General features: G+C 65.0%; 57 protein-coding genes (1 of these 57 only partly in view). 38 read left to right on the top strand and 19 right to left on the bottom strand.

The genetic code is table 11. The annotated features are described in order from the left end of the window. From purH to AAHM40_RS05535, 3 genes are all read left to right on the top strand, one after another. A protein-coding gene (gene purH / locus AAHM40_RS05545) for a bifunctional phosphoribosylaminoimidazolecarboxamide formyltransferase/IMP cyclohydrolase (RefSeq protein ID WP_342243774.1) crosses the window boundary here: on the top strand, positions 1-1,308 show its 3' portion. 300 nt of this gene lie to the left of the window's left edge; 1,308 of the gene's 1,608 nt are visible here — the last part of the coding sequence; its start codon lies beyond the left edge, outside the window; its stop codon occupies positions 1,306-1,308. A 226-nt stretch (positions 1,309-1,534) separates the two neighbouring features. Continuing rightward, positions 1,535-2,824: a phosphoribosylamine--glycine ligase gene (purD, locus tag AAHM40_RS05540; protein WP_028630724.1), complete on the top strand. Its 1,290-nt coding sequence runs from the start codon at positions 1,535-1,537 to the stop codon at positions 2,822-2,824. Positions 2,825-2,935: 111 nt separating this feature from the next. After that, positions 2,936-5,713 carry a hybrid sensor histidine kinase/response regulator gene (locus AAHM40_RS05535; RefSeq protein WP_342243773.1) on the top strand — a complete coding sequence of 926 codons (2,778 nt, stop codon included), beginning with the start codon at positions 2,936-2,938 and terminating at the stop codon, positions 5,711-5,713. A gap of 64 nt (positions 5,714-5,777) precedes the next feature. Here the strand turns inward: AAHM40_RS05535 and AAHM40_RS05530 are convergent, their stop codons facing one another. Both AAHM40_RS05530 and AAHM40_RS05525 read right to left on the bottom strand, forming a co-directional pair. Further along, complete coding sequence (locus AAHM40_RS05530; protein ID WP_342243772.1) at positions 5,778-6,857, bottom strand: WD40/YVTN/BNR-like repeat-containing protein; 1,080 nt, start codon at positions 6,855-6,857, stop codon at positions 5,778-5,780. A 21-nt stretch (positions 6,858-6,878) separates the two neighbouring features. Next, on the bottom strand, positions 6,879-7,148 hold the full coding sequence (locus tag AAHM40_RS05525; RefSeq protein ID WP_342243771.1) for a MoaD/ThiS family protein: 270 nt from the start codon (positions 7,146-7,148) through the stop codon (positions 6,879-6,881). A 139-nt stretch (positions 7,149-7,287) separates the two neighbouring features. On the opposite strand from AAHM40_RS05525, the gene AAHM40_RS05520 reads away from it, so the two are divergent. The 15 genes from AAHM40_RS05520 (at position 7,288) to AAHM40_RS05450 (ending at position 20,940) form a co-directional block, all read left to right on the top strand. Continuing rightward, positions 7,288-7,884, top strand: coding sequence for a MarC family protein (locus AAHM40_RS05520; protein WP_028630720.1), 597 nt, complete (start codon positions 7,288-7,290; stop codon positions 7,882-7,884). Between the two features lie 211 nt (positions 7,885-8,095). Beyond that, entirely contained in the window at positions 8,096-9,889 is a 1,794-nt protein-coding gene (gene atzF, locus AAHM40_RS05515; RefSeq protein WP_342243770.1) for an allophanate hydrolase, read from the top strand. Between the two features lie 2 nt (positions 9,890-9,891). Continuing rightward, a complete protein-coding gene (locus AAHM40_RS05510) occupies positions 9,892-10,608 on the top strand; it encodes a GntR family transcriptional regulator (RefSeq protein ID WP_342243769.1) in 717 nt (238 codons plus the stop codon). An 84-nt stretch (positions 10,609-10,692) separates the two neighbouring features. Next, a complete protein-coding gene (gene urtA, locus AAHM40_RS05505; protein WP_342243768.1) occupies positions 10,693-11,958 on the top strand; it encodes an urea ABC transporter substrate-binding protein in 1,266 nt (421 codons plus the stop codon). Between the two features lie 202 nt (positions 11,959-12,160). After that, on the top strand, positions 12,161-13,729 hold the full coding sequence (urtB, locus tag AAHM40_RS05500) for an urea ABC transporter permease subunit UrtB (RefSeq protein ID WP_342243767.1): 1,569 nt from the start codon (positions 12,161-12,163) through the stop codon (positions 13,727-13,729). Further along, on the top strand, positions 13,729-14,817 hold the full coding sequence (urtC, locus tag AAHM40_RS05495) for an urea ABC transporter permease subunit UrtC (RefSeq protein WP_342243766.1): 1,089 nt from the start codon (positions 13,729-13,731) through the stop codon (positions 14,815-14,817). The genes urtB and urtC overlap by 1 nt, the downstream gene beginning before the upstream one ends. Further along, complete coding sequence (gene urtD, locus AAHM40_RS05490; protein ID WP_342243857.1) at positions 14,817-15,695, top strand: urea ABC transporter ATP-binding protein UrtD; 879 nt, start codon at positions 14,817-14,819, stop codon at positions 15,693-15,695. Before urtC ends, urtD begins: the two co-directional genes overlap by 1 nt. Positions 15,696-15,797: 102 nt before the next feature. Next, positions 15,798-16,496, top strand: a complete 699-nt coding sequence (gene urtE / locus AAHM40_RS05485; protein ID WP_342243765.1) for an urea ABC transporter ATP-binding subunit UrtE — start codon at positions 15,798-15,800, stop codon at positions 16,494-16,496. A gap of 68 nt (positions 16,497-16,564) precedes the next feature. Continuing rightward, a complete protein-coding gene (locus AAHM40_RS05480) occupies positions 16,565-17,416 on the top strand; it encodes an urease accessory protein UreD (RefSeq protein ID WP_342243764.1) in 852 nt (283 codons plus the stop codon). Beyond that, on the top strand, positions 17,416-17,718 hold the full coding sequence (gene ureA, locus AAHM40_RS05475) for an urease subunit gamma (RefSeq protein WP_120654298.1): 303 nt from the start codon (positions 17,416-17,418) through the stop codon (positions 17,716-17,718). The genes AAHM40_RS05480 and ureA overlap by 1 nt, the downstream gene beginning before the upstream one ends. An 8-nt stretch (positions 17,719-17,726) precedes the next feature. Continuing rightward, entirely contained in the window at positions 17,727-18,227 is a 501-nt protein-coding gene (locus AAHM40_RS05470; RefSeq protein WP_342243763.1) for a GNAT family N-acetyltransferase, read from the top strand. A 4-nt stretch (positions 18,228-18,231) separates the two neighbouring features. Continuing rightward, entirely contained in the window at positions 18,232-18,537 is a 306-nt protein-coding gene (locus AAHM40_RS05465) for an urease subunit beta (protein ID WP_342243762.1), read from the top strand. An 82-nt stretch (positions 18,538-18,619) separates the two neighbouring features. Further along, positions 18,620-20,320 carry an urease subunit alpha gene (ureC, locus tag AAHM40_RS05460; RefSeq protein ID WP_342243761.1) on the top strand — a complete coding sequence of 567 codons (1,701 nt, stop codon included), beginning with the start codon at positions 18,620-18,622 and terminating at the stop codon, positions 20,318-20,320. Positions 20,321-20,420: 100 nt separating this feature from the next. Continuing rightward, complete coding sequence (locus AAHM40_RS05455; protein ID WP_342243760.1) at positions 20,421-20,666, top strand: type II toxin-antitoxin system Phd/YefM family antitoxin; 246 nt, start codon at positions 20,421-20,423, stop codon at positions 20,664-20,666. Further along, positions 20,656-20,940 (top strand): type II toxin-antitoxin system RelE family toxin, encoded by a 285-nt coding sequence (locus tag AAHM40_RS05450; RefSeq protein WP_342243759.1) that lies wholly within the window; start codon positions 20,656-20,658, stop codon positions 20,938-20,940. Before AAHM40_RS05455 ends, AAHM40_RS05450 begins: the two co-directional genes overlap by 11 nt. A gap of 9 nt (positions 20,941-20,949) precedes the next feature. On the opposite strand, the gene AAHM40_RS05445 is transcribed toward AAHM40_RS05450, so the two are convergent. After that, positions 20,950-21,216, bottom strand: coding sequence for a DksA/TraR family C4-type zinc finger protein (locus AAHM40_RS05445; RefSeq protein ID WP_342243758.1), 267 nt, complete (start codon positions 21,214-21,216; stop codon positions 20,950-20,952). A gap of 97 nt (positions 21,217-21,313) precedes the next feature. Beyond that, entirely contained in the window at positions 21,314-22,180 is an 867-nt protein-coding gene (locus AAHM40_RS05440) for an isocitrate lyase/PEP mutase family protein (RefSeq protein WP_342243757.1), read from the bottom strand. A gap of 193 nt (positions 22,181-22,373) precedes the next feature. Here AAHM40_RS05440 and AAHM40_RS05435 point away from each other — a divergent pair, with 193 nt between their 5' ends. From AAHM40_RS05435 to osmE (AAHM40_RS05410), 6 genes are all read left to right on the top strand, one after another. Next, positions 22,374-22,814 carry a YqaA family protein gene (locus AAHM40_RS05435; protein WP_342243756.1) on the top strand — a complete coding sequence of 147 codons (441 nt, stop codon included), beginning with the start codon at positions 22,374-22,376 and terminating at the stop codon, positions 22,812-22,814. 142 nt (positions 22,815-22,956) lie between these two features. Beyond that, entirely contained in the window at positions 22,957-23,310 is a 354-nt protein-coding gene (locus AAHM40_RS05430; RefSeq protein ID WP_342243755.1) for a DUF6152 family protein, read from the top strand. A gap of 7 nt (positions 23,311-23,317) precedes the next feature. Continuing rightward, entirely contained in the window at positions 23,318-23,800 is a 483-nt protein-coding gene (locus AAHM40_RS05425; RefSeq protein WP_342243754.1) for a hypothetical protein, read from the top strand. Positions 23,801-23,897: 97 nt separating this feature from the next. Further along, positions 23,898-25,163, top strand: coding sequence for an Hsp70 family protein (locus AAHM40_RS05420; protein ID WP_342243753.1), 1,266 nt, complete (start codon positions 23,898-23,900; stop codon positions 25,161-25,163). A gap of 128 nt (positions 25,164-25,291) precedes the next feature. Next, complete coding sequence (osmE, locus tag AAHM40_RS05415; RefSeq protein ID WP_280285055.1) at positions 25,292-25,660, top strand: osmotically-inducible lipoprotein OsmE; 369 nt, start codon at positions 25,292-25,294, stop codon at positions 25,658-25,660. 224 nt (positions 25,661-25,884) lie between these two features. Further along, positions 25,885-26,223, top strand: coding sequence for an osmotically-inducible lipoprotein OsmE (osmE, locus tag AAHM40_RS05410; protein ID WP_342243856.1), 339 nt, complete (start codon positions 25,885-25,887; stop codon positions 26,221-26,223). A gap of 7 nt (positions 26,224-26,230) precedes the next feature. Here the strand turns inward: osmE (AAHM40_RS05410) and AAHM40_RS05405 are convergent, their stop codons facing one another. Further along, positions 26,231-28,279 (bottom strand): AsmA family protein, encoded by a 2,049-nt coding sequence (locus tag AAHM40_RS05405; RefSeq protein ID WP_342243752.1) that lies wholly within the window; start codon positions 28,277-28,279, stop codon positions 26,231-26,233. A gap of 272 nt (positions 28,280-28,551) precedes the next feature. Between AAHM40_RS05405 and AAHM40_RS05400 the strand changes: the two genes are divergently transcribed. Further along, the gene (locus AAHM40_RS05400) at positions 28,552-28,884 is read left to right on the top strand and encodes a hypothetical protein (RefSeq protein ID WP_342243751.1); all 333 of its coding nucleotides are present in this window, start codon (positions 28,552-28,554) and stop codon (positions 28,882-28,884) included. Between the two features lie 367 nt (positions 28,885-29,251). Here AAHM40_RS05400 and AAHM40_RS05395 read toward each other — a convergent pair whose 3' ends face one another. Then, entirely contained in the window at positions 29,252-30,313 is a 1,062-nt protein-coding gene (locus tag AAHM40_RS05395) for a fatty acid desaturase family protein (RefSeq protein ID WP_342243750.1), read from the bottom strand. An 8-nt stretch (positions 30,314-30,321) separates the two neighbouring features. After that, a complete protein-coding gene (locus tag AAHM40_RS05390) occupies positions 30,322-31,128 on the bottom strand; it encodes a flavin reductase family protein (RefSeq protein ID WP_342243749.1) in 807 nt (268 codons plus the stop codon). A 140-nt stretch (positions 31,129-31,268) separates the two neighbouring features. On the opposite strand from AAHM40_RS05390, the gene AAHM40_RS05385 reads away from it, so the two are divergent. The 6 genes from AAHM40_RS05385 to AAHM40_RS05360 all read left to right on the top strand — a co-directional run bounded on the left by AAHM40_RS05385 (position 31,269) and on the right by AAHM40_RS05360 (position 35,708). Continuing rightward, positions 31,269-31,904 carry a TetR family transcriptional regulator gene (locus tag AAHM40_RS05385; RefSeq protein ID WP_342243748.1) on the top strand — a complete coding sequence of 212 codons (636 nt, stop codon included), beginning with the start codon at positions 31,269-31,271 and terminating at the stop codon, positions 31,902-31,904. Between the two features lie 170 nt (positions 31,905-32,074). Beyond that, positions 32,075-32,575 carry an urease accessory protein UreE gene (ureE, locus tag AAHM40_RS05380; protein ID WP_342243747.1) on the top strand — a complete coding sequence of 167 codons (501 nt, stop codon included), beginning with the start codon at positions 32,075-32,077 and terminating at the stop codon, positions 32,573-32,575. Beyond that, positions 32,572-33,246, top strand: coding sequence for an urease accessory protein UreF (locus AAHM40_RS05375; protein ID WP_342243746.1), 675 nt, complete (start codon positions 32,572-32,574; stop codon positions 33,244-33,246). The genes ureE and AAHM40_RS05375 overlap by 4 nt, the downstream gene beginning before the upstream one ends. A gap of 14 nt (positions 33,247-33,260) precedes the next feature. Beyond that, positions 33,261-33,872, top strand: coding sequence for an urease accessory protein UreG (gene ureG, locus AAHM40_RS05370; protein ID WP_028630692.1), 612 nt, complete (start codon positions 33,261-33,263; stop codon positions 33,870-33,872). Between the two features lie 81 nt (positions 33,873-33,953). Continuing rightward, positions 33,954-34,526: a HupE/UreJ family protein gene (locus tag AAHM40_RS05365; RefSeq protein ID WP_342243745.1), complete on the top strand. Its 573-nt coding sequence runs from the start codon at positions 33,954-33,956 to the stop codon at positions 34,524-34,526. A 267-nt stretch (positions 34,527-34,793) separates the two neighbouring features. Beyond that, entirely contained in the window at positions 34,794-35,708 is a 915-nt protein-coding gene (locus AAHM40_RS05360; RefSeq protein ID WP_342243744.1) for a glycerophosphodiester phosphodiesterase, read from the top strand. On the opposite strand, the gene AAHM40_RS05355 is transcribed toward AAHM40_RS05360, so the two are convergent. Continuing rightward, positions 35,686-36,450, bottom strand: a complete 765-nt coding sequence (locus AAHM40_RS05355) for an SDR family oxidoreductase (RefSeq protein WP_342243743.1) — start codon at positions 36,448-36,450, stop codon at positions 35,686-35,688. The two genes, AAHM40_RS05360 and AAHM40_RS05355, sit on opposite strands and share 23 nt — an antisense overlap. 460 nt (positions 36,451-36,910) lie before the next feature. Here AAHM40_RS05355 and AAHM40_RS05350 point away from each other — a divergent pair, with 460 nt between their 5' ends. Continuing rightward, positions 36,911-37,234, top strand: coding sequence for a putative quinol monooxygenase (locus AAHM40_RS05350; protein ID WP_342243742.1), 324 nt, complete (start codon positions 36,911-36,913; stop codon positions 37,232-37,234). Between the two features lie 101 nt (positions 37,235-37,335). On the opposite strand, the gene AAHM40_RS05345 is transcribed toward AAHM40_RS05350, so the two are convergent. From AAHM40_RS05345 to amaB, 8 genes are all read right to left on the bottom strand, one after another. Beyond that, positions 37,336-38,268 carry an ornithine cyclodeaminase family protein gene (locus AAHM40_RS05345; protein ID WP_342243741.1) on the bottom strand — a complete coding sequence of 311 codons (933 nt, stop codon included), beginning with the start codon at positions 38,266-38,268 and terminating at the stop codon, positions 37,336-37,338. 97 nt (positions 38,269-38,365) lie between these two features. After that, on the bottom strand, positions 38,366-39,082 hold the full coding sequence (locus AAHM40_RS05340; RefSeq protein WP_280286729.1) for an ABC transporter ATP-binding protein: 717 nt from the start codon (positions 39,080-39,082) through the stop codon (positions 38,366-38,368). Next, complete coding sequence (locus tag AAHM40_RS05335; RefSeq protein ID WP_342243740.1) at positions 39,079-39,954, bottom strand: ABC transporter ATP-binding protein; 876 nt, start codon at positions 39,952-39,954, stop codon at positions 39,079-39,081. Before AAHM40_RS05335 ends, AAHM40_RS05340 begins: the two co-directional genes overlap by 4 nt. Further along, a complete protein-coding gene (gene livM / locus AAHM40_RS05330) occupies positions 39,951-41,237 on the bottom strand; it encodes a high-affinity branched-chain amino acid ABC transporter permease LivM (RefSeq protein WP_342243739.1) in 1,287 nt (428 codons plus the stop codon). Before livM ends, AAHM40_RS05335 begins: the two co-directional genes overlap by 4 nt. A gap of 2 nt (positions 41,238-41,239) precedes the next feature. Next, positions 41,240-42,154, bottom strand: coding sequence for an ABC transporter permease subunit (locus AAHM40_RS05325; RefSeq protein ID WP_280286726.1), 915 nt, complete (start codon positions 42,152-42,154; stop codon positions 41,240-41,242). A 259-nt stretch (positions 42,155-42,413) separates the two neighbouring features. Continuing rightward, the gene (locus AAHM40_RS05320; RefSeq protein WP_342243738.1) at positions 42,414-43,535 is read right to left on the bottom strand and encodes a branched-chain amino acid ABC transporter substrate-binding protein; all 1,122 of its coding nucleotides are present in this window, start codon (positions 43,533-43,535) and stop codon (positions 42,414-42,416) included. Between the two features lie 355 nt (positions 43,536-43,890). Further along, entirely contained in the window at positions 43,891-45,174 is a 1,284-nt protein-coding gene (gene amaA, locus AAHM40_RS05315) for an L-pipecolate oxidase (protein WP_342243737.1), read from the bottom strand. A 29-nt stretch (positions 45,175-45,203) separates the two neighbouring features. After that, positions 45,204-46,694 (bottom strand): L-piperidine-6-carboxylate dehydrogenase, encoded by a 1,491-nt coding sequence (gene amaB / locus AAHM40_RS05310; RefSeq protein ID WP_342243736.1) that lies wholly within the window; start codon positions 46,692-46,694, stop codon positions 45,204-45,206. A gap of 207 nt (positions 46,695-46,901) precedes the next feature. Between amaB and AAHM40_RS05305 the strand changes: the two genes are divergently transcribed. Then, positions 46,902-47,795 (top strand): LysR family transcriptional regulator, encoded by an 894-nt coding sequence (locus tag AAHM40_RS05305; protein WP_280286723.1) that lies wholly within the window; start codon positions 46,902-46,904, stop codon positions 47,793-47,795. 196 nt (positions 47,796-47,991) lie between these two features. Further along, positions 47,992-49,011, top strand: coding sequence for a DUF1338 domain-containing protein (locus AAHM40_RS05300; protein ID WP_342243735.1), 1,020 nt, complete (start codon positions 47,992-47,994; stop codon positions 49,009-49,011). Between the two features lie 69 nt (positions 49,012-49,080). On the opposite strand, the gene azu is transcribed toward AAHM40_RS05300, so the two are convergent. Next, complete coding sequence (azu, locus tag AAHM40_RS05295; RefSeq protein ID WP_342243734.1) at positions 49,081-49,530, bottom strand: azurin; 450 nt, start codon at positions 49,528-49,530, stop codon at positions 49,081-49,083. Positions 49,531-49,647: 117 nt separating this feature from the next. On the opposite strand from azu, the gene AAHM40_RS05290 reads away from it, so the two are divergent. The 4 genes from AAHM40_RS05290 to AAHM40_RS05275 all read left to right on the top strand — a co-directional run bounded on the left by AAHM40_RS05290 (position 49,648) and on the right by AAHM40_RS05275 (position 51,990). Then, entirely contained in the window at positions 49,648-50,271 is a 624-nt protein-coding gene (locus AAHM40_RS05290) for a LysE family transporter (RefSeq protein ID WP_342243733.1), read from the top strand. Positions 50,272-50,521: 250 nt separating this feature from the next. Then, positions 50,522-51,109, top strand: coding sequence for an LOG family protein (locus AAHM40_RS05285; protein ID WP_342243732.1), 588 nt, complete (start codon positions 50,522-50,524; stop codon positions 51,107-51,109). Between the two features lie 57 nt (positions 51,110-51,166). Then, positions 51,167-51,538, top strand: a complete 372-nt coding sequence (locus AAHM40_RS05280; protein WP_028630674.1) for a thiol-disulfide oxidoreductase DCC family protein — start codon at positions 51,167-51,169, stop codon at positions 51,536-51,538. A gap of 5 nt (positions 51,539-51,543) precedes the next feature. Continuing rightward, positions 51,544-51,990 (top strand): GNAT family N-acetyltransferase, encoded by a 447-nt coding sequence (locus tag AAHM40_RS05275; protein ID WP_342243731.1) that lies wholly within the window; start codon positions 51,544-51,546, stop codon positions 51,988-51,990. Between the two features lie 139 nt (positions 51,991-52,129). On the opposite strand, the gene AAHM40_RS05270 is transcribed toward AAHM40_RS05275, so the two are convergent. After that, positions 52,130-53,065, bottom strand: coding sequence for a transglutaminase family protein (locus AAHM40_RS05270; RefSeq protein ID WP_342243730.1), 936 nt, complete (start codon positions 53,063-53,065; stop codon positions 52,130-52,132). Next, positions 53,065-55,563 (bottom strand): circularly permuted type 2 ATP-grasp protein, encoded by a 2,499-nt coding sequence (locus tag AAHM40_RS05265; RefSeq protein ID WP_342243729.1) that lies wholly within the window; start codon positions 55,561-55,563, stop codon positions 53,065-53,067. Before AAHM40_RS05265 ends, AAHM40_RS05270 begins: the two co-directional genes overlap by 1 nt. Between the last annotated feature and the right edge of the window lie 87 nt (positions 55,564-55,650).

Here is a 55,650-nt window from a genome sequence, read left to right as displayed (position 1 = left end):
ATCGACCTGGTCGCGGTCAACCTCTACCCCTTCGAGGCCACCGTCGCCAAGCCTGACTGCGACCTGCCCACTGCCATCGAGAACATCGATATCGGCGGCCCGACCATGGTCCGCAGCGCCGCGAAGAACCACAAGGACGTCGCCATCGTGGTCAACGCCAGCGACTACGCCAGCGTCCTCGAAGGCCTGAAAGCCGGCGGCCTGACCTACGCCATGCGTTTCGACCTGGCCCTCAAGGCGTTCGAGCACACCTCCGCCTACGACGGCATGATCGCCAACTACCTGGGCACCATCGACCAGGCACGCGACACCCTGTCCACCGAAGGCCGTGGCGCCTTCCCGCGCACCTTCAACAGCCAGTTCGTCAAGGCCCAGGAAATGCGCTACGGCGAGAACCCGCACCAGAGCGCGGCGTTTTACGTAGAAGCGAAAAAGGGCGAGGCCAGCGTCTCCACCGCCATTCAGCTGCAGGGCAAGGAACTCTCCTTCAACAACGTGGCTGATACCGACGCCGCGCTGGAGTGCGTGAAGAGCTTCGTCAAGCCGGCCTGCGTCATCGTCAAGCACGCCAACCCGTGCGGCGTGGCCGTGGTCCCTGAGAACGAAGGCGGCATCCGCAAGGCCTACGACCTGGCCTACGCCACCGATACCGAATCCGCCTTCGGCGGCATCATCGCCTTCAACCGCGAGCTGGATGGCGAAACCGCCAAGGCCATCGTCGAGCGCCAGTTCGTCGAAGTCATCATCGCGCCGAAAATCTCCGCTGCCGCTCGTGAAGTGGTCGCTGCCAAGGCCAATGTGCGCCTGCTGGAATGCGGTGAATGGCCGGCTGAACGTGCCGCAGGTTGGGACTTCAAGCGCGTCAACGGCGGCCTGCTGGTGCAGAGCCGTGACATCGGCATGATCAAGGCGGAAGACCTGAAGATCGTCACCCAGCGCGCCCCGAGCGAGCAGGAAATCCACGACCTGATCTTCGCCTGGAAAGTGGCCAAGTTCGTCAAATCCAACGCCATCGTCTACGCCAAAAACCGCCAGACCGTCGGCGTCGGCGCCGGCCAAATGAGCCGCGTCAACTCCGCCCGCATCGCCGCCATCAAGGCCGAGCATGCTGGCCTGGAAGTCAAAGGCGCGGTGATGGCCTCGGACGCCTTCTTCCCCTTCCGCGACGGCATCGACAACGCAGCCAAGGCCGGCATCACCGCGGTGATCCAGCCGGGTGGCTCCATGCGTGACAACGAAGTCATCGCTGCCGCCGACGAGGCAGGCATTGCGATGGTGTTCACCGGCATGCGCCACTTCAGGCACTGAGTGACAGGGACGCACTGAAGCCGGCATCTGCTGCGTTGTCCGGCCCTTCCCCAATGCTCATTGCCAGACGGCAACTCCGCTTGGTGAAGGACCGGACGCCTTGCATCTACCCGCTCCATCGCGCCCCCTACAGTCCGTCGTAGAAGATTCGTAGCTTTTGTAGGGTGGATGACGCTCTTCTCATCCACCGTTGGGGCCGCAGGCCCGCCTCCTCAAGGAGAACGCAATGAACGTACTCATCATCGGCAGCGGCGGTCGTGAACACGCCCTGGCCTGGAAAGTGGCCCAGGACCCGCGCGTGGCGAAGGTCTTCGTGGCCCCGGGCAACGCTGGCACGGCGACCGAAGCCAAGTGCGAGAACGTCGCCATCGACGTGCTGGCCCTGGAACAACTGGCCGATTTCGCCGCCAAGAACGTCCAGCTGACCATTGTCGGCCCCGAAGCGCCGCTGGTGAAAGGCGTGGTCGACCTGTTCCGTTCGCGCGGCCTGGACATCTTCGGCCCCACCGCCGGCGCGGCCCAACTGGAAGGTTCCAAAGCCTTCACCAAGGACTTCCTGGCCCGCCACAAGATCCCCACCGCCGACTACCAGAACTTCACCGAAGTGGAGCCGGCCCTGGCCTACCTGCGCGAAAAAGGCGCGCCCATCGTGATCAAGGCCGACGGCCTGGCCGCGGGCAAGGGCGTGATCGTCGCCATGACCCTGGCCGAAGCCGAAGACGCCGTGCGTGACATGCTCGCCGGCAACGCCTTCGGTGACGCCGGTTCGCGCGTGGTCATCGAGGAGTTCCTCGACGGCGAAGAAGCCAGCTTCATCGTCATGGTCGACGGCCAGAACGTGCTGCCCATGGCCACCAGCCAGGACCACAAGCGCGTTGGCGACGGCGACACCGGCCCCAACACCGGCGGCATGGGCGCTTACTCCCCCGCTCCGGTGGTCACCGCCGACGTGCACCAGCGCGTGATGGACGAAGTCATCTACCCGACCGTGCGCGGCATGGCCGAGGAAGGCAATGTCTACACCGGTTTCCTCTATGCCGGCCTGATGATCGACAAGAGCGGTGCGCCCAAGGTCATCGAATTCAACTGCCGCTTCGGCGACCCGGAAACCCAGCCCATCATGGTGCGCCTGGAGTCTTCCCTGGTCCTCCTGGTGGAAGCCGCCCTGGCCAAGGCCCTGGACAAGGTCGAAGCCACCTGGGACCCGCGCCCCACCGTAGGCGTGGTTCTGGCCGCCGGCGGCTACCCGGGCGACTACGCCAAGGGTGACGTGATCGAAGGCCTGGACGATGCCGCCGCCCTGGACGGCAAGGTGTTCCACGCCGGTACCGCGCTGAAGGACGGCCAGATCGTCACTGCTGGTGGCCGCGTGCTCTGTGCCACCGCCATCGGCGCCAGCGTGTCCGACGCCCAACAGCAGGCCTATCGCCTGGCGGAGAAAATCCGCTGGAACGGTTGTTTCTACCGCAAGGACATCGGCTACCGCGCCATCGCCCGGGAACGCAACGACGGGTAAAGGGTCAGTAAATAGTGCTCACCAAGGCGGCCAAGTGGCCGCCTTGGTCATATTCCGCACAAGAGGGGCTTGGCTATAATCCGGCCACTCACCCACGAAGGGACCTCGACCGTGCTTCGGCTCAGGATTGCCACAGGATTGATCGCCAGCCTGCTACTGGCCCTACTCTATCTGTCGCCCGCCCAGGCGGCGGAAGAGCGGCAGTGGAGCATGCTGCTCGACCCCAGCGCCGACCTGCAGCTGCAGGAAGTCCGCACCCAGCAGGCCCTCTCCCAGTTCACTCCGGTCGACCTCGACCAGCTCTACACCCCCGGCGGCAACAGCGCCCTCTGGCTACACTACCGGCTCCTGCCCAGCCAGCATGAACAGCTGCTGCGGGTCTTCGCGCCCTACCTGGCCTACCTCGACCTCTACGTCCTCAAGGGCGATGAGCTGGTCGCCCATACCCGCACCGGCAGCCGCCTGCCCTTCAGCGAGCGTCCGCTGCCCAGCCGGGATTTCCTCCTGCCCCTGCCGGTCCAGCAGGAGCCCCTGGACCTCTACCTGCGCATGGCTTCGGAACACGCCCTGCGCCCCACGGTGACGCTGCAGTCTTCGGCGCTGATGGCCGCCGACGATACCCGTCCGCTGCTCTTCGGGCTGATGCTCGGGGGCCTTGGCATGCTGGTTTATTACAACCTGGTGCGTTACGCCTACTCCCGTGCCGCCGTCAGCCTCTGGCTGGCCGCTGCGCAGAGCTGCCTGATCGTCACCAGCGTCAGCCTGCTGGGCATCAGTTCGCCCTGGTTGGGTGACTGGCAGAGCGCGCAACCGCAGATCGCCAATCTTTCCATGCTGATGGCCATGGTCTGCGCCCTGGCCTTCACCGTCAGCTTCTTCCACAAGGTCTGCCCGAACACGCCGCTGGCACTGCTGTTGCTGGGCGAGATCGTACTGATCTCCCTCACCGCCGCCCTGCTGCTGATCGTCACCGACCTGCAGTTCAACCAACTGGTGTATGGGCTGGCCGCCATCGCCAGCCTGAGCATGTTCGCGTACGCGTTGGTCCACTGGCACCAGGGCTACCACCCGGCGCGGCTGTTCAGCCTGGCCCTGGGCGTGTTCTGCGTGGCCATCCTCGGCGCCCTGCCGGCGCTGTTCGGCTACTGGCACCTGCAATCCGACTGGCTGGCCTACACCCTGCTGGCAATCTCCACCGTCAGCGGCGTGTTCCTCAGCATGGCCCTGAGCGAACGCCAACGTCGCCTCCAGAACGAAGCCTTCAGCGCCAGCCGGGCCCTGGCCGCCAGCTCCGCCGAACTCAAGGCCAAGGGTGAATTCCTCGCCAAGATCAGCCATGAAATCCGCACCCCGATGAACGGTGTGCTGGGCATGACTGAGCTGCTCCTGGGGACGCCGCTGTCGGCCAAGCAGCGCGACTACGTGCAGACCATCCACAGCTCCGGCAACGAACTGCTCACCCTGATCAACGAAATCCTCGACATTTCCAAGCTGGAATCCGGCCAGATCGAACTGGACGACGTGCAGTTCGACCTCAACGCCCTGATCGACGACTGCCTCGACATCTTCCGTGCCAAGGCCGAACAGCAGCGCGTTGAACTCATCAGCTTCATGCAGCCCCAGGTGCCCCGCGTGATCAGCGGCGACCCTACACGCCTGCGGCAGATCCTCCTCAGCCTGCTCGACAACGCCTTCAAGCAGACCGACGAGGGCGAAATCCTCCTGGTGGTGGCGCTGGACAACAGCTCGGCCCGACCCCGCCTGCGCATCGCGGTGCAGGACAGCGGCCGGCCCCTGGAGGCCGGCGAGCGCGAAGCCCTGCTCAACGCCGAATTGCAGAGCAGCGACTTCCTCGCGGCGTCCAAGCTCGGCGGCCGCCTCGGCCTGGTCATCGCCCGACAACTGGCGCGCCTGATGGAGGGCGAGTTCGGTATCCAGAGCGGTTCCGGCCAGGGCAGCACCCTCTGGCTGACCCTGCCCCTGGACAGCCAGCACCTGGAACGCCCCGTTGCCGACCTCGACAGCCCACTGGAAGGTGCACGCCTGCTGGTCGTGGACGACAACGACACCTGCCGCAAGGTGCTGGTCCAGCAATGCAGCGCCTGGGGCCTGCAGGTCAGTGCCGTACCGTCCGGAAAAGAGGCCCTGGCCCTGCTGCGCACCAAGGCGCACCTGCGCGAGTACTTCGACGTGGTCCTGCTGGACCAGGACATGCCCGGCATGACCGGCATGCAGCTGGCGGCCAAGATCAAGGAAGACCCGAGCCTCAACCACGACATCCTGATCATCATGCTCACCGGCATCAGCAATGCGCCGAGCAAGATCATCGCGCGCAACGCCGGCATCAAGCGCATTCTCGCCAAGCCGGTGGCCGGCTACACGCTGAAGACCACGCTGGCGGACGAGTTGAACCAACGCAAGGCCGGCGGTGCCATCTCGCTGCCGGGCTCCCAGATCAGCGAACCTATCCACGTCCCCAATGACTTCCGCATCCTGGTGGCCGAGGACAACAGCATCTCCACCAAGGTCATCCGCGGCATGCTGAGCAAGCTCAACCTCGAGCCGGATACCGCCAGCAACGGCGAGGAAGCCCTGAGCGCCATGAAGAACCAGCACTACGACCTGGTGCTGATGGACTGCGAGATGCCGGTACTGGACGGCTTCACCGCCACCGAGATGCTGCGGAACTGGGAAAACCTGGAACAGCGCCCGCGCACGCCGATAGTCGCCCTCACCGCCCACATCCTCAGCGAACACAAGGAACGCGCCCGTCAGGCCGGGATGGACGGCCACATGGCCAAGCCGGTGGAGCTCTCGCAACTGCGCGAACTGATCGAATACTGGGTAGCCGAGAAGGAAATGCGCGAGCGGCATGCGATGCATAGCTGACACTTGGCGCTAGCGCACTTCAATGGTGGGCTGAAGCCCACCCTACAATTCCACGCTTCCTGACCTAGCCGAATCTCACCGCGAAGATCGGCGGCAGGTGCCCCGCCACCAGGTTCCAGCTATCACCCTGGTCCTCCGACACCCATAGATGCCCGGTGGTGGAGCCCATCACCAGGCGCTGGCCGCTCTCATCCACATCCAGCCCGTGGCGATACACCAGGTCGTAGCAGAGCTGTTGCGGCAGGCCCTGCTCCAGTACGTCGAAGCGCTTGCCACCATCACGGGTGCGCGTAACGCTTAAACGCTGGTCGGCGGGGACGCGACATTCATCCTTCACCGCCGGCACGAACCAGGCACAGTCCGGCTCGGAGGGGTGCACCGCAACGGCGAAACCGAAGGTAGACGGGCCGGCCTGCGGGATCTCCCGCCAATTCAGCCCACGGTCGTCGCTGACGAAGATGCCGTTGTGGTGTTGCACCCAGAGTCGCTCCGGATCAACTGGGCAGGCCACCATGCGGTGCGGGTCCTGGATGTCCGGCTCCTCGGCACGCTCTGGCGGCATGTACGCGGCGCGCATGCCACGGGTGCGGTAGCTCCAGCTCGCCCCCTCGTCCTCGCTGTGCCAGACGCCACCGCAGGACACAGCCAACGTCAGGTGCCGGCTGTTGCGCGGGTTCACGCAAATGGAGTGGATACCCGGCTGGTCATAGCCACCCCCGAACCAGTTGGCCCGCTCCGGGCGCTGCCACAGGCTGTCCACCAGGGCCCAGGAACTGCCACGGTCGCGGGACCTGAACAAGCCACCGGGAATGGTCCCTGCCCACAGGGTGCCAGGCTGGTCGGAGCCGCCAGGCTCCAGGCACCAGATCATCTCAACCGACGGCCCGTCCTCGCCCTCCGCCACCTGCGGAAAGGCCGGGGCGGCGATCTCTTCCCAGTTGAGTCCCGCATCGACCGAGCGCCACAGCTTGGGGCCGAAGTGGCCCAGGTGCAGGGCAGCGTAAAGGTGCCCATCGCGCGGATCGGCCAGCAGCATGCTCACCGGTTCGCCCAGGAAATCCTGACGCGCCAGGCGCCAGCCATCACCTTCAGGCTCGAAACGCAGCAGGCCTTTGCGGGTCGCCACATGGATGCATCGGCTCATGGTCCTTCTCCTTGCGCCGGCTCAACCGCCGGACAGCGCCTGGACGACGAAGATGTCGCTGGCCGCTCCCACCGGGTCGCTGAGCCGGCGGCGGTCACTGACCTGCTGGGCGTCGACGAATACCGTCACATGCCGGCGCAGGTGACCCTGGTCATCCAGCAGGTAGCTGCGCAGCCGTGGATTGGCGGCGAAAGCGGCCTCCAGCGCCTCGGCCACAGAAACGGCCATGACATCCAGCTCGGGGACATCGAGGTGACGCTGCAGGTTGGGGGTGAAGCTGATGTGCGCCATCAACGGCTCCCTGCGCGACGAAACGACCCAGTGGGAGAAGGTATAGCCGACCCCGGTGGCGCGGTTATAGTTGTGCGCCCAATGGCAGGGCAGCCTCTACACTGAGGAGCGGCCCTCGCAGTCACGAACGGATGCCCCCATGCTCGAAAGCCTTTCCAGCCTGTACCTGAAGATGCTGGTGCTCTATAGCCCCTTCTTCGTGCTCTCCTGCTTCATCAGCCTGACCCGTGGCTACACGGTGAAGGAGCGCAAGAGGCTCGCCTGGAAAGTCGCCCTCGGCACCCTGGTCGCCAGCGCCCTGCTCTATCTTTTTGGCCAGGCCATCTTCAATGTCTTCGGCATCACCATCGACGCTTTCCGCATCGGCGCCGGTACCGTGCTGTTCATCTCCGCCCTCGGCATGGCCCAGGGCAAGCCGGCGGTGCAGGCGGACAACGTGCAGCAGGATGTCACCATCGTGCCGCTGACCATCCCCCTCACCGTCGGCCCCGGCACCATCGGCGCCATGCTGGTGATGGGCGCGGGCCATGTGCATTGGGACGACAAACTCACCGCGCTGTTCGCCATTGCCATTGCCAGCGTAACGGTGGGCGCCATTCTCTATCTCTCCGACCATATCGAACGCCTTCTCGGCGACCAGGGCCTGCAGATCGTCAGCCGGCTGATGGGCCTGTTCGTCTGCGCCCTGGCCGCGCAGATCATCTTCACCGGGGTGAAGAATTACCTGGTGCTGTAGCTTCGTGCTTAATGCCCAACGCGGCGTTGGGCTTCGCGCTGCACCAACCTACGTCCCGATCCCCTGCCCATGCCCCGGCGCGGTGCGCATCGAGGCGCACGGAGAACATCGCGAATAGGCCATGAGCCTTGCAATGGCGGGGCTTTCCCGGATCTGGCACCACCTTTGCTCAAGGGAATTCCAACTTGGATACAAGATGGAATTCCAGAGCATGTCCGACGCCCCCAACGCCTTTACCCTGGCCGACTGGCAACAGGCCTACCGCGATCAACTGCAACCCGCCGACCTGCTGCACGCCCTGCGCCAGCGACTGAGTACGGAGGACAACGCCTGGATCAGCCTGGCCAGCGCCGAACAGCTGGACGCCCAGCTCAGCGAGCTCGCTGACCTGTTGGCCGCCGCCGAGGATCGAATGGAGAGCCTGCCGCTGTACGGCGTGCCCTTCGCCATCAAGGACAACATCGACGCCGCCGGCTGGACCACCACGGCCGCCTGCCCCGCCTTCGCCTACCCGGCCAGCGAGGATGCCACGGTGGTCGCCCGTCTGCGCGCAGCCGGCGCGATCGTCATTGGCAAGACCAATCTCGACCAGTTCGCCACCGGGCTGGTGGGCACCCGCTCGCCCTACGGCGCGGTGAGCAATGCCTTCAACCCCGAGTACGTCAGCGGTGGCTCCAGCTCCGGCTCGGCCTCCGTGGTCGCTCGCGGCCTGGTGCCCTTCTCCCTCGGCACCGACACGGCCGGCTCCGGCCGGGTGCCCGCCGGCTTCAACAACATCGTCGGGCTGAAACCCACCAAGGGCTGGCTGCCCAACACAGGGCTGGTTCCGGCCTGCCGCACCATCGACTGCATTTCGGTGTTTGCCCTGACCGTCGCCGATGCGGACACCGTGGCGCGCATTGCTGGCGGCTACGACGCCCGCGATCCCTACTCGCGGAAAAACCCCAACAGCGCCCCAGTCGGCATGCGCACCACACCAAGATTCGTCGTCCCGGATGCGCTGGAGTTTTTCGGTGACGAGCAGACCCGCGCCGTCTTCGAGACCGCCCTGGACGGGCTCCGCGCCCTCGGTGCCGAGATCACCCCGATCGACTTCAGCCCCTTCCGCCAGCTGGCCGAGCAGCTTTACCAAGGCTCCTGGGTGGCCGAGCGCACCGTGGCCGTCGAGGGCGTCGACCCTGCGCACATCGACCCGGTGGTGCGCGGCATCGTCGAGAACGGCCAGAACTACAGCGCCTGCGACGCCTACAAAGCCGAGTACCTGCGGGCCGACCTGGCGCGCCGGATCAACCTGGCCCTGGAGCCCTTCGATGCCCTGGTAGTGCCCACCTCGCCAACCATCCGCCGCATCGCCGAAATGGCCGAAGAACCGGTGCTGTTCAACGCCCAGTTCGGCACCTACACCAACTTCACCAACTTCTCCGACCTCAGCGCCCTCGCCCTACCCGCCGGATTCCGTGCCGACGGGCTGCCTGCCGGCATCACCCTGCTCGCCCCGGCCTGGCACGACGCCGCCTTGGCCGCCTTCGGCAAGCGCTGGCAAGCCAGCCTCGGCCTGCCGCTGGGTGCCACCAATCGGGCCCTGCCGGCACAGGCGCCGGCCAAGCAGGCTCCTGGCTGCGTGCGGGTGGCGGTAGTGGGGGCGCACCTCAGCGGCATGCCGCTGAATTTCCAACTCACCAGCCGCGACGCAGTACGGGTGGAAGAAACCCGCACCGCCGCGGATTACCGCCTGTTCGCCCTGCCCGGTACCGTGCCGCCCAAGCCGGGCCTGGCCCGCAGCCAGGACGGTGCGCCGCTGATCGTCGAGCTTTGGGACATCCCCCTGGCGCGCTTCGGCGAATTCGTCGCCGAGATTCCTCCGCCGCTGGGCATCGGCAACCTGCAGCTGGAAGACGGACGCTGGGTGAAGGGCTTCATCTGCGAGCCCTACGCGCTGGAAGGTGCTCGCGACATCACCGGCTTCGGCGGCTGGCGCGCCTTCATCGCCAGCCAGCAGCGCTGACCATGCAGCTCGCCAGCACCAGTAACGGGCGCCGCGAGCGCCCCGACAGCCTCGCCGGGCGCATCTACGCGAGGCTCAAGACCGAGATCAGCGAGTTCCGCCTGCTGCCCGGCGACCGCTTCAGCGAAGGCGATGTGGCCGAGCGCATGCAAGCCAGTCGCACGCCTGTACGCCAAGCCCTGCACCGCCTGGAGCGCGAGGGCTACCTGGAGGTGCGTTTTCGCAGCGGCTGGCAGGTGAAGGCTTTCGACTTCGAACATTTCGAGGAGCTGTACGAGCTGCGCATCGTCCTCGAACTGGAAGCGGTACGCCGCCACTGTGCGCGCCCCACGCAGGAGCAACCCGAAGCACTGCAACGGCTCAGTCGCACCTGGTTGGTGCAACCGCAACCACAAGACGGCTTCGAAGTGTCGCGCCTGGACGAGGACTTCCACTGCCATCTGGTGGAAGCCGCAGGCAATCGCGAGATGGCCCGTATCCACCGCGAAGTCAGCGAAAAGATCCGCATCATCCGCCGCCTGGACTTCACCCAGGCGCCCCGCATCGGCGCCACCTACAGGGAGCACGCAGCGATTCTCCAGGCCATTGGCGAGCGAAAGTGCGAAGAGGCACAGCAATTGCTGAGGACCCACATCGAAACGAGCAAGGCCGAAGTACGCAAGATCACCCTGCACATGTTGCACAGCGCTCGGCAAAGACCGCAGCCAGCCCAAGGGTGACGAGGAAGACCCTTTGAAAACTGCCCGGATAAAAAGCCAATAAACGCAGTAATTTCAAATACTTGTGAGAATGGAGACCGACCCATGCAACGTCGCAGCCTGATCAAGGCCTTCACCCTTTCCGCATCCATTGCCGCCATGGGCATGTCCTGGACTATCCAGGCGGCCGAGACCATCAAGGTCGGCATCCTGCACTCGCTGTCCGGCACCATGGCGATCTCCGAGACCTCGCTGAAAGACATGGCGCTGATGACCATCGACGAGATCAACGCCAAGGGCGGCGTGAACGGCAAGCAGCTCGAGCCGGTGGTGGTCGACCCAGCGTCCAACTGGCCGCTGTTCGCCGAGAAGGCCCGCCAGCTGCTGACCAAGGACAAGGTGGACGTAGTCTTCGGCTGCTGGACCTCGGTCTCGCGCAAGTCCGTGCTGCCGGTCTTCGAGGAGCTCAACGGCCTGCTCTTCTACCCGGTGCAATACGAGGGTGAGGAACTCTCCCCCAACGTCTTCTATACCGGCGCCGCGCCAAACCAGCAGGCCATACCGGCCGTGGAATACCTGATGAGCGAAGACGGCGGCAGCGCCAAGCGCTTCTTCCTGCTGGGCACCGACTACGTCTACCCGCGCACCACCAACAAGATCCTGCGCAGCTTCCTGCACAGCAAGGGCATCGCCGACAAGGACATCGAAGAGGTCTACACCCCCTTCGGCCACAGCGACTATCAAACCATCGTCGCCAACATCAAGAAGTTCTCCGCTGGCGGCAAGACCGCAGTGATCTCCACCGTCAACGGCGACTCCAACGTGCCCTTCTACAAGGAACTGGCCAACCAGGGCCTGGAAGCCACCGATGTGCCGGTAGTGGCCTTCTCGGTGGGCGAAGAGGAACTGCGCGGCATCGACACCAAGCCGCTGGTGGGCCACCTGGCCGCCTGGAACTACTTCGAGTCGGTGGATAACCCGGTCAACGATAAGTTCGTCGAGCAGTGGAAGGCCTATGCCAAGGCCAAGAACCTGCCCAACTACCAGACCGCCGTGACCAACGACCCGATGGAAGCCACCTACGTCGGCATCCACATGTGGGCCCAGGCCGTCGAGAAGGCCGGTACCACCGAGGTCGGCAAGGTCCGCGAAGCCCTGGCCGGCCAGTCCTTCGCCGCGCCCTCCGGCTACACCCTGACCATGGACAAGACCAACCACCACCTGCACAAGCCGGTAATGATCGGTGAAATCCAGGAAGACGGTCAGTTCTCGGTGGTCTGGCAGACCGAAGGCCCGCTGCGCGCCCAGCCCTGGAGCCCCTTCATCCCCGGCAACGACAAGAAACCGGACTATGCGGTGAAAAGTAACTGAGCTGAATGACGTCTGGGGAATCCGAGCGAGGCCTGGCATCCCTCACCCCCTCCCCTCTCCCAGAGGGAGAGGGGTGACGCAATGCCGAACACCGAGTATTCCCCGCGACTCCGGACAGTTCCCCTCTCCCTCCGGGAGAGGGGCTAGGGGTGAGGGCTGTGTCCGTTGGCACAGATCCATGCCCATAAAGCAGGACCACCCAATGCCAAAAGCCTTCTACCGACTTCTCCTCGCCCTGGCCCTGCTGCTTCCCCTGGAAGCCCAGGCCGGCGACGCCAACGACTTCGCCGCCGTCAATCCGGCACAGCAGGCGAAGCTCCTGGAGCGCTGGGCCGCCGAGCCCGACGCTGCGCGCCAGCCGCTGCTCGATGCCCTGCAGCAGGGCCGTTTCGCCATCGGCGACAAGCTCGCCTACCTCGAACAGGACGGCGCCTACCAAGCCGCCGAAGGTGATGCCGCCCCCGCTGCCGCACCGAAGAAACTGCGCCTGAACAATCGCCTGCGCGGCCTTCTGATCAGCGCCCAGGCCAGCCACCAGTTGCTTGCCGCCGAACCCATCGTGCGCCTGGAGGCCGCTCGCCAATTGCAGAAAAGTGCCAAGCCCGCGCAGTTGGCCCTGCTCAACCAGCGCATGGTGGCTGAAGAGGATGCCGGCGTGCGTGACGCCCTCTCCCTCGCCCTGGCCAATCTGCAGCTGGTCGACCCGGACCCGGCCATCCGCCTGAATGCCGTGCGCCTGCTCGGCGAAACCGGCGATCCGCTGGCCCGCACCCGCCTCGAAGCCCTGCTCGACCCCAGCGTGGAAACCGATGCCAGCGTACGCACCGCTGCGGAAACCAGCCTGGCACAGGTCAAGCGCCGGCTGCTGGTGGGCGAGCTGCTCGGCCAGGCCTTCAGCGGCCTGTCTCTGGGCTCCATCCTGCTGCTCGCCGCACTGGGCCTGGCCATCACCTTCGGCCTGCTCGGGGTGATCAACATGGCCCACGGCGAGATGCTGATGCTCGGCGCCTACACCACCTACATGGTGCAGCTGGGCTTCCAGCGCCTGGCGCCGGAGATGCTGGCCCTGTATCCGCTGGTGGCGCTGCCCGTGGCCTTCTTCGTCACTGCCCTGGTGGGCATGGCGCTCGAACGCACGGTGATTCGCCACCTCTATGGCCGGCCGCTGGAAACCCTGCTGGCGACCTGGGGCATCAGCCTCATCCTGATCCAGTTGGTGCGCGTGATCTTCGGCGCGCAGAACGTCGAAGTGGCCAACCCCGCCTGGCTCTCCGGCGGTGTGCAGGTCCTGCCCAACCTGGTGCTGCCATATAACCGCATCGTCATCATCGGCTTCGCCCTCTTCGTGGTGGCGCTGACCTGGCTGCTGCTGAACAAGACCCGTCTCGGCCTCAACGTCCGCGCGGTCACCCAGAACCGCAACATGGCCGCCTGCTGCGGCGTACCCACCGGCCGTGTCGACATGCTGGCCTTCGGGCTCGGCTCCGGCATCGCCGGTCTCGGCGGCGTGGCGCTGTCGCAGGTCGGCAACGTCGGCCCCGACCTCGGTCAGGGCTACATCATCGATTCGTTCCTGGTGGTGGTGCTGGGCGGCGTCGGCCAACTCGCTGGCAGCGTCATGGCCGCCTTCGGCCTCGGCGTGGCGAACAAGATCCTCGAACCGCAGATTGGCGCCGTGCTGGGCAAGATTCTGATCCTGGCGCTGATCATCCTCTTCATCCAGAAGCGCCCGCAGGGACTCTTCGCACTCAAAGGCAGGGTGATCGACTGATGACTCAACCCCTCAACCAGACCCTGCTCGCCCGCGCCACGACCACCCTCGGCCCGCGCACCTCGCTGGCCATCGGCAGCCTGGTGCTGGCGGTTTTGCTGGCCCTGCCGCTGCTGCACCTGCTGCCGGCAGACAACCCGCTGCAGGTTTCGGCCTACACCCTGACCCTGGTGGGCAAGATCCTCTGCTACGCCATCGTCGCCCTCGCCCTGGACCTGGTCTGGGGCTATGCGGGGCTGTTGTCCCTCGGCCATGGCTTGTTCTTCGCGCTCGGCGGCTACGCCATGGGCATGTACCTGATGCGCGAAGCGGCAGGTGACGGCCTACCGGCCTTCATGAGTTTCCTCGCCTGGACCGAACTGCCCTGGTATTGGGCCGGCACCCAACACTTCCTCTGGGCCATGTGCCTGGTGGTGCTGGCACCCGGTCTGCTGGCCCTGGTGTTCGGCTTCTTCGCCTTCCGCTCGCGGATCAAGGGCGTGTACTTCTCGATCATGACCCAAGCGCTGACCTTTGCCGGCATGCTGCTGTTCTTCCGCAACGAAACCGGTTTCGGGGGCAACAACGGCTTCACCGACTTCCGCCGCATCCTCGGCTTCGACATCACGGCGCCGGGCACCCGTGCCGTGCTGTTCCTCGCCACCGTGGTCCTGCTGACGGGCAGCCTGCTGCTCGGCTGGCGCCTGGCGCGGAGCAAGTTCGGCCGCGTGCTCACCGCCCTGCGCGACGCCGAGAACCGCCTGATGTTCTGCGGCTACGACCCGCGCGGCTACAAGCTGTTCATCTGGGTGCTGTCAGCCGTGCTCTGCGGCCTGGCCGGCGCGCTCTACGTGCCCCAGGTGGGCATCATCAACCCCAGCGAGATGTCGCCCACCAACTCCATCGAGGCGGCGGTGTGGGTTGCCCTGGGCGGGCGCGGCTCGCTCATCGGCCCGCTGCTCGGCGCAGGCCTGGTCAACGGCATGAAGAGCTGGTTCACCGTGGCCTTCCCGGAGTACTGGCTGTTCTTCCTCGGCGCCCTGTTCATCCTCGTCACGTTGTACCTCCCCAAAGGCGTGATCGGCCTCGTCAGAAAGGGAGATAAATGATGCGTGCAACCCCGGTACCCGAACTCATGCTCGAACCCGCCTTCGACCCCAACCGCGATGCCGGCAGCGGCCGCGATGCCGGCAGCGGCCGCGATGCCCTGGGCCTTGGCCATGTTGCCGGCCAGGGCCTGGATGTTCGCCACGGCACCCTCCTCACCCTGGAAGACATCAGCGTCAGCTTCGACGGCTTCAAGGCGCTGCGCGACCTCAACCTCTACATCGGGGTCGGCGAACTCCGCTGCATCATTGGCCCCAACGGCGCCGGCAAGACCACGCTGATGGACGTGATCACCGGCAAGACCCGCCCCGATACCGGCAAGGCCTGGTTCGGCGAAACCCTCGACCTCACCCGCATGAGCGAAGTGGAAATCGCCCAGGCCGGCATCGGCCGCAAGTTCCAGAAACCCACGGTGTTCGAAGCGCTGTCGGTGTTCGAGAACCTGGAGCTGGCACAGAAGACCGACAAATCCGTCTGGGCCAGCCTGCGGGCGAAGCTGTCGGGCGAGCAGAAGGACCGCATCGACGAGGTGCTCGCGGTGATCCGCCTGGAAGCCTCGCGCAATCGCCCGGCGGGGCTGCTGTCCCACGGCCAGAAGCAGTTCCTCGAGATCGGCATGCTGCTGATGCAAGACCCGCAACTGCTGTTGCTCGACGAGCCGGTGGCGGGCATGACCGACGCCGAAACCGAGTTCACCGCCGAGCTGTTCAAGGGCCTCGCTGGCCAGCACTCGCTGATGGTGGTGGAACACGACATGGGCTTCGTCGGCTCAATCGCCGACCACGTCACCGTGCTGCACCAGGGCCATGTGCTGGCCGAGGGCTCGCTGGCCGACGTGCAGGCCAACGAACAAGTGATCGAGGTCTACCTCGGCCGCTGAAGAAACAACACTCGTAGGGTGGATGACGCTTTTCTCATCCACCGCCTTGCAGGGTGGATCGATGAAGCGCGATCCACCCTACGCAAAGACAAGGACATCGACATGCTGACAGTCGACAAGCTCCACCAGTACTACGGCGGCAGCCACATCCTCCGTGGCCTGTCGTTCGACGCGAAGATTGGTGAAGTCACCTGCCTGCTCGGGCGCAACGGGGTGGGCAAGACCACCCTGCTGAAATGCCTGATGGGCCTGATTCCGGCCAAGGAAGGCGCGGTGAATTGGGAAGGCCGCGCCATCACCGGTTTCAAGCCGCACCAGCGGGTGCACGCCGGCATCGCCTACGTGCCCCAGGGCCGCGAGATCTTCCCGCGCCTGACGGTGGAAGAGAACCTGCTGATGGGCCTTTCCCGCTTTTCCGCCGGCCAAGCCAAGGCGGTGCCGGAATCCATCTACGAACTCTTCCCCGTGCTGCGCGAGATGAAGCACCGCCGCGGCGGCGACCTCTCCGGCGGCCAACAGCAGCAGCTCGCCATCGGCCGCGCCCTGGCCAGCCAGCCGCGTCTGTTGATCCTCGATGAGCCCACCGAAGGCATCCAGCCCTCGGTGATCAAGGAGATCGGCGCGGTGATCCGCAAGCTCGCCGAGCGCGGCGACATGGCCATCCTGCTGGTGGAGCAGTTCTACGACTTCGCCGCCGAACTGGCCGACCAGTACCTGGTGATGAGCCGGGGCGAAATCATCCAGCAGGGACGTGGAGAAAACATGGAAGCCGAGGGCGTGCGCGGCCTGGTGACCATATGATGTACCCGAACCTTTGCACCGCGTGGGTTACGCCGCTTCGCGGCTAACCCACCCTACAAGAACGATCCATGAACGCATCTGCCGACACCGCCCTCTTCACCCCCAGCTGGCACGCCGAGCTGGAGCTGGCCTATGCGCTCGACGGCGCCACCACACGCCCGGTACAGCGTCGGCACATTGGCCCGCTGCGGGTGCAGAAACACCTGCACGCCGAAGGCCCGCAGGTGTGCCAGCACATCATCGTCCATCCGCCCGGCGGCATTGCCGGCGGTGATCGCCTGGATATCTCCGCCCGCGTCGGTGAAGGTGCCTGGGCGCAGCTCACCAGCCCCGGCGCAGCCAAGTGGTACCGCGCCGCCGGCCCGGCCTTCCAGCGCGTCGAGCTGAGTGTTGAAGCGGGCGCGACCCTGGAGTGGCTGCCCCAGGAAACTATCGTCTTCTCCGGAGCCCAGGCCGAACTCGAGACCCGCATCGAACTGGCCGACGACGCCCGCCTGTTCTACTGGGACATGGTCGCCCTCGGCCGCCCCGCTGCCCGCGAACGTTTCGCCGACGGCCACTTCCAGGCGTATCTGGATATCCTTCGCAACGGCACGCTGATCTGGCACGAACGCCAGCGCATCGAGGGCAACGACGGCTTGCTCGATTCCCCCATCGGTCTCGCCGGCCAACCGGTGTTCGCCACCCTGATCGCCACCGGCGAGATCGACTCCGACCTGCTCGAACGCTGCCGCGAACTGCCCTGTGCCGCCTCTGGCCAGGTGCGGGGCGACCTGACCCAATTGCCCGGCCTGCTGGTGGCCCGCTGCCTCGCTTCCGAGGCGCTGCACGCCCGCGCCTGGCTGATCGACCTCTGGCGCTTGTTGCGCCCTGCCTTGCTCGGCCGCGAGGCCGTGCCTCCTCGCATCTGGAGTACCTGATGGACCTCACCCCAAGAGAGAAAGACAAGCTGCTGATCTTCACCGCTGGCCTGGTGGCCGAACGGCGCCTGGCCCGTGGCCTGAAGCTCAACTACCCGGAAGCCATGGCGTTCATCTCCGCCGCCCTGCTGGAAGGTGCCCGCGACGGCCAGACCGTGGCCGAGCTGATGCACTTCGGCACCACCCTGCTCGCCCGTGACCAAGTGATGGAAGGCGTGCCGGAGATGATCCCGGAAATCCAGATCGAGGCCACCTTCCCCGACGGCACCAAGCTGGTGACCGTGCACCAGCCGATTGCCTGAGGCCCGTTATGTCTTACGTGATTCGCGACGCCGTCGAGGCCGACCTGCCCGGCATCCTCGCTATCTACAACGACGCCGTGGAGCACACCACGGCGATCTGGAACGAAACCCTGGTGGACCTGGCCAACCGCCACGCCTGGCTGGCCGAGCGTACCGCCGCCGGCTTTCCGGTGCTGGTGGCGGTGAACGCTGCGGGCGAAGTGCTGGGCTACGCCAGCTACGGCACCTGGCGCACCATCGAGGGCTTCCGCCATACCGTGGAGCATTCGGTGTACGTGCGCGGCGACCAGCGCGGCCAAGGCCTCGGCCCGGCACTGATGCAGGCGCTGATCGAACGCGCCCGTCAGGCCGGGCTGCACGTGATGGTGGCCGCCATCGAGCGCGAGAACGCCGCCTCCATCCGCCTGCACGAACGCCTCGGCTTCGTCACCACCGGGCAGATGCCCCAGGTGGGCCGCAAGTTCGGTCGCTGGCTCGACCTCACCTTCATGCAACTCATCCTGGAGTGACCTGATGATCCCCGGCGAATACCAGATCCAGGACGGCGAGATCGAACTCAACGCCGGCCGCCGCACCCTGACCCTCTCCGTGGCCAATACCGGCGACCGGCCGATCCAGGTCGGCTCCCACTACCACTTCTTCGAAACCAACGACGCGCTCGCCTTCGACCGTGCCGCCGCGCGCGGCATGCGCCTGAACATCCCGGCCGGCACCGCCGTGCGCTTCGAGCCCGGCCAGAGCCGCGAGGTGGAGCTGGTCGACCTGGCCGGCGCCCGCCGCGTGTTCGGCTTCGCCGGCCGGGTGATGGGCGCGCTGTGACCTAGCTCCCCTCGCCCCTTGGGAGAGGGGCCGGGGGAGAGGGAAGCCGCCCCCCCTCACGGAATCAACGGAAGTACACAAAATGAAAATCAGCAGACAAGCCTATGCCGACATGTTCGGCCCCACCGTCGGCGACAAGGTGCGCCTGGCCGACACTGACCTGTGGATCGAGGTCGAGAAGGACTTCACCACCTACGGCGAAGAAGTGAAGTTCGGCGGCGGCAAGGTCATTCGCGATGGCATGGGCCAGGGCCAGTTGCTGGCAGCGGACGTGGTCGACACCCTGATCACCAACGCGCTGATCATCGACCACTGGGGCATCGTCAAGGCCGACGTCGGCCTCAAGGACGGGCGCATCGCCGCTATCGGCAAAGCAGGCAACCCGGACATCCAGCCCGACGTCACCATTGCCGTTGGCGCCAGCACCGAGGTCATCGCCGGCGAGGGCATGATCCTCACCGCGGGTGGCATCGACACCCACATCCACTTCATCTGCCCGCAACAGATCGAAGAAGCGCTCATGAGCGGCGTCACCACCATGATCGGTGGCGGCACGGGACCTGCCACCGGCACCAACGCCACCACCTGCACCTCCGGACCCTGGCACATGGCGCGCATGCTCCAGGCCGCCGACGCCTTCCCGATGAACATTGGCTTCACCGGCAAGGGCAACGCGTCGCTGCCTGAACCCCTGATCGAACAGGTGAAGGCCGGCGCCATCGGCCTCAAGCTCCACGAGGACTGGGGCACCACCCCGGCGGCCATCGACAATTGCCTGTCAGTCGCCGACCAGTACGACGTGCAGGTGGCCATCCACACCGACACGCTGAACGAATCCGGCTTCGTCGAAACCACCCTCGGCGCGTTCAAGGGCCGCACCATCCACACCTACCACACCGAAGGCGCCGGCGGCGGCCACGCCCCGGACATCATCAAGGCCTGCGGCTTCTCCAACGTGCTGCCCAGTTCGACCAACCCGACCCGGCCGTTCACCCGCAATACCATCGACGAGCACCTGGACATGCTCATGGTCTGCCACCACCTGGACCCGAGCATCGCCGAGGACGTGGCCTTCGCCGAAAGCCGCATCCGCCGCGAAACCATCGCCGCCGAAGACATCCTTCACGACCTCGGTGCCTTCAGCATGATTAGTTCCGATAGCCAGGCCATGGGGCGCGTGGGCGAAGTCATCACCCGCACCTGGCAGACCGCCGACAAGATGAAGAAACAGCGCGGCGCACTGCCCGAGGATGTTCCCGGCAACGACAACTTCCGCGCCAAGCGCTACATCGCCAAGTACACCATCAACCCCGCCATCACCCATGGCATCAGCCATGAAGTGGGCTCGGTGGAAGTGGGCAAGTGGGCGGACCTGGTGCTCTGGCGCCCGGCCTTCTTCGGCGTGAAGCCGACGCTGATCCTCAAGGGTGGCGCCATTGCCGCCAGCCTGATGGGCGACGCCAACGCCTCCATCCCCACCCCGCAACCGGTGCACTACCGGCCGATGTTCGCGAGCTACGCCGGCAGCCGCCATGCCACCAGCATCACCTTTATCAGCCAGGCGGCGTTCGAGGCCGGCGTACCGGCGCAGCTGGGCCTGCAGAAGAAGATCGGCGTGGTGAAGGGCTGCCGCACAGTGAAGAAGCAGGACCTGATCCACAACGACTACACCCCGACCATCGAGGTCGATCCGCAGAACTACCAGGTGAAAGCCGACGGTCTGTTGCTCTGGTGCGAACCGGCGGACGTTTTGCCGTTGGCGCAGCGGTATTTCCTGTTCTGAAATCGGCTATTGGGTTTCGTTGCGCTCAACTCAATCGGCAGCACTTGAGTCAAACCAATAAAAAGACCAGAATTTGGCTCCATATATAGGAGCCAAATTCATGCAAAACGTTCTTGCCGACGTTGCCGTCAGCGTTTCCGAGTTGAAGAAGAATCCGTCTGCCGTGGTGTCCGGAGCCAAAGGTTCCCCAGTCGCGGTTCTCAACCACAACAAAGTCATGGCCTACATGGTTCCGGCTGAAACCTTCGAAGCCTTGATGGAGTATTTGGACGACCAGGCGCTGGCCGAAATCGTCCGCAGCCGCGCCCACGAGAAGGGAGTGAAAGTCAGCCTCGATGACCTATGAACTGGAGTTCCTGCCCTCGGCGCTCAAGGAATGGCGCAAGCTCGGCGACACCGTCCGGGATCAATTCAAGAGAAAGCTGAAAGAGCGTCTGCAACGGCCGCGAGTTCAGGGCGACGCCCTTCACGGGATGCCTGACTGCTTCAAGATCAAACTTCGATCAGCCGGATATCGCCTGGTGTATCGCGTCGAAGAGGGGCGAATCACTGTGGTGGTGATCAGCGTCGGCAAACGCGAACGTGGTTCGGTCTATGAGAGCGCCCGGAACCGAAGCTGAGACCGCCGCTCAACGCAACTGACTATCCTTGCTCCCCCGCCGGTTGTACCCGGTGAAGGCGGCGTTTTCCCTGTCGTGCTCGGTCTGGCAGGCAACACACAGCCGTACGCCGGGAATCGCCTTGCGCCGGGCTTCGGGAATCGGCGCATCGCATTCTTCGCAGTGCGTCAGGCTCTCGCCTTTCGGCAACTGGCTGCGCGCGCGCTGGATGGCATCTTCGATAGTGCTGTCGATCTGTTCCTGGACGGCGCCGTCGCCGGCCCAACCACTGGCCATGCTGACCTCCCGCTTGCTCAAGGCCCAGTGGAAGATTTGGGCTTTCTTCTGGCCTTTTGCAAGGGGGGCGGTCGCAAGGCGACAAGTGGAGGTCGCGCTATTCCTTCACGTCCATGAACTCCTCGGCCCAGATGATGTAGTCCTCGGGCAGGGTGTACTTGTGGGTCAGTTCGGTAGCAGTGAGTTCAAGGCCGGTAGCGATCTGGCGCTGCTCGCGCAGGCAGTCGTAGGTGGCCTTGATGGCGGCGAAGTAGGCGGCATGGCCGTTGACCACGATGCGCACACCAAGACGGGCGAGGCGGTCGTTGTCGCGTAACTTCGGGTTGCCGTAGGTGACCAGCATCAGCGGGATGCTCAGGTGCTCGGCGATCTGCTCCAGGTGTTCGAAGTCGGCCACGCCGACCATGCAGATGCCGTCGGCACCGGCAGCCTGGTAAGCCTTGGTGCGCTTGATCACTTCTTCCACGCCCAACACCCCGGCGTGGGTGCGGGCGATGATGGCGAGGTCCGGATCGACGCGCGCTTCCAGGGCCGCGCGGATCTTGCCCACGCCCTCTTCCACCGAGATCAGGTCAGTGGACTTGCGACCGAACTGGGCCGGCAGCAGGGTGTCTTCGATGGTCAGTGCGGCGATGCCCGCACGTTCCAGCTCGACCACCGTACGCATCACGTTAAGCGCGTTGCCGTAGCCGTGGTCAGCATCGGCGATCACCGGCAGGCGCGAGACGCGGCCAATACGGGTGGCCTGCTCGACGAATTCGCTCAAGGTGATCAGGGCAAAGTCAGGTGCCGCGAGCACCTGCAGGGACGCGACCGAACCGCCGAGGATGCCGACTTCGAAACCGAGGTCAGCGGCGATGCGGGCGGACATGGGGTCGAACACCGAAGCGGTGTGATAACAGGAATCCGAGTCCAGCAGCGCACGAAAGGCCGTGCGCAACTCGTGATGAGAAGCTCTACGCATAAAGGGCACCAAAGATCAGAAGGGGGGTCAGGATGAAGCCGGCTCCGTAACTCTGGAGTCGACGCCCCCGTTTTTCCATTGTCAGACTGCACCCATTCTAACGGATCAGTCTTTCAGTTCGCTTAAGCGCCACCCGACTTGTCCAACACTTCGTCGGCCGCCACACTGACGCCCCCCCTTTCGAGACGTTGCCGTGCTGGCACTTGCGGCCTACCCGGGCCTGTTCCTCTCCGCCTTCGGCGCCGCCACCCTGCTCCCCCTGCAATCGGAAGCCGTGCTGGTCGCGCTGCTGCTGGCCAAGTCCCATCCGGCCTGGGCGCTGGTGGCGGTGGCGACCGTCGGCAATGTGCTGGGCTCGCTGGTGAACTGGTGGCTGGGGCGCTATCTGGAGCACTTCCATGACCGCCGCTGGTTTCCGGTGAAGCCGGGGCAGTTGGCGAAGGCACAAGCCCTCTACCACCGCTATGGACGCTGGTCGCTGCTGCTGGCCTGGGTGCCGCTGATCGGCGATCCGCTGACCCTGGTGGCCGGGGTGATGCGGGAATCCTTCTGGGTGTTCCTGTTGCTGGTGACCCTGGCCAAGGCTGGCCGCTACCTCGCGTTGGCCGCGTTGACGCTGGGCTGGATGGCCTGATCGAAACCCCAAGCCCGGATGAAATCCGGGGAACGCCGGCACGCACCGCAAGGCCGATCATTGTGTTTCCGGATACTGCCTAGGAGGCGGCGAACACGCAGAGCGCCTAGGCTTTGCGGGTCGCTGCCTGGAGGCCAACGCCATGAGAAAACTTGCCCTGCTGCTAGCCTTCTTCGCCCTGGTGCTTGGCGCCACGGCCGCCTTCGCCCATCACGGCTGGAGTTCCTACGACGCCGACAAGCCGCTGACCATCGAGGCCCCCGTCAAGGAACTCTCCTACCGCAACCCCCACGCCCATCTCACCATCGACTACGACGGACGCGAGTGGCACGTGGTGCTGGCACCCATCAGCCGTATGGCGGCACGTGGGTTGCCCGAGGCGGACCTCCTGCCCGGCAGGCGAGTGACCATAGTTGGCTACCCGCGCAAGGACGGCGAGGCGGAAATCCGCGCCGAGCGGGTCATCGTCAACGGACGCACGGTAGAGCTGCGCTGAGGCGCCGATGGAGTTCATCCTGCCTTGGGCGGAACGTCTGGAGGCGTCCAACTTCGGTGCGCTGATGCGCGAATCAACGCTGCTCTACCCGGCGGCCAACCTGCTGCACCTGGCAGGGCTGGTGATGTTGCTGGGGTCGATGATTCTGCTCGACTTGCGTCTGCTCGGATTCGCTCGTGACGTTCCGCTACCGGAAGTCTCTCGTCGCCTCACCCCGATCGCCATCGCCGGACTGCTGCTCCTGCTGTTCACCGGGTTCTGCCTGTTCACCGCCGACGCCGGGCCGCTCACCGGCAATTGGCTGCTGCAGCTCAAGCTGCTGCTGGTGGGGCTGGGGATCGTCAATGCCTTGCTGTTTCGCGCCAGCTGGAGCCAACGCCTGGCTGACTGGGACCTGCGGCCGCCCCCCGCGGGACGACTGCAGGCAGCGCTATCGATCCTGATCTGGTGCGGGGCAATGTCGGCGGGGCGGCTGTTGGCCTATATCTAGTCCATCTTCAGCCAACAGCTCACGGACGAACTGTGCCGGACAACCCCGTGTTGCTCGCGTAAACTGCGCGGCCGTTTTTTGCCGGAACACCCGCGACATGAGCAACGTCCTCCCCGCCCAGGCCCTGGGCATCGACTTCGGAACCTCCAACTCCACCGTTGGCTGGTGGCGCCCGGATGCGGAACCGCTGATCGCCCTGGAGGACGACAAGATCACCCTGCCCTCGGTGGTGTTCTTCAACACCGAGGAGCGCCGTCCGGCCTATGGCCGCCAGGCTCTGAACGAGTATCTGGAGGGCTACGAAGGCCGCCTGATGCGCTCGCTGAAGAGTCTGCTGGGCTCGCCCCTGCTGAAGAGCGAGACCACTGTGCTGGGCAACGCCCTGCCCTTCAAGGACCTGCTGGGCCTGTTCATCGGCCAACTCAAGCAGAGGGCCGAAGCCGCTGCTGGCCGCGAGTTCGAGCAAGTGGTACTGGGCCGTCCGGTGTTCTTCGTGGATGAAGACCCAGAAGCCGACCAGGAGGCCCAGAACACCCTGGTGGCAGTCGCGCAGAAACTCGGCTTCAAGGACGTGTCCTTCCAATACGAACCGATTGCCGCGGCCTTCGACTACGAGCGCGGTATCGAGCGCGAAGAGCTGGTGCTGATCGTCGACATCGGCGGTGGTACCTCGGACTTCTCCCTGGTACGTCTGTCGCCCCGGCGCCGTGAAGTGGCCGAGCGCCAGGACGATATCCTCGCCACTGGCGGCGTGCACATCGGCGGTACCGACTTCGACAAGCAGCTCTCGCTGGCCGGCGTGATGCCGCTGTTCGGCTACGGCAGTCGGATGAAGAGCGACGCGTTGATGCCTACCAGTTACCACCTGAACCTGGCTACCTGGCACACCATCAACGCCGTGTATGCGCAGAAGTCGCAGCTGGCATTGAAGAACATGCGCTACGACATCGTCGACGCCACCGGCATCGACCGCCTGTTCAGCCTGATCGAGCAGCGCGCCGGCCATTGGCTGGCCATGCAGGTGGAAGACAGTAAGATCGAACTGACCGAAGCGAAGAGGCGCCGCATCGATCTGGCGCGCATTGAGCCGGGCCTGGACGTGGAGCTGACCCGCGCGCTGTTCGAGAGCGCCATCGACGACCTGCTGGTGCGCATTCGCGCCAGCGTCGATGGGCTGCTGGTCCAGGCCGGCATCAGCGCCGACCAGGTCGACACCTTGTTCTTCACCGGCGGTTCCAGCGGTATCCCAGCACTGCGCCAGAGCGTTGCCGCCATGCTGCCCAATGCCCGCCAGGTGGAGGGCAACCTGTTCGGCAGCATCGGCAGCGGCCTGGCCATCGAGGCCAAGAAACGTTACGGCTGACCGAACATCGACACACCGTCCCGACGCCAGCCGCCGGGACGCAGCGGCCACTCAGGTCGTTTTTCCAGCTGCCTGCTAGGCTCAATCCCATCGCGGGACAAGCCCGCGCCAGATAGGGAAGATCCGCCATGAGCAAGCAAGCGATCCTGCTGGCCTGCGCCCTGGCCTCCACGGTCGGCTGCGCCAGCAAGATGGAAAACCCCACCGATTACTACACCTACCGTAACCAGCCGCTGGTCAAGCAGGTGGACGAAGGCATGACCGAAACGCAGGTGCGCAACATCGGCGGTCCGCCATCTTCCTCGATCCGCCGCAAGGTCAACCCGGGCATCTGCAACAACTACATCCTCAATCAGGACGGTCACCAGCAGGCCTACCATGTCAGCTTCGACGGCAGTGGCCGGGTCGAGGAGCAAGGCTTCATGACCTGCGAGCAGCGGGAGCAGCTCGAACTCGAGAAGGCCCAGAAGAAGGTCGAGCACGGCGGCGGTTATTGATCCGCCTTATCGAGGCCGCCCAGGCGAATCCCACCAGGTTGCCATCACCGTATCTGGAAGCCTCGCCAGCCGAGGCTTCCAGGCTTCTCCTCGGGCATTTAGCCAGCTACTGGCGCAATGCCGTCCATCGCCTGATCGTCCTCCCGGCGTTCTCGGGCGAACTCTCCCCACTTTCCGGTGTTCCAAGCGCAGTGTTTCAACTGCGTTAACCTTGAGGACCCATGATGTACAAGCAAGCGCTTGTCATGGCTTGTGCCCTGGCATCGATGGCGGGCTGCGCCAGCAAGATCGAAAACCCCACGGACTACATCACTTTCCGCAACCAGCCGCTGGTGAATGAAGTCGAACCCGGCATGAGCCGACAGCAGGTGCTGATCATCGGCGGGCGCCCCTCCTCCATCGTCCAGCGCAGCGTGCATCCGGGCTCCTGCAACAACTACATCCTCAACGAGCAGGGTCACCAGCAGCCCTACCACATCAGCTTCGACAGCACCGGCCGGGTGCGCCACAAGGGCTTCATGACCTGCAGCCAGCGCGAACAGGCCGAACGCGACCAACTCTGACGCGCCCCTAGCGCTTACCCACCTGCTTGAGCAGCGGCGCACAGGCATTGTCCTCGCCTCCGCCCGCCGCTGGCGCCACCAGGGCCAAGAGAGCCGCTGCGGGCGCCACCGCCACCCCCAACGCCAGCATGCCCGCGCCACGGACCATCAAAGGCACCGTCTGCACCCCGGCCTGGGGATGTTTGAAGGTCCCGCGCACGTAGAGCGGCGATCGCAGGGAAAACACCCGCACGCCTTTGGAATCCGGATTGACGCTGAGGTCCAGCCGCTCGTTGCGGAAGTTGGCATTACCGTCGATCCGCACCAGCGCATTCTCGGTATCGACGACGAACAGTCGCGGAGTCATCAGGCCGTCCTTCAGGCCAAGATCCGCCGCCGCGCAGTTGATCTTCACTTCTTCGTCGCCGAACAGCCTGCCCACCAGGTAGTTGCCGACGTTGAGCCCGGCGATCTCCATCAGGTTGCGGCTGATGGTGCCGTCATTGACCAGCATCTGCAGGTTGCCGTTGGCCGTGCCCAGCAATGCCGCCACGGAGTTGCCGGTGCCTGAGACATCCGCCGTGCCGTTCAGCTCGCCCAGGCTGTTGCGCATGGACTGGACGCTGGGAAACAGCGCCTTGAGCTTGAAATGCCGGGCCTTGAGCTGCGCCTTGCCGGTCAATGGCGCGCGCCTGCCGTCGAGTTGGATGGTGGCATCCAGGGTGCCTCCTGCCACGCCGAAACGCAGGGGCTCCAGGCTGAGCTGGCCGTCGTCGAGCAACACATGGGTAGTGAGGTCGGTGACGGGCAGTTTCTCACTGTGCTGGATGCGTTTGCCGGTGAAGGTCACGTCGGCATCCATCGCCCGCCAGCGCTCGGTGCGGAATTCCTCCACCGGCAGCACCTTGTCCGTCGGTTGCCGGGCGGCCACGCCACGGGCCTGCTGCCCGGCTCGAGAGTCGGCACCGATCAGCGGCGCCAGGTCGGCAAAGCGCAGCTGCTCCGACGCCAGGACGCCGGAAAGCCTGGGCCGCGGCTGGCTCGCCACATAGGTGAGGTCGCCGCGGATATCGCTGCCGCCGATCCGGCCGTTGAAGCCCTGGTAATGGAATGTCGCACCGCCGGGCTCCTTCAACCGGGCCACTAGCCGGCCATCGGTGGAATAGGCCGGGGTTTCCGGCAGGGTTACGCCGGTGAGCGGATAGAGCTGCGCCAAGCTCTTGCCGGAAAGCTGTAAACGCAGGTCCAGGGCACCGAGCTCGCGCGGGTCGGTCAGGGTGCCCAGCAGGGTGATGCGGGTGTCACCCGCCTTGATCTCAGCCTGGAGCGGGAACGGCAGGTCGGCATTTTGCAGCGCCAGCAACCCGCCCACCTTGCCTTTGCCGTTGAGCGGCTGGCCTTTGTAGCGGCCCTTGGCCTGCCAGCCGAAGGCGTAGTCCTGGGCGGCGACCGTGGCGGGCCTGGCCCCCTTGGCCGGCATGAGCTCGCTGAAAGGGATGGGCTTGCCGAGGGGATCAACGAGGACATCAAGGCGCGTATGGGTCAGCGCGTCATCCACCTGGACCTGTCCCTTGTCGAAACCGATGGTGCCGATATCGAGGCTCCAGCCGGAGGCCTCGTCCTCTGCCCCCGCGGCTTTGGCCGGCAACTCGAAGCTCCAGTTGTTGCGACCATCGGCCAGTCGTCGAACGCTGGCCCGGGGGCCACCCAGTTCGATACGCGGAATGCTCAGTTGCTGCCAAAGCAGCGGCAGCGGGGCGACTCGAAACTCCACCCGTTCCAGGCTGACGAAATCGCCGCCCTTGGCCCACTCGGGATTGCCCAGGCGCAACTGCTCGGCAACGAAATGCGGCCAGGGCACCAGCGCCCGCCAGCCACCTTCGCCATCTTCGCGCTGCCAGATCACGCTGAGGTCCCCTTCGATGGCGAACACCCGTCCCAGCTCAGCAGACACCCGTTCGTTGAGCGCGGGCTTGATGCGGTTCCAGTCGAACGTGCCAACCAGCACCAGCAAGGCCGCCAACAGCAGCGTCAGAACCAGCAGCACCCTGCCCAGGATGCGAAGACTTCGTGTCATGCCCTTCTCCCCGTTGCCCACGGCAGCCCCTGCCAAGGCTGCGCTTTATCCATGCTTTATCGACCCACAAATGCGCGGAGATGCTCCGCACCATGGCCGGGAGCACATTGCCCGAATCGGGAAAATTGCCGCAAGGCATTGATTATAAAGCGCTCACCGGACCATCAACGACGTTGATGGTCTCTATCTAGAGTGATCACTTCTTAATCAGCGCCCCATCCGTAAGATTGGCTCCGTACCCAGTTTCCAGCCCCCTTGAGGAGCCCACGATCATGAAAACCCAAGCCTTCGCCGCCCTGTTCATCGCCGCCCTGAGCACCTCCGTCTTCGCCCTGCCGTCTGACTCCCAGCCGGTGCTGGGTGAGTCCCGGGAAGCCACCACCCTCCAGGTCATCGAGCCGGTGGCGGCTGAAGGTGGCTTCATGGTGCTGGACCGCGTCGCTGAAGGCGGTTCCGATCGCACCGGTGCCAACCGCGTCGCCGAAGGTGGCTCTGACCGTACTCAGGGCTTCCGCGTAGCCGAAGATGGCTCCGACCGTACCCATGCCTTCCGCGTCGCCGAAGGCGGTTCGGATCGTCTGCTGCAGGCCCAGCGCGTCAGCTGATCCCTGCTCGCCCCCCCTTCAAGCCCGGCGCATGCCGGGCTTTATTGTTTGATATCCGAAGCTGGATGAACCTTCCCCTGTAGGGGCGAATTCATTCGCTATGCCTGCGTTAGCTGTTGCGAGCGACTTACCTTCTGGCCAAGTGCCTTGTAGGAGCTGGCTTGCCAGCGAAACGCCGCCATTCGCTGGCAAGCCAGCTCCTACGGGCAATGCAGCTACCTACAACACGTCATGCAGACATAGCCAATTCATTCGCCAAGGCCGCACAGCGGCCCAACGACGCAATGCCCCACCTCGCACTGTTGGGCTTCGTTCCTCTGCGAAACACCGCCCGGCCCAACCTACAAGGGCGCATTCATTCGCGACATCACGCCAGCCGGTACGTCCAGATCCGCCGCACGACACTGCCGAACTGCACCGACAGACGCCCACTGTTGTAGACCTGTCCATAACGCCCCGCGATTTCACGCACTGCCTTGGCCATCTCGGCATAGCGCCGCGCCGGTAGGTCGGGAAACAGGTGGTGTTCGATCTGGTGGCTGAGGTTACCGGTCAGGATATGGAACAGCGGCCCACCCTCCAGGTTGCTGGAGCCACGCAGCTGACGCAGGTACCAGTGACCGCGGCTTTCCCCTTCCACCACGCTGGGCGGGAACAGCACCGCACGCTCGGTGAAGTGGCCGCAGAAGATCACGGTGAAGGTCCAGAGGTTGCGGAGCAGGTTGGCCAGCAGATTCCCTGCCAGCACCGCAGTAACGCTGCTGCCCACCAGCAGGGCCAGGAGGGGAAAGGCCAGATAGTCCTTGACCGACTGGCGCAGCACCTTGGCCTTGAACTGGCGCAACCGCGGGCGTAGTTCATCCAAACTCATGCGCCCCTTGAAGTACTGGTCCAGGCGCAGGTGTTGTACCGCCACCGAATACTGGAAGAGCAGCGCCTGCAGCGTTACCCACAGCGGTTGCCAGCGGTAGAAGGGTTTCCAGCGTTGCTCGGGGAACAGCCGCACCACGCCGTAGCCGACGTCGTCGTCCATGCCCAGCACGTTGGTGTAGCTGTGGTGGATATGGTTGTGGGTATGCCGCCAGAAATCCGAGGGGCCGGCAATGTCCCACTCGTACGTGATGCCACGCAGTTCCGGGTCGTTCATCCAGTCGTACTGGCCGTGCATGACGTTGTGGCCCAGTTCCATGTTTTCGAGGACCTTGCCCAGCCCGAGCAGGGCCACGCCCAACAGCCAGGTGGGTGGGAACCAGCCGAGCAGCAGCAAGGCGCGGCCGCTCCAGCAGCAGAAGCGCACCGTTGCACGAATGCGGCGGATATAGCGGGCATCAGGCTCTCCCAGGTCATCCAGGGTGCGCTGGCGCAGGGCGTCCAGTTCTGCGCCGAAGGCATCGAGTTCGGATGGGGTGAGTTCGCGGTCGTTTCGCATCTCGAGTCCTAGAGTTCCAGTTCCACATCGCCCACCGGCGCGCTGATGCACAGACGGATCGGCAGCCCCGGCCCGTGGGTCAGGGCACCGGTGCGCAAGTCGCGAACACTGCCGGCCAGCAGTTGGCAGGTACAGACGGCGCAGATGCCCTGGCGGCAGCCATGGGCCGGACGCAAACCATGGCCTTCGGCCTGTTCCAGCAGATTCGCAGCGCTGTTGCCCGGCAGCTCTTGATGGGAGCGGGCAAAGCGCAAGCGGACCGCCTCGCCTGTCTCAACGGACGGAGCCGGTGGCGTGAAGGCCTCCACCTGCAAGCGGCCTTCGCGGGGTGCTGCCTGCCACCAGTCATGCACGTCAGCTACGAAACCGTGAGGCCCGCAGGCCAACGCGCTATGGGCCGGGTCCAGCTCCAGCACGGCCCCCACTTCCAGCCGGTCCAGCAGCCAGTTGGACAGGCGTCCGCCGGCCTGGCGCTTCACCGCCAGTTCGATGCGCCCATCGGGCTGTACCGCCACCAGGCTGTAGCTGCGGCCGTGCCGCACCCCATCCAGCTCCAGATACAGGCGAACATGCTGGCCCGGCCGCCAGTCGAGCGCATTGCCGTTGGTGCGCAGGCCGAAGACGAGCATGTCGTCGGCCACCCAGCGGCGGGCTTCGACCCGTGCGAACACCCGGTTCAGGCGCAGCACTGGGTGCACATGGCGCAGCAGGCAGTCCAGTTCGGCTTCCTGCAGCCAGCCAAGGGCGGCCAAGGCACGCAGAGGCCTCAGTGCTGGACTGGCACGGCGCGCCAGGGAAAGGGGGATGAGGGGCATGGAATGGCTCTAGTGAACAGTTGTGCACTAGGCTGCACGAATTTCCAAATTACAGTCAACACTTGTTCACTGAAGCGAGTTCGACGCCCGCAAAGTGCTTTTGCTAGAGTGCGCCGCACATTCGCCAACGGCCGCGCCCCATGACCCAACGCTCGGAACAGAAGCAGCAGACCCGCCACGCCCTGATGGACGCCGCGCGCATCCTGATGGACAGCGGCCGCGGCTTCGGCAGCCTGAGCCTGCGGGAGGTGGCACGCAACGCCGGTATCGTCCCCACCGGCTTCTACCGCCACTTCAACGATATGGACGAGCTGGGCCTGGCCCTGGTCGAGGAAGTCGGCGAGACCTTCCGCGCCACCATCCGCGTGGTGCGCCACAACGAATTCGAGCTGGGCGGCATCATCGAGGCCTCTGTGCGCATCTTTCTCGACGCAGTGCTCGCCAACCGCGGCCAGTTCCTCTTCCTCGCCCGCGAGCAGTACGGCGGCTCCCAGCCCGTGCGCCAGGCCATCGGCGCATTGCGCCAGCGCATCACCGACGACCTGGCCGCCGACCTCAAGCTGATCAACCGCATGCCACATCTGGATGACGATTGCCTCGACCTGGTGGCCGACCTGGTCGTGAAGACGGTATTCGCCACCCTCCCCGAGCTCATCGACCCGCCAGCCGACAACCTGCCGCCGCATCTGCTGCCCGCCGCCAAGATCACCCAACAGCTGCGCTTCATCATGATCGGCGGCAAGCACTGGCTGGGACCGGGCAAACCCAAAAGCTGACCGCCCCGACAACACCCGCGCACCGCATCGGTGCGAGGCGCACCATATCGGACCGCCACCGCGCCCCACAGACAGGCACACCCCCGCGAAAGCCCCCATGAACAGGCGCCCTGCCATCTTGGCAAGGGCCTTGCTCAGCACCCGGCATTGCACACTGCCGGATTAACCCGATGCTGGTCATCCAAGAACGAATTGAAGCCCAACCCAGCTGGGACGAAGAGCTGCTGCTGACCTATGAAGCGCGCAGCAAGAGCCGCCTACGCTGCTTCACGGTAAAGGGCGAAGACGTCGGCCTGTTCCTCGAACGTGGCCAGCCGCCGCTGCGCGACGGCGATTGCCTGCGCAGTCAGGACGGTCGTGTGGTGCGCATCAGCGCCCGTCCCGAAGCCCTGCTCCACGTCACCTGCGCCAGCGCCTTCGAGTTGACCCGCGCCGCCTACCACCTCGGCAACCGCCACGTCGCGCTGCAGATCGGCGATGGTTGGCTGCGTCTGCTGGACGACTACGTGCTCAAGGCAATGCTCCAACAACTGGGCGCCACGGTGGAAAACATCGAAGCCGGCTTCCAGCCCGAGCACGGTGCCTACGGTGGTGGCCATCACCATTCCCATCAGCTCGAAGCCGACTTCAGCTACGCGCCGCGCCTGCATCAGTTCGGTGTGCGCAAGTGAACAAGGCGTGGCAGCTGCTTCGGCTCGCCAGCCCTCAACTACCCATTGGCGGTTACAGCTACTCGCAAGGACTGGAGCTGGCCGTGGACAGCGGACACGTGCATGACGCGGACAGCGCAGCATGCTGGATCACCGACCAACTGCTGCTCAACCTGGCGCGCTTCGAGGCGCCCCTGCTGCTGGCCCATTGCGAGGCAGCCGCACGCGAGGACTGGTGCGAGCTGAAAGCCCTCGCCGAGCGACACCGCGCCAGCCGCGAAACCCGCGAGCTGCAGCTGGAAAGCCGGCAGATGGGCTACTCCCTGCGCCAGTTGCTGAATGACCTGCCCGAGCAGGACGACGCCGCACGCGCCCTCTTTGCCGAACTGGATGAACCCGGCTTGGCCGTGGCCTGGGCCCTGGCCGCACGCGCCTGGTCCATCGACCCGCAGGACGCACTCGCCGCCTGGCTCTGGGGCTGGCTGGAGAACCAGCTGGCGGTGCTGATGAAAACCCTTCCGCTGGGCCAGCAAGCCGCCCAGCGCCTGACCTCCGCCCTGCTGCCCTGCCTGGAGCAGGCCCAGCGCGCGGCCAGTGAAATACCCCCGGCGCGTTGGGGCAGTGCCGCCTTCGGCCTGGCCCTGGCGAGCATGGCGCACGAGCGCCAATACAGCCGTCTGTTCCGTTCCTAGGAGATGCACAGCATATGAACAGCCAACCCCTGCGCGTCGGCATCGGCGGCCCGGTCGGTTCCGGCAAGACCGCCCTGACCCTGGCCCTTTGCCGCGCCCTGCGCGACCGCTACAACCTGGCGGTGGTGACCAACGATATCTACACCCAGGAAGATGCCCAGTTCCTGGTGCGCAACGAGGCTCTGGATCCTGAGCGCATCATCGGTGTCGAGACCGGCGGCTGCCCGCACACGGCCATCCGCGAGGACGCCTCGATCAACCTGGAAGCCGTGGAGCAGCTCAACCGCCGCTTCCCCGGTCTGGACCTGATCCTGGTGGAATCCGGCGGCGACAACCTGTCCGCCACCTTCAGCCCGGAACTCTCCGACCTGACCATTTATGTGATCGACGTCTCCGCCGGCGACAAGCTGCCGCGCAAGGGCGGCCCCGGCATCTGCAAGTCGGACCTGCTGGTGATCAACAAGGTGGACCTCGCCCCCATGGTCGGCGCCTCGCTGGAGGTCATGGACCGTGACGCCCGCAAGATGCGCGGCGAACGCCCCTTCGTCTTCAGCAACCAGAAGGTTGGCCAGGGTCTCGACGAGATCATCGCCTTCATCGAGAAACAAGGCCTGCTCACCCATTAACTCCCCTCTCCCACTGGGAGAAGGGCCGGGAGTGAGGGAGGTAATCCCCCACTCCCGTTCTCATGTGAAAGGAGCTTCACCATGAACCTGCGCAAGTCGCTTTTCGCCGTCGCCCTGTTCCTCACCCCGGCCATGGCGTTCGCCCATGCCGGCCACGACCATTCCGGCCTGATGGCGGGTGTTGCCCACCCGGTCACCGGCCTCGATCACCTCTTGTCCATGCTCGCGGTCGGCCTCTGGGCGGCGCAGCAGCAGGGCAAGGCGTGCTGGGCGCTGCCCCTGGCGTTCGTCGGCACCATGCTGCTGGGCGGCCTTGCCGGCTTTGCCGGTGTGGAGATGCCGCTGATGGAAACCGGCATTGCCGGCTCGGTGCTCGCCCTGGGCGTGCTGGTAGCCGTGGCGGTGCGTCCGCCGCTGTGGCTGTCCATGGGCCTGACCGCCCTGTTCGCCCTGGCCCATGGCGTTGCCCACGGCCTGGAACTGCCGGACCTGGCCAGCCCCTGGGGCTACGCTGCCGGCTTCATCGCCGCCACCGCCACCCTGCATGCCGCCGGTTACGGCCTGGTGCGAGTCCTGCCGCAAGCTGCCGCGCCGCTGGTGCGCATTGCCGGTGGCGTTTCCGCTGGCGCCGGGGTGTGGTTGCTGGCGAGCTGAATTTCTCGCATGAGCGTTCGCCTCAATGTAGAGGCGAATTCATTCGCCAAGGGCGGCGCAGTTGCCCCCTGATATCTCTCAGGGCAGACCTTCGGCCTGCTTGGCGAATAAATTCGCCGCTACAGGTTTCCGCCCCCTACAGATTTCCTCTCAAGACCGACACACATCCCATCCCGATCACCTCCCTCTCGCTCCGCCGTCATCTCTTTGTCATAGTCCCCGCGTTTGATTCGGCACGCCCGTCCACGTCTTACGGATAAGAACAACATGAAGCGCCTCGCCCGATTCTTTCTCGCTCCGCTGTTTCTCATCGTCGTCGCCCTGCTGGCGCTGGCCCTGACCAGCCGCCCGGCGGAACGTCCCGCGGTGCTCGCCGGCTTTGGCGACCAACCCCTGGTGATCGCCCATCGCGGCGGTCGCGGCCTCTGGCCGGAAAATACCCTGTTCGCCTTCGAGCGCGCCGCCGCCCTCAAGGTGGACATGCTGGAAATGGATCTGCGCCGCACCCGCGACGGCGAGCTGGTGGTGTTGCACGACGCGCACGTGGATCGCACCACCAATGGCGACGGCAAGGTGGCGGAGCTTTCGCTCGCCGACGTGCAGGCCCTGGACGCCGGCTACCGCTGGAGCGCCGATGGTGGCGAGAGCCATCCCTATCGCGGTCAGGGCATCCGTATCCCGACTTTCGCCGAGGTGCTGGAGCGCTTTCCGGAGCACCCCAAGGTCGTGGAGATCAAGGTGCCGGATATCGGCATGGAAGAGCAGCTCTGCGCCCTGTTGGACAAGCACGAACAGCGCGAGCAGGTGCTGGTGGGGAGTTTCTACGAGCGCAGCCTGAGCCGCTTCCGCGAAGTCTGCCCCGGCGTCGCCACCTCCGCCGGACCGACCTCGGTGCGCCTGCTGGTGGCGCTGAACTGGATCGGCCTGGGCAGCCTGGTCAGCCCGTCCTACCAGGCCCTGCAGATTCCTGAACGCAGCGGCGGCTTGCAGGTAGCCAGTGATCGCCTGATGCGAACCGCACTGCAACGCGGGCTGGCTGTGCAGATGTGGACCATCAACGAGCAACCGGCCATGCGCCACCTGCTGGACATGGGGGCGAATGGCCTGATCACCGATTACCCGGATCGCGCCCTGCAGTTGCTAGGGCGCTCCACGCGCATCACTTCGCTGAGCGATCAATAGCGAAGCCGGCCCAGGTCTGGCTCACCGGCATCAGCTCGAGGGTGTTGATGTTGATGTGAGCCGGCTGGTTCATGATCCAGAAGATGGTTTCGGCGATGTCGCCCGGCTGGATGGCTTCGGCACCGGCGTAGGTCGCATCGTACTTGGCCTGGTCGCCGCCGAAGCGCACCAGGGAGAACTCGCTCTCGCACAGGCCCGGTTCAATGTTGGAGACGCGCACGCCCGTGCCCACCAGGTCATTGCGCAGGCTCAGCGAGAACTGGGCGACGAAGGCCTTGGTGGCGCCATACACGTGGCTCCCCGGATAGGGCCAGTTGCCCGCTACCGAACCCAGGTTGACGATGCTCGCGCCACGGCCGTGGGCGATCAGGCGCGGCAGCAGCAGGCGGGTGCTGTACATCAGGCCCTTGATGTTGGTATCGACCATGGTGTCCCAGTCATCCAGGTCGCACTTGGGCGCCGGGTCGGCCCCCAGGGCCAGGCCGGCGTTATTGATCAGGCCACGAATCTTTTCGTACTTCGCCGGCAAGCCGGCGATGGCCGCTTCCATGGCCTTGCGATCACGCACGTCGAGTTCCAAGGTGTGCACGTCGGTCAGGGCCGAGAGTTCATCCTTCAGCGCCTGCAGGCGCGCGGCGCGGCGGCCGGTCAGCACCAGCGACCAGCCGGCATGGGCAAAGCGCCGGGCGCAGGCCTCGCCGAACCCCGAGGTGGCGCCGGTGATGAAAACGGTGGAAGTCATGCTGTTCTCCTTGCTCTGGGGCACGGGCCCGTTGCGAATAAACCGGCATAGGTTACGCGATCCACAGGGCCGCGCTCCTGGCGAAAAATTCATCATGACCATGAACGGCGCGTCAGCATTGGCTTGCCGCATGTATTCCCAAGCTTATCCACAGATTTTCACACAGGAGACGGGGACAACTCGGCAAGGATGGTGCTGCGGTGGATGAGTGCTGCAAGCCACGGTTTTTAAGGGGAAAACAGTCATTGAGCAGAATCTGAGCAACTGCGTAACCGGTAAGTAAATCGCTACCTGGAGAGAAGTGTCACCAAGTTATCCACTGAACGCTGCACAAAGATTGTGATCAACTCCGCCACCGCGTCATCGACCCGTTGTGGATATCTCCACTTCGGACAGACGGGGCTGGCACTTTTCCCCATGGACCTAGACTTCCCTGCCTAACCACAGAGGAGATCGAGCCATGGTCAAAATCGCCTTGCTGGTACGCCTGGAAGCCAAGCCCGGCAAAGTCGCCGATGTGGAGGACTTCCTCCGCGACGGTCTGCCACTGGTGCAGGAGGAGCCCGATACCACGGTTTGGTTCGCCCTGCGCATGGGGCCCCATAGCTTTGGCATCTTCGACGCCTTCGACAGTGACCGGGGGTTGCAGGCTCATATGACTGGCAAGGTCGCGGCAGCCTTGATGGAACGTGCCGGGGAACTGTTCAGCGAGCCACCAAAGATTGAGCGGGTGGAGGTGCTCGCGGCAAAGCTGCCCCCGGTCGAGGAAGGGAATGAACTCTAGAACCTGTGGGGGCGAATTCATTCGCTGAGCAGACCGCCGGTCTGCCACGGGGCCGCTGCGCGCCCCTTAGCGATTGAAATCGCCCCCACAGAGAACGCTACCTACGCGATACGGGACAACAACGTCTGCGCAGCAATCAGGTCTTCCAGGGCATAGCCCACGGATTTGAACAGGGTGATCTCGCTGTTGGTCTGGCGGTGGCCACGACCGTGCAGCAGGTCGGCCAGTTCGAAGTGGAGGCTCTGCTCGGTGATGACGCCGTCGGCGATGGCGAAGAGCAGGTCACCGGCTTCTTCCAGGGCGCCCGCACGGGTATCGACGACAATCCGCGAACGGGCCACGGCGGCGCTGTCGGTTTCACGCATGCTCGGCAGGAAGGCTCCCACCAGGTCGAGGTGGGTGCCCGGTCGCAGCCAGTCTCCCAGGATCAGGGGTGAGGTGGAGGTGGTGACGCAGCTGATGCAGTCGGCTTGTTGGGCGCAGGTCTGCAAGTCGGGGGCGACATGCACCGGGTAGCCTTCTTCTGCCAGCTGGCGCACCAGCTCGGCAGCCTTGTCCGGGTGGCGACCCCAGATATCCACACGCTCGTACGGCCGCACCACGCTATGGGCACGGACCATGTGCGCGGCGAGCGTGCCGGTGCCCACCACCAGCAGACGGCTGGCGTCGTGGCGCACCAGGGCGTTGGCGGCCAACGCCGAGGTGCAGGCGGTGCGCCGGGCGGTGAGTTCGGAGGCCTCCAGCACCGCCAGGGGACGGCCGGTGGCGTCGTCGAACAGGGTGAAAAGTGCAGCGACCGAGGGCAGGCCCTTCTCGCCGTTGTGGGGATACACGGTCACCAGCTTCACGCCAACGCCCTGCCCTTTCTGCCAGACCGGCATGCACAGCAGCGAGGCGTCGTCGGGCAGTGCGTGGCAGGCGCGAACAGGGGCCTCGACCGGGTTGGCCAGACCGTGGCGCAGGGCGTCGATGAGTTGTGGATAAGTCAGCGCCGCGGCGACGTCGGCGTTGGTGAAGAAGCGCAGGGTTTGCATGGGAGTCTCCTTGGCAGGCTCGGAGCGCGGGAGGCTTCCCTCACCCCCGGCCTCTCTCCCAGAGGGAGAGGGGTCGGGGAGAGGGGAGCAACAGCGGTCAGTGACCGCCGAGGTAGGCGTTGCGGACGTCCTGGTTGCCCAGCAGTTCCTCGCCCGTACCGCTCATGCGGATTTCCCCGGTGACCATCACGTAGGCGCGGTCGGAGAGCCTGAGCGCGTGGTTGGCGTTCTGCTCGACGAGAAAGATGGTCATGCCGGTCTGGGCCAGTTCCCGCAGGGTCTGGAAGATCTGCTTGACCACGATGGGCGCCAGGCCCAGCGAGGGCTCATCGAGCAGCAGCAGCTTGGGTCGGCTCATCAGCGCACGGGCGATGGCGAGCATCTGCTGCTCGCCGCCGGACATGGTCATGGCGCGCTGGTTCCGGCGCTCCTTCAAGCGAGGGAACAGATCGAACATGCGCTGCATGTCTTCGTCCGCATGGTCCGTGCCGATGGGAATGGTGCCCATCAGCAGGTTCTCCTCGACGCTCATGTCGGGGAACACCCGGCGTCCTTCCGGGGACTGGGCGACGCCGTTGGACGCAACGTAGTGTGCCGATTTGTGGGTGATGTCGGTGCCCCGGTAGACGATGGCGCCATTCGCCGCGCGTGGCTGGCCGAAGATGGACATCAGCAGGGTCGACTTGCCCGCGCCGTTGGCGCCGATCAGGCTCACCGTCTCGCCTTCGTTGATGTGCAGGCTGACGCCCCGCAGGGCCTGGATGGGGCCATAGAAGACGTCGACATCCTTGAACTCCAGGAGAGGCGCACTCATGCCACTTCCTCCTCTTCGGCACCGAGGTACGCGGCGATCACCTTGGGATCGTGGCGGATGTCGTGGGGGTTGCCTTCGGCAATCACTTCGCCGTGGTCCAGCACCACGATGTGGTCGGAAATGCTCATCACCATGCCCATGTCGTGTTCGATCAGCAGTACGGTCTGGTCGTGTTCGTCGCGCAGCTTGCGGATGATCCGGCTGAGCGCTTCGGTCTCCGCCGGGTTGAGGCCGGCGGCAGGCTCGTCGAGGCAGATCAGTTGTGGCCGGGTACACATGGCGCGGGCGATTTCCAGGCGGCGCTGCTGGCCGTAGGAGAGTTCGCCGGCCAGGCGGTTGGCGCAGTCCACCAGGTCCACCACTTCCAGCCAGTAGAACGCGTGGTTCAGCGCGTCTTCCTCGGATTTGCGGAAGCCCGGCGTATTGAACACGCCGGCCAGCAGGTTGCGGTTGACCCACATGTGCTGGGCCACCAACAGGTTCTCCACCACCGACATTTCGCGGAACAGCCGGATGTTCTGGAAGGTCCGCGCAAGCCCCGCACGGTTCACCAGGTGGGTACCGCCGAACATCTTGTAGCGCAGGCGGCTGGCGAACTGCGCCGGGTTGACGAAGTCCGTGGGCTTGAAGGGTTCGCCGAGTACCTTGATCACGTCCGTGGTGGTAGCACGGGCATTGAGCTGGATGCGCCCGCCGGTAGCCTTGTAGAAGCCGGTCAGGCAGTTGAACACGGTGGTCTTGCCGGCACCGTTGGGGCCGATCAGCGCGGAAATGGAGCCACGCTTGATCTTCAGGCTGACGTCATTGAGCGCCTTGATGCCACCGAAGTGCATCATCAGGTGCTCGACGCTGAGGATGTATTCGTTGCTCATGGGGCGACTCCTTTACGCGGGGTGAAACCGGCGCGGCTGATACGGATCAGCCCGCGCGGCCGCCAGATCATCATCAACACCATGAGTACGCCGAACAGCAGCACGCGATAGTCGGCGAAGCTGCGCAGCAGCTCCGGCGCGACGGTGAGGACGAAGGCGGCGATCACCACGCCAACCGTGGAGCCCATGCCCCCCAGCACGACGATGGCGAGGATCAGCGCCGACTCGAAGAAGGTGAAGGACGAAGGGTTGACGAAGCCCTGGTAGCTGGCGAAGAACACCCCGGCCAGGCCGGCGGTGGAGGCACCCAGCATGAACGCCGAAAGCTTCACCAGCACGTGGTTCAGGCCCATGGCGCGGCAGGCGATTTCATCCTCGCGCAGTGCTTCCCAGGCGCGCCCGACCGGCATGCGGGTCAGGCGGTGCTTGATGTAGAGCACCAGTGCCACAACCAGGAAGAGCACCACGTAGATGAACAGGAACTTCAGGTTGGGGTTGTAGGCGACGCCGAAAAACTCATGGATGGGCACACCGCCATCCTTCGCCCGGCGGCCGAACTCCAGACCGAGGAAGGTGGGCGCCGGTACCGACATGCCGTTCGGGCCGCCGGTGAAGCTCAGCCAGTTGTTGAGGACCAGGCGGATGATTTCGCCGAAGCCCAGGGTCACGATGGCCAGGTAGTCGCCGTGCATGCGCAGCACCGGGAACCCCAGCAACGCGCCGGCCAGCGCCGCCGCAATGGCAGACAACGGCAAGGCGGACCAGAAGCCCAGCCCCAGGTGCTCGTAGCCCAGCGCCAGGCCATAGGCACCGATGGCGTAGAAGGCCACGTAGCCGAGGTCGAGCAGGCCAGCGAGGCCTACCACGATGTTCAGGCCCAGGCCCAGCAGCACGTAGATCAGCCCGAGGATGACCACGGTGAGCAGGTACTTGCTGGCGAAGAACGGAAACACCACCGCGGCGACGATCAGCAGCGGAATGATCCAGCGCAGGCGGCTCTGGTAGTCGGGCGCACGCACATGCACGCCGGAACCCGTGGTCTCGAAGCGCTGCATCAGCACTTCGCCCCGCGGCGTCTGCAGGTAGAGGCTGAGGAAGAAACGGCCGAGCATGACCACGCTGATCATCACGCCGACGCGCTTGAAGTCCAGGTTGAAGCTGTAACCGTCCAGCACCACACCCATGATGGGGCCGAAGACGATAAGGGCGAGCAGACCGGCGACGACGGCGTCGATCAGGCTCTTCTTGATATCCAGGGGCTTCCTGGCAATGGCAGAAGTCATGATTACACCTTGGCGACGTGCGGACGGCCCAGCAGGCCCTGGGGACGGAAGATCAGGATCAGCACCAGCAGGGAGAAGCTGAACACGTCCTTGTAGTCGGTATTGACCATGCCGGAGAACTGCGCCTCGGCGATACCGAGGATGATGCCGCCGAGCATCGCGCCGGGCAGCGAGCCGATCCCGCCGAGCACCGCCGCGGTGAAGGCCTTGATGCCGATGATGAAGCCGGCATAGAAGTCGAAGGTGCCGTAGTTCATGGTGATCAGCACACCGGCCAGGGCGGCCATGGCGGCGCCGATGACGAACACGTAGGAGATCACCCGGTCAGTGTTGATGCCGAGGATCGACGCCATCTTGCGGTCCTGCTGGGTGGCGCGGCACATGCGGCCGAGCTTGGTGCGCTGGATGATGTAGGTCAGCAGGCCCATGCCGACGAAGGCAGCAATCAGGATGAATACCTTGGTGTAGGTCAGCTGCACGAAACCGTCACCGATGTGGAACTTCAGCGCGCCGTCGAGCAGCGTGGGCACGCCCTGCTGGCGGGCACCCTGGCTGAGCTGCACGTAGTTCTGCAGGATCAGCGACATGCCGATGGCGGAGATCAGGGGCGCCAGGCGGGTGGAGTTGCGCAGCGGCTTATAGGCGATGCGTTCGATCACGAAGCCGTACACACCGGTCACCAGGATGGTGAACAGCAGGGTGCCGAGGATCAGCAGCGGGAAGGACTCGACCCCGAAGAAGGCCAGGATGGCCAGGGTGATCGCGGCAAGGTAGGCGGAGATCATGTACACCTCGCCGTGGGCGAAGTTGATCATGCCGATGATGCCGTAAACCATGGTGTAGCCGATGGCGATCAGACCGTAGACGGACCCGAGGGTCAGTCCGTTGATCAGCTGTTGCAGGATAATACCGTCCATCACTCAGTCTCGTCTTTTGGGGGTCCGGCCTTGGGTTCGGCCAGCTCCCGCGAGTGGAATCAGACGGGCACCACTGAATTACCGTGTCAAATCGGGTAGTCACCCACCCGGCTCAAGCAAAAAAGGACTTCAGCAGTTTCCCGGAATGCACCGACCGGCCAGGCGCGGGTGGCGCCTGGCCGGTCAGCCGAGCTAACAAACAGTGTCGGTTCAGGATCGGGCGAGCCAGAGCCAGACCGCAGACGATCCTGGCCGACACTCACTGCTGGGAGTACTTACCCTTGTCGTCCCACTCGTAGATCACGTAGTCGGAAACTTTCAGGTCGCCCTTGGCATCCCATTCCTTCTTGCCCATCACGGTCTGTACCGGATTGGCCTTCAGCCATTCACTGGCCTTGGCCGGATCGTTCGCGCCTGCGCCGTTGAAGCCGGCCGCCAGGGCTTGGAGGGTGGCATAGGCGTAGAGGGTGTAGCCTTCCGGCTCGAAGCCGCCGGCGCGGAACTTCTCGATCACAGCCTGGCCGTCAGCGATCTTGCGCGGGTCGGCGCCGAAGGTCATCTGCACGCCCTTGGTGTATTGCGGGCCGCCTGCGGTGGTAACCAGTTCGTCAGTGACGATGCCGTCGCCGGAAAGGAACACAGCAGTCAGGCCCTGCTCGCGCATTTGGCGAACCAGCGGGCCGGCTTCCGGGTGCAGGCCGCCGAAATAGACGACCTCGGCGCCGGTGGCGCGGATCTTGGTGACCAGGGCGTTGAAGTCTTTCTCGCCACGGGTCAGGCCTTCGTACAGGACTTCCTTCACGCCGCGCTTGGCCAGCTGGGCCTTGGTGGCGTCGGCCAGGCCCTGACCGTAGGTGTCCTTGTCGTGGATGATGGCGACCTTGGTGGCCTTGAGTTTGTCGACGATGTAGTCGCCGGCAACGATGCCCTGCTGGTCGTCACGGCCGCACATGCGGAACATGCCGGAGAGGCCGCGCTCGGTCACAGCGGGGTTGGTGGAGCCAGGAGTCATGGCGATGATGCCCGCTTCGTCGTAGACCTCGGACGCCGGGATGGTGGAGGAGGAGCAGAAGTGGCCGACGACAGCGATAGCCTTGTCCTGGTCCACCAGACGGTTGGCAACGGACACGGCCTGTTTCGGCTCGCAGGCATCGTCAGCCTTGACCAGCTTGATCTTTTCGCCGTTGATGCCGCCAGCGGCGTTGATGTCCTCGGCGGCCTGGGAAGCGCCGCGCCAGTATTGCTCGCCAAAGGAGGCGTTTGCGCCCGTATGCGGGCCAGCGACACCAATTACAACATCAGCCTGTGCAACGGAAGAAACGCCCAACGCGGTGGTAACCGCCAGAGCCAGAAAGCCTTTTCTGAAAATCTTCTGCGACATGGAGTTTTGCTCCTGAGGTTTTTAGGGTTAGCGCTCGTGTTCAGCAAGTGGCGTGCCATTAGTTCTTGTAGTTGCTCCGCGCCCTGAAAGGCCCTTCCCACCTCCTACTCTTCTTGTTTTTATTGTTTTAAATCAATAACTTCCAAAGAAACCCAAAAAAATCATGGGCGAATCTGGAAGCTGCACGGCATCAGTGTGCCAGCAGGTCCGGTAACAATAGACTCACGGTACTTATTTGCACATCACTGGTGCGCGAATTTTCCCACTCCGCACTGTTACTGCCCGGCCTTTGATCCCCCCATCCTGCAAGAAACAACCCGCTGCCTCAAAGCTGTGCAACGCAGTTTTTTGCGACCTATATCACTACGCGTAAACATTGACCGGCGTGGTAGAGCGAGAAACCGGCTTCATAAAGCGAACTTCTGAGCCCTACCGCCGAAACGGCGCGCATGGGCTGGAATGGCATGGGCAGAACCTCTTCATTGCCGCTCAGGAGGTAATCGGCGAAGGCCTTGCCCACCACGCTACCGGTGGTCACACCACGGCCGTTGTAGCCTGTGAAGGCGAGCAGGCCAGGCGCCGGTTCGTATAGGCGCATCAAATGATCGGGCGTGAAGTCGATACACCCCGTCCAGGTGAATTCCCAGTTCACCTTGCCCAGGTAAGGGAAGTAATGCCGCTGAATGCGATCGGCCCAGGCGCGCAGGAACCAGGCAGGCTTGCGTGAGCCATTACCCAGGCTACCAAGCAGCAGGCGACCGTCAGCATCGCGGCGGATGCTGCTGAGCACCTGACGGGTATCCCACGAACCCTGGCCGCCCGGCAGGATGCGCGCAGCAGCCTCGCCTGAAAGCGGCGTGGAAGCCACCTGGTAGTAGTAGCCGGGGAAGAAGTGGCGGCGCAGTTCGGTCCACTCGCCTTCGGTGTAGGCATTGGAGGCGATCACCACCTGCGGTGCGATAGCCACACCGTGCTCGCTGACCACGCACCAGTTGGTGCCCTGGCGCTCCAGGCGCAAAACCTTCGAATGCTCGAAGAGCTGGCCGCCGAGGTACTTCACCGCGCGGGCCAGGCCGCGGGTGTAGCCCATGGGATTGAGGGTGCCGGCGCGGCGGTCGAGCAGCGCGGCGGCGATCTTGTCTGTGCCGGTGGCCTCGCGGCAGGCGGCGCCGGTCAGCAATTCAACGGGTGCGCCACGGCGTTTCCATTGCTCGCAACGGCTGGCGAGGTCAGCCTGGCCGCGGGCGTTGTGGGCCATGTGCAGGGTGCCTTCGCGGCGCAGCTGACAGTCGATGTCGTAGCGATCGACCAGAGAGAACACCAGCGACGGCGCAGCGCCCAGCGTGCGGTTGAGGCGATCGCCGATCTGCTGGCCAAGGCCCGCTTCGATCTCGTCCGGCGGTATCCACATACCGGCGTTGACCAACCCCACGTTGCGCCCGGAGCCGCCGTGGCCGGCGGTGTGGGCTTCCAGCAGGCAGACGCGCTTGCCCGCCTCCAGCAGATGCAGCGCAGCGGAAAGGCCGGTGAAACCGGCCCCGATCACGCAGACATCGACCTTGACCTCACCGTGCAGCACAGGGCTTTCCGGCAGTTGTGGCGTCAGATACTCCCAGAGGCATTCCTGGCGCAGGGTCATGGGGTGCAGTCCTTAGGGCCTTAACCCACTCAGTCGAAGGTGATGCCCTGGGCCAGCGGCAACTCATGGGAATAATTCACGGTATTGGTCTGGCGGCGCATGTAGGCCTTCCAGGCGTCCGAGCCGGATTCGCGGCCGCCGCCGGTTTCCTTCTCGCCACCGAACGCGCCTCCGATCTCTGCGCCGCTCGGGCCGATGTTGACGTTGGCAATGCCGCAGTCGCTGCCCACTGCCGACTGGAACAGCTCGGCCTCGCGCACGTCGGTGGTGAACACGCAGGACGACAGGCCCTGGGGCACGGCGTTGTTGAGGGTGATGGCATCGTCGAAATCGCGGTAGCCGATCACGTAGAGAATCGGGGCGAAGGTTTCATGGCAGACCACGGCGCTCTGGCTTGGCATCTCGACGATAGCTGGCGACACGTAGTAGGCGTCAGGGAACTGCGCTTCAAGCTGACGCTCGCCACCGAACACCTTGCCGCCTTCGGCACGGGCCTGCTCCAGGGCGCGCTGCATGCCGTCAAAGCTCTGTTTGTCGATCAGCGGGCCGATCAGGTTGCCCTCCAGCGGGTGGCCGATGCGCACTTTGGCGTAGGCAGTCTTCAGGCGCTCGACGATCTCGGCCTTCACCGATTCGTGGGCGATCAGCCGGCGCAAGGTGGTGCAGCGCTGGCCGGCGGTACCGACGGCGCTGAAGAGAATGGCGCGTACGGCCAGGTCGAGGTCAGCGCTGGGCGCGAGGATCATCGCGTTGTTGCCACCCAGTTCCAGCACGCTACGGGCGAAGCGCGCCGCCACGCGCGGGGCCACTTCGCGACCCATGCGGGTGCTGCCGGTGGCACTGACCAGCGCCACACGCGGATCGTCCACCAGAGCTTCGCCGGCTTCGCGGGCACCAATCACCACTTGGCTGAGGTAGGCCGGGGCCTCGCTGAAATTCTTCGCCACGCGCTCGAACAGCGCCTGGCAGGCCAGGGCGGTGAGCGGGGTCTTCTCCGAGGGTTTCCACACCACCGGGTTGCCGCAGACCAGCGCCAGCGCGGTGTTCCACGACCAAACGGCGACCGGGAAGTTGAACGCGCTGATGACACCGACCACACCCAGTGGGTGCCAGGTTTCACGCATGTGATGGCCGGGACGCTCGGAGGCGATGGTCAGGCCGTAGAGCTGGCGCGACAGGCCGACGGCGAAGTCGCAGATGTCGATCATTTCCTGCACTTCACCCAGGCCTTCCTGGGTGATCTTGCCGGCTTCCCAGGACACCAGTTCGCCCAGCTCGGTCTTGTACTGGCGCAGCGCTTCGCCATATTGGCGAATCAGCTCGCCGCGACGCGGCGCCGGAACCTTGCGCCAGGCCTGGAAGGCCTCGGCAGCGCGGGCGATCTTCTGGTCGACTTCGGCGCGGCCTTCCAGGCGCACGGTGCCGATGCGGCTGCCGTCGACGGGCGAATGAACGGCGTGATCGCCTTGCTGGTAGAGGGACGAATCGACACCGAGGCGGTCGAGCAGTGCGGCAACCATGGGAACTCCTGTTTCGGCGAGTAATGGCACGGTCCCTGTAGGAGCCAGCTTGCTGGCGAACGCTTCGCGAGCAAGCTCGCTCCTACCGGTACGGTGCTGAATCGGAACAGCGTCAGTAATAGCCGCGAAAAGGGCTTGCCAACAAACGACCTTTCCGACACATATCATTCCGTTAATTCATGATCCGGCCCGCCCCGAGAAATTCCGATGCTCAAACGCCACATGCCCTCGATCACCGCCCTGCAATGCTTTGAAGCGGTGGCCCGGCACCTCAGCTTCACCCGTGCATCCGAGGAGCTGAACCTGACCCAGAGCGCGGTGAGCAAGCAGGTGGCGCAGCTCGAAGAATTGCTCCAGCACCTGCTGTTCCGCCGCGTGCGCCGACGCCTGCAACTGACCCCGGCGGGCTCGCTGTACCTCACCGAGGTACGCAAGATCCTCGCCCAGGTGGAGATGTCCACCCACTACATGCTGTCCTACGGCGGTGATACCGAAGTGCTGCGCGTGGCCACGCCACCCACCTTCGGCGCGCGCTGGCTGATCCCGCGACTGAAGGGCTGGCGCCTGCGTCACCCGAATATCCACCTGGACCTGCGCAACGAGCTGGAACCCAACGCCCTGGTCCAGGGCCGCAGCGACGTAGCCTTCTATTTCGGCCATGGCGCGCTGCCCGGCGCCGAGTGCATCCGCCTGTTCAGCGAGGAAGTGGTGCCGGTCTGCGCGCCCGGCGTGATGCCCGAGCGGCCCTTCACCGAACCGACCCAGCTCACCGAACTGGTCCTGCTGCAGAACGCCACCCGCCCGGAAGCCTGGCACGAGTGGTTCCAGAGCCAGGATCGGCACACCGAGCACAGCTACCACGGGCCGCGCTTCGACACCTCCTACATGTGCATTCGTGCCGCCCAGGCCGGCTGCGGCGTGGCCCTGTTGCCGCGCTTCCTGGTGGAAGAGGAACTTCAGGAAGGCAAGCTCGTGATCCCCTGGGACCACCCCATGCCCAGCCGCAATGCCTATTACCTGGCCTACCCCGAACATGCTGCCGAAGTACCGAAGGTGCGCGACTTCGTGCGCTGGATGCTGGAGCAGATGGACCAGGAATAGCGAGCGCTGCCCTGGCAGGACAATGGCGGACTTCTCTTCCGTAGGGGCGAATTCATTCGCCCCTACAAGTGATGCAATCCATCCCGTTCTGGGCTTCAAGAAAAAACGGAATGAACCCGCCGGAATTTTTCGTTTGCCCCGCAGCCCCGGTGCTGCTTGGATAAGCGCAGTTTCCCCTCTGTCCGGAATGCCCCCGATGCCTGCCAACGAACGCCTGTTTGCCCTGGTCGCCAGCGTGATCGGCGAGCCCGCCGCCCGGTGGGTCAAAGCCCATGTGGAAATCCCTGCCGGCCTGTCCGCCTTTCCATTCAGTGACGCCGCCGTGCACCGTGCCTGGCTCGCCGAGGCGCTGAACCTCTGCCTGTTCCACAAACTGGTGGAGGCAGTGCCCATTGGCCGCACCTATGTGGAGGAGCAACAGGCCAAGGGTCGCCAGGTGGTGTTCGACCATGGTGCCATTCGCACCGTCGACTGGCCGGACAACGGCGCCCTGCCCCGTGGCCGCCAGGCATTCGCCCGGCTGCTGGAGCCCCTGGGCTTCGCCGATGTGCGCACCTATCCGCTGACCCGCCTGAAGATGACCGGCTACGCCTACCGGCAGATGGACCTCCCCGAGGACATCGCCCAGTTCTTCGTCTCGGAACTGCATCCGGGCCGCTTCAGTGAAAGTTTCCAGTTGGCGGTGAGCCGCGTAGTGGGCGACAGCCGTGACCCGCTGGACGCCGGCCACAAGGCCATCCTCGATACCCTCTGGCGCCAGCGCCAGTGCAGCGACGCCGAGGCCATGCACCTGCTGCCAGCGCTCTATCGAGCCTTCGACCGCCAGCACGGGGTCGTGCATGACCACGACTATCACCTGCTGCGCGAGGAAAGCGCGGAAATGGCCTGGATCGCCACCGAGGGGAATATGTTCAACCACCTCACTGACCGCGTCGTCGACCTCCAGGCGGTGGTGGATGAACAGAACGCCAAGGGCCGACCGATGAAGCCCAGCATCGAAGTCTCGACCTCCGGCCGGGTGATGCAAACCGCCTACCGCGCGGTGCAGGTGCAGCGGGACTTCATCGACAGCAGCGGCCGCGCCGTGCAACGCGAAGTGCCGGGCTCCTTCGTCGAGTTCATCCAGCGCAAGCTCGACCCGGAAACCACCCGCCTGGACCTGAGCTTCGACAGCAACAACGCCCAGGGCATTTTCAAGATGACCGCCGGTTCGTAGGGGCGAATTCCCTCTGCACACATGAAAAAGGCCGCTACACAGAGCGGCCATTTCGCATTCACCTGGAGGTCAGTCGACCAGGGCCAGGGTTCCCTTCATCATCGACACGTGGCCCGGGAAGGAGCAGAAGAACTCATAGCCCTCACCAGCCACCAGCTTGGCCACATCGAAGGTTACGCTGTCGCTCTCGCCGCCGCCGATCATCTTCGTATGGGCGATGATGCGCGCGTCGTCAGCCTTGAGGTAATCCTTGTCGAGGCCAACCGTGATGCCTTCGGAGGCGATCGACGAGGCATCGGCGGTCTTGCTCAACACCCAGTTGTGGCCCATCACGTTCCTGGGCAGCTTGCCGACATGCTTGAGATTCACGGTGAAGGTCTTGCAGCTTTTGCTGACCTTGATTTCCTTGGTGTCGAAACTCATCTGGTCAGTGCCTTGCACATCCACGGCACATTCAGCGGCCAGCAAAGGCGCACTGGCCAGGGCCAGCACGGATGCGACGGCGAACTTGCGAATCATTGGTGTCTCCTTGACGTTCCGGGCAATATGCCCGGGCCGAAGACTGCCCCAGGGTAGCGCCTGCCCCCATGACCTGAGGCAATGAACCTCCACTTCAGCCTTCAAGGGAACTGATTCATGCTGTCCTTCTTCATTGCCGCCATGCTGCTTGGCTTCGTATTCAATGCCGCGCCCGGCGCGGTCTTCAGCGAGACCCTGCGGCGCGGCCTGCGGGACGGCTACAAGCCCGCACTGATGGTGCAGATCGGCTCCCTGGTGGGCGATGCCACCTGGGCCGCCCTGGGCCTTACCGGCCTCGCCCTGCTGCTGGACAGCGCCACCGTGCGTTACCCGCTGACCATCGCCAGCGCCCTCTACCTGGGCTGGCTTGGCCTGCAATCCCTGCGTGACGCCCGCCGCCCGCCGCAACCTTCGACCGAGGAAGCAGGTGCCAGCGGCGGCGCCTTCGCCTCAGGCGCGGCGCTGTCGCTGACCAATCCACAGAACATCGTCTACTGGGCCGCAATGGGCGGCGCCATGGCCGCGATCGGCGTGGCCGAGCCAACGCCGACCCACCTGGCGGTATTCTTCGCCGGCTTCATGCTGTCCTCGCTGCTCTGGTGCTTCATCTGCGCCGGTCTGGTGGACTGGTTCCGCCGCGCCGCATCCACCCTCTGGCATCGCCTCACCTACCTGGCCTGCGGGCTCTGCCTGCTGGGGCTGTCGGGGATGACAGCGGCGGAATTGCTGAAGCTGGCCTGATCTATCGCCGCAATCGAAGCAATCAACCGGCGGACCACCGAACGCCGCTCTAACATGACGCCATTCATCCAGAAGGAGATGCGCCATGAACTTCCTGCAAAGCCTGCTCGCCGCCTATGCCGCCGGGGCCTGCGGCGCTTCCGCCGATTAAGCCTTCCCCCTACCGTTCGGAAGCTGACCACTTACACAGCTTGGAGCACGAGAACGAAGCCGGTACTCTTGCGCGCTTTTTTCGCACCAGGAGTCCCCCATGTCCTTGCGTTCCATCTGTGTGTTCTGCGGCGCCAGCCCCGGCGCCAAGCCGATCTACCGTGAAGCAGCTGCCCTCCTGGGACACACCCTGGCCGAACGCGGCATCACCCTGGTCTACGGCGGCGGCGCAGTCGGCCTGATGGGCACCGTGGCCGACGCGGCCCTGGCCGCCGGCGGCGAAGTCATCGGAGTGATTCCGCAGAGCCTGATGGACGCCGAGATCGGCCACAAAAGCCTGACTCGCCTGGAAGTGGTGGACGGCATGCACGCTCGCAAGGCGCGTATGGCAGAACTCAGCGATGCATTCATCGCCCTGCCCGGCGGCCTGGGCACCCTGGAAGAACTGTTCGAGATCTGGACCTGGGGACAACTGGGCTACCACAGCAAGCCCCTGGGCCTGCTGGAAGTGAACAGCTTCTACGACAAGCTCACCGACTTCCTCGACCACCTGGTGGAAGAACGCTTCGTGCGTGACCAGCATCGCGGCATGCTGCAGGTTGGCGGTCACCCCGAAACCCTGCTGGACCGCCTGGAAGCCTGGCGCCCCAGCAGCGCACCCAAGTGGGTCGACCGCAAGCCGCACTGACCACGTGCTCGTCCCGGCCTTAGACTGTCGGGACGAACCCACGAGCAGGAGCGCCCCATGGAAGACGACGAGCGGATCAAGGTCTACTACAACAGCGCCTGCCCGGTGTGCAAAGCAGGGATCGAAGGCCAGATGGGCAAGACCACCGCCTGCCAGGTGGAGTGGGCCGATATTCACCAGGACAACAGCGCGGTGGAGGAAATCGGCGAAAATCTCGAGTACGTCCGCGAACGCCTGCACCTGGTGGACGAACTGGGCGTCAAGCACATGGGGATGGACGCCTTCATCGTGCTCTGGCGCCACTCGCCGCGCGAGCGCTGGAAAGCGTGGCTATTCTCCCTGCCGGTGATTCACGGCCTCGCGCAACTTGCCTACAAGGCATTCGCCCGCCTGCTGTATCGCTGGAACAAGGCCAAGCATCACTGGTGACATGGATGACCCCTGCAATCGAAACCCTGACGACCCTCTCCCCCACCGACCGCCAGCGCCTGGTGGAGGTCTGGGAGGGCGCTGTACGCGCCACCCACCACTTTCTCTGCGAAGACGACATCCAATTCTTCAAGCCCCTGGTGCGGGATGCCTACCTGGATTCGGTGCGACTCGCCTGCCTGCGGGATGCCGATGGCTGCATTGCCGGTTTTGTCGGCACCGACGGGGCGAAGGTGGAGATGCTCTTCGTCGATCCGGCGCAGCATGGACGGGGCATCGGCCGCATGTTGATGGACCATGCCCTGGCACACGGGGCGCGCACCGTGGACGTGAACGAACAGAACCCGCAAGCGGTGGGGTTCTACATGCACCTGGGGTTCGTGCAATACGACCGCTCGGACGTGGACGGCGCGGGCAAGCCCTTCCCCATCCTGCACCTGCGCAAGGACTGAGCAGCAGCCCCATAACGTGGACCACGCATCACCGTTCCACCCTCTGACACCCTCTCCCTGATGGGAGAGGGTGCGGATCGTGCCAAGGTTGGGCTGAGCGCGTTTCCTGTAGAAGGGGCGAATTACGAAGGGCAAGGCGTCAGATCGCCAGTTCCCAGAGCGGCATGACGGTGACCCGCACTTCCGGGTCATGGCTGCCACCGCCGAGGATGACGCCACGCAGGGGCGAGACATCGGAGAAGTCACGGCCCCAGGCGAGAGTGATGTGTTCCAGGTTGGGCAGGATGTTGTTGGTGGGGTCGAAGTCCACCCAGCCATTGCGCGGGCAATACACCGAGACCCAGGCGTGGGAGGCATCAGCGCCGATCAGGCGCGGCTGGCCGGGGGGCGGCTGAGTCAGCAGGTAGCCGCTGACGTAGCGCGCCGCCAACCCACGGGAGCGCAGGCAGGCCAGCATCAGGTGGGCGAAGTCCTGGCAGACGCCACGACGGCGCTCCAGCACTTCGGTCAGCGGCGTCGCCACCTGGGTCGCCTCGGCATCGAAGGCGAACTCACTGAAAATCTTCTCCATCAGTGCGGCCGTGCCCTGCAGCAGCGGCCTGCCGGCGGGGAAGCAGCCCGCGGCGAACTCGGCGAACTGGCGCTTGATACGTACGTATGGCGATTCCACCCGATAACGGCAGGCGTCCAGCTCAGTAGCTGACAACGCCCGGCCGGTGTATGCCAGGGTTGCCGGCACCAGCTCCCAGGGTGGCGAGGCGGCCAGGTCCGGCGGGCCATGGGGCAGCACCTCGACCTGTAGGCGGGTATTCACCTGCAACTCGTCGTGAGGACGCTCGAAAGCCAGGCGCGTCAGCGGGTTGCCGAACACATCCAGCAGGTCCTGGCGCAAGGTCGGCTCGGGGGTGACCAGCAACTGCTGGCCGCTGCACTGCTGCCATGGGCAGTCCCGTGGCCACAGGTGTACCAACTGCTGGGACAACGACACCGGCGCCGAATAGCGGTAGTGGGTGTCGTGGAACACCTGGTAGCGGGCACCCTGCACGGGGGCGATGGAGTGGGCTTGTGCACGCATCAGGTGGATACCGTTTGCTGGCTGACGTCGTCGACGTGGGCAAAATAGCGCAATCCGAGCCGATCGGAGACCAGTCCGACGTTCTGTGCGATCTCCCGCAGCAAGCCGGCCAGCCCGACAAGCACCTCATCCAGGCTCTCGCTGCCGAACAGCGGGTCTTCCAGGGTGGCCAGGTCGAAGGCCAGCAGGCGCCCGATCAAACCACTCAGCACCAGCTCCTGAGGCGCGCCGAACTCCAGGTGCAGGCGTCCCAGGGAGCGCTCCAGCGCCTGCAACTGAAAGCGCAGGGCATGGGGGTTCTGCTCGTGCAGCAGGAGCAGGTCAAGCACCGGGATCAGTTGCGGTGAAGCCAGGTAGCGCGAACGGTAAGTGATGGTGCTGTTGCCCAGTTCCAGCAGCCACTCCAGTGCACCTTGATCCCAGGCGTCTCCGCCTTCGAGGAAACCGGCGATGCTGTCGGCATAGAACTGCACCCGTTCGATGCGGCGGCCGATCATCAGGAAGCGCCAGCCATCGTCACGGGTCATGTCATCAAGGGCAAAGCCGGACAGCGCGGCCAGGGACATCAGCAGCCGGTTGAGGAACTCCAGCGCCTCGCCCAGATCGGTGCGTTTCGGATCAAGTGCCTGGGCCTCGCGGTGCAGCTCCAGCACCGCGTGCCAGTTCTCCCGCGACAGCCGGCCACGGACCTGAGCCGCGGCCCAATGCAGGCGGCGCAGGTTGGCGCTGACACTGCTCGGCCATTCGTCGTCCAGCAGCGCCGCCAGCAAGCGCTGCTCCAGGGGTTCCTCGCCCGGGGGCAGCAGACCAATGGCGCCGGCCAACTGCAGGGCCGATTGCAGCGCCCGCTCATCTCCATCAGCATCCACGTATCGCGACAGCACCACGCGCAACAGGCGCGCACCGTCATCGCAGCGTTCGCCATAACGACCGAACCAGTAGAGGTTCTCCACCACCCGAGACGGCAGATAGGGGTCCTGTCGGATCAGGTCGCGCACGCCAAGGGTGCGCGGACGCAACGGCTCGCCGACGACCGGCAAGTCGGCCAGCACCCAGGTGTCCTTGCTGGCGCCACCGCGCTGCATGGAAACCACTTCGGCGTCCGCCGCCGAAGCCACCCGCGTCAGGCCGCCGGGCATGACCCAATAGTTGCCATCGGCGCTGGCCACAGCGAACACGCGCATACCGATGGCCCGCGACTGTATTTCCCCCGTTTCCCCATTCCCCTGCCAGATCGGTGCCTGGGACAGCTGGGCCATGCGCTGGGCGACATAGGCATGGGGATGGGCCTGCAGGCGCTTGCGCAGGGCCAGCAGCGCGCCGTCTTCCAGGGCGTGGCCGAACAGCGGCTCGAAGCTCTGGCTGGGGAAGGCCGGTTTGATCACCAGTCCGGCCAGGCCCTCCAGCGATTTGCCCAGCACCTGCCCCTGGCCGCACCACCAGGTGCCCACGGTGGGCAACAGCAGGTTCTCGCCCAGCAAATACTGGCTGGCCTTCGGCAGGAAGCCCAGCAACCCCGGCGACTCCAGCACACCGCTGCCCAGAGCGTTGGCCACCAGCACCCGCCCCTTGCGCACCGCCTCCAGCAGACCGGGCACACCCAGGGCCGAGTCCGTGCGCAGTTCCAGCGGATCGCAGTAGTCGTCATCGAGGCGACGCAAAACGGCATGGACGCGCTTCAGGCCGCCAAGGGTCTTGAGGTAGAGGGTGGCGTCGCGCACCGTCAGGTCGTGGCCCTCCACCAGCGGGAAGCCAAGCTGGCGCGCAAGGTAGAGGTGTTCGAAGTAGGTTTCGTTGAAGCGGCCGGGGGTCAGCAGAATCACCAGGGGCGTCTCGCCATCGCTGGGGGCCTGGCGGATCAGGGTTTCCTGCAGGGTCCGGAAGTAGCCGGCCAGGTACTGCACGCGCAGGTCGCGGTACAGCTCCGGCAACGCGCGGGAGACGATCTGCCTGTTCTCCAGGGCATAGCCAGCACCGGACGGCGCCTGGGTGCGGTCGGCCAGTACATGCCAGCGGCCGTCCGCATCGCGGGCCAGGTCCACCGCATAGCTGTGCAGGAAAATGCCACCCGGCGGCTGCACACCCTGGCAGGGCCAGAGGAAGTTGGGATGACCGTAAACCAGTTCGCTGGGCAACAGCCCTTCGGCCAACAGGCGTTGCTCGCCATAGAAGTCGGCCAGCACCGCATTGAGCAGACGCGCGCGCTGCGCCACGCCCGCAGCGATAGGCTGCCATTCTTCGGCCGAGAGCAGGTTGGGCAGCAGGTCCAGCTCCCAGGGGCGGTCGGTGCCTTTGGGATCGGCGTACACGTTGTAGGTGACGCCATTTTCCTGGATCTGCCGCGCCAGCAATTCCTGACGCTGCTGCATCTGCGCCGGACTGCTGCGCTCGAGCTGCTGGAACAGGCGCTGCCAGTGCGGGCGCACCTGGCCCTCGGCATCCAGCAGTTCGTGGTAGGCCGTGGCAGTCAGGGGATAGTTGGCTAGCAGATCGGACATCAAAGGGCTCGGCAGATGGGCAGCAGGGAAACTTTAGCGGACAGCGCGACGCGCGGCCCCCCAAACCGCGGGCCGGGGGCCCCCCCC

It is taken from the genome of Pseudomonas sp. OTU5201 (assembly GCF_038440135.1).
Classification (GTDB): Bacteria; Pseudomonadota; Gammaproteobacteria; order Pseudomonadales; family Pseudomonadaceae; genus Metapseudomonas; species Metapseudomonas resinovorans.
Note: the sequence above shows the minus strand (reverse complement) of the source record. Positions and strands in the feature narration are given on the sequence as shown.

Coding starts and splice junctions, on each gene's coding strand:
- AAHM40_RS05440 (WP_342243757.1), bottom strand. CDS start 22,180: ATGCGTAGAGCTTCTCATCACGAGTTGCGCACGGCCTTTCGTGCGCTG.
- ureE (WP_342243747.1), top strand. CDS start 32,075: ATGCTGGTCATCCAAGAACGAATTGAAGCCCAACCCAGCTGGGACGAA.
- livM (WP_342243739.1), bottom strand. CDS start 41,237: ATGACTTCTGCCATTGCCAGGAAGCCCCTGGATATCAAGAAGAGCCTG.
- AAHM40_RS05425 (WP_342243754.1), top strand. CDS start 23,318: ATGGAGTTCATCCTGCCTTGGGCGGAACGTCTGGAGGCGTCCAACTTC.
- AAHM40_RS05510 (WP_342243769.1), top strand. CDS start 9,892: ATGCAGCTCGCCAGCACCAGTAACGGGCGCCGCGAGCGCCCCGACAGC.
- AAHM40_RS05520 (WP_028630720.1), top strand. CDS start 7,288: ATGCTCGAAAGCCTTTCCAGCCTGTACCTGAAGATGCTGGTGCTCTAT.
- amaB (WP_342243736.1), bottom strand. CDS start 46,694: ATGGTTGCCGCACTGCTCGACCGCCTCGGTGTCGATTCGTCCCTCTAC.
- AAHM40_RS05270 (WP_342243730.1), bottom strand. CDS start 53,065: ATGCGTGCACAAGCCCACTCCATCGCCCCCGTGCAGGGTGCCCGCTAC.
- urtE (WP_342243765.1), top strand. CDS start 15,798: ATGCTGACAGTCGACAAGCTCCACCAGTACTACGGCGGCAGCCACATC.
- AAHM40_RS05365 (WP_342243745.1), top strand. CDS start 33,954: ATGAACCTGCGCAAGTCGCTTTTCGCCGTCGCCCTGTTCCTCACCCCG.
- AAHM40_RS05305 (WP_280286723.1), top strand. CDS start 46,902: ATGCTCAAACGCCACATGCCCTCGATCACCGCCCTGCAATGCTTTGAA.
- AAHM40_RS05525 (WP_342243771.1), bottom strand. CDS start 7,148: ATGGCGCACATCAGCTTCACCCCCAACCTGCAGCGTCACCTCGATGTC.
- atzF (WP_342243770.1), top strand. CDS start 8,096: ATGTCCGACGCCCCCAACGCCTTTACCCTGGCCGACTGGCAACAGGCC.
- AAHM40_RS05390 (WP_342243749.1), bottom strand. CDS start 31,128: ATGCCCCTCATCCCCCTTTCCCTGGCGCGCCGTGCCAGTCCAGCACTG.
- AAHM40_RS05445 (WP_342243758.1), bottom strand. CDS start 21,216: ATGGCCAGTGGTTGGGCCGGCGACGGCGCCGTCCAGGAACAGATCGAC.
- AAHM40_RS05405 (WP_342243752.1), bottom strand. CDS start 28,279: ATGACACGAAGTCTTCGCATCCTGGGCAGGGTGCTGCTGGTTCTGACG.
- AAHM40_RS05530 (WP_342243772.1), bottom strand. CDS start 6,857: ATGAGCCGATGCATCCATGTGGCGACCCGCAAAGGCCTGCTGCGTTTC.
- AAHM40_RS05300 (WP_342243735.1), top strand. CDS start 47,992: ATGCCTGCCAACGAACGCCTGTTTGCCCTGGTCGCCAGCGTGATCGGC.
- AAHM40_RS05385 (WP_342243748.1), top strand. CDS start 31,269: ATGACCCAACGCTCGGAACAGAAGCAGCAGACCCGCCACGCCCTGATG.
- urtD (WP_342243857.1), top strand. CDS start 14,817: ATGCGTGCAACCCCGGTACCCGAACTCATGCTCGAACCCGCCTTCGAC.
- ureG (WP_028630692.1), top strand. CDS start 33,261: ATGAACAGCCAACCCCTGCGCGTCGGCATCGGCGGCCCGGTCGGTTCC.
- ureC (WP_342243761.1), top strand. CDS start 18,620: ATGAAAATCAGCAGACAAGCCTATGCCGACATGTTCGGCCCCACCGTC.
- AAHM40_RS05320 (WP_342243738.1), bottom strand. CDS start 43,535: ATGTCGCAGAAGATTTTCAGAAAAGGCTTTCTGGCTCTGGCGGTTACC.
- AAHM40_RS05325 (WP_280286726.1), bottom strand. CDS start 42,154: ATGGACGGTATTATCCTGCAACAGCTGATCAACGGACTGACCCTCGGG.
- AAHM40_RS05265 (WP_342243729.1), bottom strand. CDS start 55,563: ATGTCCGATCTGCTAGCCAACTATCCCCTGACTGCCACGGCCTACCAC.
- AAHM40_RS05345 (WP_342243741.1), bottom strand. CDS start 38,268: ATGCAAACCCTGCGCTTCTTCACCAACGCCGACGTCGCCGCGGCGCTG.
- osmE (WP_280285055.1), top strand. CDS start 25,292: ATGAGCAAGCAAGCGATCCTGCTGGCCTGCGCCCTGGCCTCCACGGTC.
- urtC (WP_342243766.1), top strand. CDS start 13,729: ATGACTCAACCCCTCAACCAGACCCTGCTCGCCCGCGCCACGACCACC.
- AAHM40_RS05280 (WP_028630674.1), top strand. CDS start 51,167: ATGGAAGACGACGAGCGGATCAAGGTCTACTACAACAGCGCCTGCCCG.
- AAHM40_RS05340 (WP_280286729.1), bottom strand. CDS start 39,082: ATGAGTGCGCCTCTCCTGGAGTTCAAGGATGTCGACGTCTTCTATGGC.
- amaA (WP_342243737.1), bottom strand. CDS start 45,174: ATGACCCTGCGCCAGGAATGCCTCTGGGAGTATCTGACGCCACAACTG.
- urtB (WP_342243767.1), top strand. CDS start 12,161: ATGCCAAAAGCCTTCTACCGACTTCTCCTCGCCCTGGCCCTGCTGCTT.
- AAHM40_RS05335 (WP_342243740.1), bottom strand. CDS start 39,954: ATGAGCAACGAATACATCCTCAGCGTCGAGCACCTGATGATGCACTTC.
- ureA (WP_120654298.1), top strand. CDS start 17,416: ATGGACCTCACCCCAAGAGAGAAAGACAAGCTGCTGATCTTCACCGCT.
- purD (WP_028630724.1), top strand. CDS start 1,535: ATGAACGTACTCATCATCGGCAGCGGCGGTCGTGAACACGCCCTGGCC.
- AAHM40_RS05355 (WP_342243743.1), bottom strand. CDS start 36,450: ATGACTTCCACCGTTTTCATCACCGGCGCCACCTCGGGGTTCGGCGAG.
- AAHM40_RS05395 (WP_342243750.1), bottom strand. CDS start 30,313: ATGCGAAACGACCGCGAACTCACCCCATCCGAACTCGATGCCTTCGGC.
- osmE (WP_342243856.1), top strand. CDS start 25,885: ATGTACAAGCAAGCGCTTGTCATGGCTTGTGCCCTGGCATCGATGGCG.
- AAHM40_RS05430 (WP_342243755.1), top strand. CDS start 22,957: ATGAGAAAACTTGCCCTGCTGCTAGCCTTCTTCGCCCTGGTGCTTGGC.
- AAHM40_RS05455 (WP_342243760.1), top strand. CDS start 20,421: ATGCAAAACGTTCTTGCCGACGTTGCCGTCAGCGTTTCCGAGTTGAAG.
- AAHM40_RS05470 (WP_342243763.1), top strand. CDS start 17,727: ATGTCTTACGTGATTCGCGACGCCGTCGAGGCCGACCTGCCCGGCATC.
- AAHM40_RS05275 (WP_342243731.1), top strand. CDS start 51,544: ATGACCCCTGCAATCGAAACCCTGACGACCCTCTCCCCCACCGACCGC.
- AAHM40_RS05285 (WP_342243732.1), top strand. CDS start 50,522: ATGTCCTTGCGTTCCATCTGTGTGTTCTGCGGCGCCAGCCCCGGCGCC.
- AAHM40_RS05450 (WP_342243759.1), top strand. CDS start 20,656: ATGACCTATGAACTGGAGTTCCTGCCCTCGGCGCTCAAGGAATGGCGC.
- azu (WP_342243734.1), bottom strand. CDS start 49,530: ATGATTCGCAAGTTCGCCGTCGCATCCGTGCTGGCCCTGGCCAGTGCG.
- AAHM40_RS05360 (WP_342243744.1), top strand. CDS start 34,794: ATGAAGCGCCTCGCCCGATTCTTTCTCGCTCCGCTGTTTCTCATCGTC.
- AAHM40_RS05420 (WP_342243753.1), top strand. CDS start 23,898: ATGAGCAACGTCCTCCCCGCCCAGGCCCTGGGCATCGACTTCGGAACC.
- AAHM40_RS05400 (WP_342243751.1), top strand. CDS start 28,552: ATGAAAACCCAAGCCTTCGCCGCCCTGTTCATCGCCGCCCTGAGCACC.
- AAHM40_RS05290 (WP_342243733.1), top strand. CDS start 49,648: ATGCTGTCCTTCTTCATTGCCGCCATGCTGCTTGGCTTCGTATTCAAT.
- AAHM40_RS05480 (WP_342243764.1), top strand. CDS start 16,565: ATGAACGCATCTGCCGACACCGCCCTCTTCACCCCCAGCTGGCACGCC.
- AAHM40_RS05350 (WP_342243742.1), top strand. CDS start 36,911: ATGGTCAAAATCGCCTTGCTGGTACGCCTGGAAGCCAAGCCCGGCAAA.
- urtA (WP_342243768.1), top strand. CDS start 10,693: ATGCAACGTCGCAGCCTGATCAAGGCCTTCACCCTTTCCGCATCCATT.
- AAHM40_RS05465 (WP_342243762.1), top strand. CDS start 18,232: ATGATCCCCGGCGAATACCAGATCCAGGACGGCGAGATCGAACTCAAC.